The 55,869-nt window shown below is 56.4% G+C and carries 57 protein-coding genes and 1 tRNA gene (2 of these 58 only partly in view); 36 read left to right on the forward strand and 22 right to left on the reverse strand.

Annotation, left to right across the window (positions count from 1 at the left end):
- The 4 genes from gntH to ACXADZ_RS01650 all read left to right on the forward strand — a co-directional run.
- Positions 1-908 carry the 3' portion of a guanitoxin biosynthesis MBL fold metallo-hydrolase GntH gene (gene gntH, locus ACXADZ_RS01635; protein ID WP_475192247.1) on the forward strand. 424 nt of this gene lie to the left of the window's left edge, so 908 of the gene's 1,332 nt are visible here — the last part of the coding sequence; its start codon lies off the left edge, out of view; the stop codon is at positions 906-908.
- Between the two features lie 64 nt (positions 909-972).
- Positions 973-1,782, forward strand: a complete 810-nt coding sequence (locus ACXADZ_RS01640) for a hypothetical protein (protein WP_475192248.1) — start codon at positions 973-975, stop codon at positions 1,780-1,782.
- Positions 1,733-3,502: a hypothetical protein gene (locus ACXADZ_RS01645; RefSeq protein WP_475192250.1), complete on the forward strand. Its 1,770-nt coding sequence runs from the start codon at positions 1,733-1,735 to the stop codon at positions 3,500-3,502. The genes ACXADZ_RS01640 and ACXADZ_RS01645 overlap by 50 nt, the downstream gene beginning before the upstream one ends.
- 268 nt (positions 3,503-3,770) lie before the next feature.
- Entirely contained in the window at positions 3,771-4,766 is a 996-nt protein-coding gene (locus tag ACXADZ_RS01650; protein WP_475192251.1) for a HupE/UreJ family protein, read from the forward strand.
- A 190-nt stretch (positions 4,767-4,956) separates the two neighbouring features.
- Here the strand turns inward: ACXADZ_RS01650 and ACXADZ_RS01655 are convergent, their stop codons facing one another.
- The 10 genes from ACXADZ_RS01655 to ACXADZ_RS01700 all read right to left on the reverse strand — a co-directional run bounded on the left by ACXADZ_RS01655 (position 4,957) and on the right by ACXADZ_RS01700 (position 13,089).
- The gene (locus ACXADZ_RS01655) at positions 4,957-5,235 is read right to left on the reverse strand and encodes a hypothetical protein (protein WP_475192253.1); all 279 of its coding nucleotides are present in this window, start codon (positions 5,233-5,235) and stop codon (positions 4,957-4,959) included.
- A gap of 142 nt (positions 5,236-5,377) precedes the next feature.
- Positions 5,378-5,857: a hypothetical protein gene (locus ACXADZ_RS01660; RefSeq protein ID WP_475192254.1), complete on the reverse strand. Its 480-nt coding sequence runs from the start codon at positions 5,855-5,857 to the stop codon at positions 5,378-5,380.
- A gap of 152 nt (positions 5,858-6,009) precedes the next feature.
- Complete coding sequence (locus ACXADZ_RS01665; RefSeq protein WP_475192255.1) at positions 6,010-6,345, reverse strand: hypothetical protein; 336 nt, start codon at positions 6,343-6,345, stop codon at positions 6,010-6,012.
- Positions 6,346-6,930: 585 nt separating this feature from the next.
- Entirely contained in the window at positions 6,931-7,140 is a 210-nt protein-coding gene (locus tag ACXADZ_RS01670) for a MerR family transcriptional regulator (protein WP_171619961.1), read from the reverse strand.
- Between the two features lie 642 nt (positions 7,141-7,782).
- On the reverse strand, positions 7,783-8,223 hold the full coding sequence (locus ACXADZ_RS01675) for a hypothetical protein (RefSeq protein WP_475192257.1): 441 nt from the start codon (positions 8,221-8,223) through the stop codon (positions 7,783-7,785).
- Positions 8,216-8,548: a tyrosine-type recombinase/integrase gene (locus ACXADZ_RS01680; protein WP_475192258.1), complete on the reverse strand. Its 333-nt coding sequence runs from the start codon at positions 8,546-8,548 to the stop codon at positions 8,216-8,218. Before ACXADZ_RS01680 ends, ACXADZ_RS01675 begins: the two co-directional genes overlap by 8 nt.
- A gap of 27 nt (positions 8,549-8,575) precedes the next feature.
- On the reverse strand, positions 8,576-9,346 hold the full coding sequence (locus tag ACXADZ_RS01685; protein ID WP_475192260.1) for a tyrosine-type recombinase/integrase: 771 nt from the start codon (positions 9,344-9,346) through the stop codon (positions 8,576-8,578).
- Between the two features lie 1,109 nt (positions 9,347-10,455).
- Positions 10,456-11,511, reverse strand: a complete 1,056-nt coding sequence (locus ACXADZ_RS01690) for a DUF262 domain-containing protein (protein WP_475192261.1) — start codon at positions 11,509-11,511, stop codon at positions 10,456-10,458.
- Between the two features lie 339 nt (positions 11,512-11,850).
- A tRNA-Ser gene (locus tag ACXADZ_RS01695) sits at positions 11,851-11,940 on the reverse strand.
- Positions 11,941-12,192: 252 nt separating this feature from the next.
- On the reverse strand, positions 12,193-13,089 hold the full coding sequence (locus tag ACXADZ_RS01700) for a MurR/RpiR family transcriptional regulator (protein ID WP_475192262.1): 897 nt from the start codon (positions 13,087-13,089) through the stop codon (positions 12,193-12,195).
- A gap of 292 nt (positions 13,090-13,381) precedes the next feature.
- Between ACXADZ_RS01700 and ACXADZ_RS01705 the strand changes: the two genes are divergently transcribed.
- Genes ACXADZ_RS01705 through ACXADZ_RS01725 form a run of 5 tightly spaced genes read left to right on the forward strand, consistent with a single transcriptional unit; the run spans position 13,382 to position 18,557 of the window.
- Positions 13,382-14,464, forward strand: a complete 1,083-nt coding sequence (locus tag ACXADZ_RS01705; RefSeq protein WP_475192264.1) for an alcohol dehydrogenase family protein — start codon at positions 13,382-13,384, stop codon at positions 14,462-14,464.
- Positions 14,461-15,039 (forward strand): dimethylsulfonioproprionate lyase family protein, encoded by a 579-nt coding sequence (locus tag ACXADZ_RS01710; RefSeq protein WP_475192265.1) that lies wholly within the window; start codon positions 14,461-14,463, stop codon positions 15,037-15,039. The genes ACXADZ_RS01705 and ACXADZ_RS01710 overlap by 4 nt, the downstream gene beginning before the upstream one ends.
- The gene (locus ACXADZ_RS01715) at positions 15,036-16,142 is read left to right on the forward strand and encodes a mandelate racemase/muconate lactonizing enzyme family protein (RefSeq protein WP_475192267.1); all 1,107 of its coding nucleotides are present in this window, start codon (positions 15,036-15,038) and stop codon (positions 16,140-16,142) included. The genes ACXADZ_RS01710 and ACXADZ_RS01715 overlap by 4 nt, the downstream gene beginning before the upstream one ends.
- Positions 16,139-17,284 carry a mandelate racemase/muconate lactonizing enzyme family protein gene (locus ACXADZ_RS01720; protein WP_475192268.1) on the forward strand — a complete coding sequence of 382 codons (1,146 nt, stop codon included), beginning with the start codon at positions 16,139-16,141 and terminating at the stop codon, positions 17,282-17,284. Before ACXADZ_RS01715 ends, ACXADZ_RS01720 begins: the two co-directional genes overlap by 4 nt.
- A 1-nt stretch (position 17,285) precedes the next feature.
- Entirely contained in the window at positions 17,286-18,557 is a 1,272-nt protein-coding gene (locus tag ACXADZ_RS01725; protein WP_475192269.1) for an aspartate aminotransferase family protein, read from the forward strand.
- A gap of 218 nt (positions 18,558-18,775) precedes the next feature.
- Here ACXADZ_RS01725 and hemC read toward each other — a convergent pair whose 3' ends face one another.
- The gene (gene hemC, locus ACXADZ_RS01730; protein ID WP_475192271.1) at positions 18,776-19,741 is read right to left on the reverse strand and encodes a hydroxymethylbilane synthase; all 966 of its coding nucleotides are present in this window, start codon (positions 19,739-19,741) and stop codon (positions 18,776-18,778) included.
- A gap of 106 nt (positions 19,742-19,847) precedes the next feature.
- Between hemC and hemE the strand changes: the two genes are divergently transcribed.
- The gene (gene hemE / locus ACXADZ_RS01735; protein WP_475192272.1) at positions 19,848-20,882 is read left to right on the forward strand and encodes a uroporphyrinogen decarboxylase; all 1,035 of its coding nucleotides are present in this window, start codon (positions 19,848-19,850) and stop codon (positions 20,880-20,882) included.
- An 81-nt stretch (positions 20,883-20,963) separates the two neighbouring features.
- Here hemE and ACXADZ_RS01740 read toward each other — a convergent pair whose 3' ends face one another.
- The gene (locus ACXADZ_RS01740; RefSeq protein ID WP_475192274.1) at positions 20,964-22,052 is read right to left on the reverse strand and encodes a CaiB/BaiF CoA transferase family protein; all 1,089 of its coding nucleotides are present in this window, start codon (positions 22,050-22,052) and stop codon (positions 20,964-20,966) included.
- Between the two features lie 169 nt (positions 22,053-22,221).
- On the opposite strand from ACXADZ_RS01740, the gene ACXADZ_RS01745 reads away from it, so the two are divergent.
- The 7 genes from ACXADZ_RS01745 (at position 22,222) to uvrC (ending at position 28,905) form a co-directional block, all read left to right on the forward strand.
- Positions 22,222-23,151 (forward strand): ABC transporter ATP-binding protein, encoded by a 930-nt coding sequence (locus ACXADZ_RS01745; protein ID WP_475192275.1) that lies wholly within the window; start codon positions 22,222-22,224, stop codon positions 23,149-23,151.
- On the forward strand, positions 23,148-23,909 hold the full coding sequence (locus tag ACXADZ_RS01750) for an ABC transporter permease (RefSeq protein ID WP_171093865.1): 762 nt from the start codon (positions 23,148-23,150) through the stop codon (positions 23,907-23,909). The genes ACXADZ_RS01745 and ACXADZ_RS01750 overlap by 4 nt, the downstream gene beginning before the upstream one ends.
- Positions 23,910-24,022: 113 nt before the next feature.
- Positions 24,023-24,820, forward strand: coding sequence for a S49 family peptidase (locus ACXADZ_RS01755; RefSeq protein ID WP_171093863.1), 798 nt, complete (start codon positions 24,023-24,025; stop codon positions 24,818-24,820).
- Positions 24,801-24,992, forward strand: coding sequence for a hypothetical protein (locus tag ACXADZ_RS01760; protein ID WP_253284744.1), 192 nt, complete (start codon positions 24,801-24,803; stop codon positions 24,990-24,992). Before ACXADZ_RS01755 ends, ACXADZ_RS01760 begins: the two co-directional genes overlap by 20 nt.
- Complete coding sequence (locus tag ACXADZ_RS01765; protein ID WP_171184234.1) at positions 24,992-25,951, forward strand: calcium/sodium antiporter; 960 nt, start codon at positions 24,992-24,994, stop codon at positions 25,949-25,951. The genes ACXADZ_RS01760 and ACXADZ_RS01765 overlap by 1 nt, the downstream gene beginning before the upstream one ends.
- Before the next feature lie 21 nt (positions 25,952-25,972).
- On the forward strand, positions 25,973-26,752 hold the full coding sequence (locus ACXADZ_RS01770) for an SDR family oxidoreductase (protein ID WP_475192278.1): 780 nt from the start codon (positions 25,973-25,975) through the stop codon (positions 26,750-26,752).
- A gap of 290 nt (positions 26,753-27,042) precedes the next feature.
- Positions 27,043-28,905 (forward strand): excinuclease ABC subunit UvrC, encoded by a 1,863-nt coding sequence (gene uvrC, locus ACXADZ_RS01775; RefSeq protein ID WP_171183799.1) that lies wholly within the window; start codon positions 27,043-27,045, stop codon positions 28,903-28,905.
- Here the strand turns inward: uvrC and ACXADZ_RS01780 are convergent.
- A complete protein-coding gene (locus ACXADZ_RS01780) occupies positions 28,902-29,786 on the reverse strand; it encodes a DMT family transporter (RefSeq protein WP_475192280.1) in 885 nt (294 codons plus the stop codon). The genes uvrC and ACXADZ_RS01780 overlap by 4 nt on opposite strands.
- A gap of 173 nt (positions 29,787-29,959) precedes the next feature.
- Between ACXADZ_RS01780 and pgsA the strand changes: the two genes are divergently transcribed.
- The 4 genes from pgsA to ACXADZ_RS01800 all read left to right on the forward strand — a co-directional run bounded on the left by pgsA (position 29,960) and on the right by ACXADZ_RS01800 (position 32,656).
- Positions 29,960-30,628 carry a CDP-diacylglycerol--glycerol-3-phosphate 3-phosphatidyltransferase gene (gene pgsA / locus ACXADZ_RS01785; protein ID WP_171093855.1) on the forward strand — a complete coding sequence of 223 codons (669 nt, stop codon included), beginning with the start codon at positions 29,960-29,962 and terminating at the stop codon, positions 30,626-30,628.
- Positions 30,629-30,631: 3 nt separating this feature from the next.
- Positions 30,632-30,877, forward strand: a complete 246-nt coding sequence (gene moaD / locus ACXADZ_RS01790) for a molybdopterin converting factor subunit 1 (protein ID WP_171093853.1) — start codon at positions 30,632-30,634, stop codon at positions 30,875-30,877.
- 3 nt (positions 30,878-30,880) lie between these two features.
- Positions 30,881-31,324 carry a molybdenum cofactor biosynthesis protein MoaE gene (locus ACXADZ_RS01795; protein ID WP_171093850.1) on the forward strand — a complete coding sequence of 148 codons (444 nt, stop codon included), beginning with the start codon at positions 30,881-30,883 and terminating at the stop codon, positions 31,322-31,324.
- A 123-nt stretch (positions 31,325-31,447) separates the two neighbouring features.
- On the forward strand, positions 31,448-32,656 hold the full coding sequence (locus ACXADZ_RS01800; RefSeq protein WP_475192284.1) for a trans-sulfuration enzyme family protein: 1,209 nt from the start codon (positions 31,448-31,450) through the stop codon (positions 32,654-32,656).
- Positions 32,657-32,677: 21 nt separating this feature from the next.
- Here the strand turns inward: ACXADZ_RS01800 and ACXADZ_RS01805 are convergent, their stop codons facing one another.
- The 3 genes from ACXADZ_RS01805 to ubiA all read right to left on the reverse strand — a co-directional run bounded on the left by ACXADZ_RS01805 (position 32,678) and on the right by ubiA (position 35,946).
- A complete protein-coding gene (locus ACXADZ_RS01805) occupies positions 32,678-32,998 on the reverse strand; it encodes a hypothetical protein (protein ID WP_050603973.1) in 321 nt (106 codons plus the stop codon).
- A 1-nt stretch (position 32,999) separates the two neighbouring features.
- Positions 33,000-34,919 (reverse strand): OmpA family protein, encoded by a 1,920-nt coding sequence (locus ACXADZ_RS01810; RefSeq protein WP_475192287.1) that lies wholly within the window; start codon positions 34,917-34,919, stop codon positions 33,000-33,002.
- Positions 34,920-34,983: 64 nt separating this feature from the next.
- Positions 34,984-35,946: a 4-hydroxybenzoate octaprenyltransferase gene (gene ubiA, locus ACXADZ_RS01815; RefSeq protein ID WP_171183810.1), complete on the reverse strand. Its 963-nt coding sequence runs from the start codon at positions 35,944-35,946 to the stop codon at positions 34,984-34,986.
- Positions 35,947-35,958: 12 nt separating this feature from the next.
- Here ubiA and ACXADZ_RS01820 point away from each other — a divergent pair, with 12 nt between their 5' ends.
- From ACXADZ_RS01820 to ACXADZ_RS01860, 9 genes are all read left to right on the forward strand, one after another.
- The gene (locus ACXADZ_RS01820; RefSeq protein ID WP_475192289.1) at positions 35,959-36,684 is read left to right on the forward strand and encodes a 16S rRNA (uracil(1498)-N(3))-methyltransferase; all 726 of its coding nucleotides are present in this window, start codon (positions 35,959-35,961) and stop codon (positions 36,682-36,684) included.
- 68 nt (positions 36,685-36,752) lie between these two features.
- Positions 36,753-37,526, forward strand: coding sequence for a GNAT family N-acetyltransferase (locus ACXADZ_RS01825; protein WP_475192290.1), 774 nt, complete (start codon positions 36,753-36,755; stop codon positions 37,524-37,526).
- Entirely contained in the window at positions 37,523-38,050 is a 528-nt protein-coding gene (locus tag ACXADZ_RS01830) for a hypothetical protein (RefSeq protein ID WP_171669043.1), read from the forward strand. Before ACXADZ_RS01825 ends, ACXADZ_RS01830 begins: the two co-directional genes overlap by 4 nt.
- 65 nt (positions 38,051-38,115) lie before the next feature.
- Positions 38,116-39,486 carry a glutamate--cysteine ligase gene (locus ACXADZ_RS01835; RefSeq protein ID WP_475192292.1) on the forward strand — a complete coding sequence of 457 codons (1,371 nt, stop codon included), beginning with the start codon at positions 38,116-38,118 and terminating at the stop codon, positions 39,484-39,486.
- A 71-nt stretch (positions 39,487-39,557) separates the two neighbouring features.
- Positions 39,558-40,631: a phenylalanine--tRNA ligase subunit alpha gene (pheS, locus tag ACXADZ_RS01840; RefSeq protein WP_171179000.1), complete on the forward strand. Its 1,074-nt coding sequence runs from the start codon at positions 39,558-39,560 to the stop codon at positions 40,629-40,631.
- Positions 40,628-41,044, forward strand: a complete 417-nt coding sequence (locus tag ACXADZ_RS01845) for a hypothetical protein (protein WP_475192294.1) — start codon at positions 40,628-40,630, stop codon at positions 41,042-41,044. Before pheS ends, ACXADZ_RS01845 begins: the two co-directional genes overlap by 4 nt.
- A 258-nt stretch (positions 41,045-41,302) precedes the next feature.
- On the forward strand, positions 41,303-42,109 hold the full coding sequence (locus tag ACXADZ_RS01850) for a CE1 family esterase (RefSeq protein WP_171183824.1): 807 nt from the start codon (positions 41,303-41,305) through the stop codon (positions 42,107-42,109).
- 78 nt (positions 42,110-42,187) lie between these two features.
- Positions 42,188-44,584, forward strand: a complete 2,397-nt coding sequence (gene pheT, locus ACXADZ_RS01855) for a phenylalanine--tRNA ligase subunit beta (protein ID WP_475192296.1) — start codon at positions 42,188-42,190, stop codon at positions 44,582-44,584.
- 81 nt (positions 44,585-44,665) lie between these two features.
- Positions 44,666-45,112 carry a YtoQ family protein gene (locus tag ACXADZ_RS01860; protein ID WP_171093828.1) on the forward strand — a complete coding sequence of 149 codons (447 nt, stop codon included), beginning with the start codon at positions 44,666-44,668 and terminating at the stop codon, positions 45,110-45,112.
- 50 nt (positions 45,113-45,162) lie between these two features.
- Here the strand turns inward: ACXADZ_RS01860 and ACXADZ_RS01865 are convergent, their stop codons facing one another.
- A complete protein-coding gene (locus ACXADZ_RS01865) occupies positions 45,163-45,861 on the reverse strand; it encodes a glutathione S-transferase family protein (RefSeq protein WP_475192298.1) in 699 nt (232 codons plus the stop codon).
- Positions 45,862-46,070: 209 nt separating this feature from the next.
- On the opposite strand from ACXADZ_RS01865, the gene ACXADZ_RS01870 reads away from it, so the two are divergent.
- Positions 46,071-46,883: a mechanosensitive ion channel family protein gene (locus ACXADZ_RS01870; protein ID WP_216600425.1), complete on the forward strand. Its 813-nt coding sequence runs from the start codon at positions 46,071-46,073 to the stop codon at positions 46,881-46,883.
- Between the two features lie 114 nt (positions 46,884-46,997).
- On the opposite strand, the gene ald is transcribed toward ACXADZ_RS01870, so the two are convergent.
- A complete protein-coding gene (gene ald / locus ACXADZ_RS01875; RefSeq protein WP_171093821.1) occupies positions 46,998-48,116 on the reverse strand; it encodes an alanine dehydrogenase in 1,119 nt (372 codons plus the stop codon).
- Between the two features lie 135 nt (positions 48,117-48,251).
- Between ald and ACXADZ_RS01880 the strand changes: the two genes are divergently transcribed.
- A complete protein-coding gene (locus tag ACXADZ_RS01880; RefSeq protein WP_171093819.1) occupies positions 48,252-48,710 on the forward strand; it encodes an Lrp/AsnC family transcriptional regulator in 459 nt (152 codons plus the stop codon).
- A gap of 3 nt (positions 48,711-48,713) precedes the next feature.
- Here the strand turns inward: ACXADZ_RS01880 and ACXADZ_RS01885 are convergent, their stop codons facing one another.
- Complete coding sequence (locus ACXADZ_RS01885; RefSeq protein ID WP_475192302.1) at positions 48,714-49,553, reverse strand: lysostaphin resistance A-like protein; 840 nt, start codon at positions 49,551-49,553, stop codon at positions 48,714-48,716.
- Between the two features lie 288 nt (positions 49,554-49,841).
- Here ACXADZ_RS01885 and ppk2 point away from each other — a divergent pair, with 288 nt between their 5' ends.
- Positions 49,842-50,759 carry a polyphosphate kinase 2 gene (gene ppk2, locus ACXADZ_RS01890; protein WP_171183836.1) on the forward strand — a complete coding sequence of 306 codons (918 nt, stop codon included), beginning with the start codon at positions 49,842-49,844 and terminating at the stop codon, positions 50,757-50,759.
- A gap of 45 nt (positions 50,760-50,804) precedes the next feature.
- On the opposite strand, the gene ACXADZ_RS01895 is transcribed toward ppk2, so the two are convergent.
- Together ACXADZ_RS01895 and rpsU are read right to left on the reverse strand one after the other, a co-directional pair.
- Positions 50,805-51,851, reverse strand: coding sequence for a CAP domain-containing protein (locus ACXADZ_RS01895; protein WP_475192304.1), 1,047 nt, complete (start codon positions 51,849-51,851; stop codon positions 50,805-50,807).
- Positions 51,852-52,146: 295 nt separating this feature from the next.
- The gene (gene rpsU, locus ACXADZ_RS01900) at positions 52,147-52,353 is read right to left on the reverse strand and encodes a 30S ribosomal protein S21 (protein ID WP_005614280.1); all 207 of its coding nucleotides are present in this window, start codon (positions 52,351-52,353) and stop codon (positions 52,147-52,149) included.
- A 111-nt stretch (positions 52,354-52,464) separates the two neighbouring features.
- Between rpsU and ACXADZ_RS01905 the strand changes: the two genes are divergently transcribed.
- Positions 52,465-53,157, forward strand: a complete 693-nt coding sequence (locus ACXADZ_RS01905; protein WP_475192306.1) for a COQ9 family protein — start codon at positions 52,465-52,467, stop codon at positions 53,155-53,157.
- A 61-nt stretch (positions 53,158-53,218) separates the two neighbouring features.
- Positions 53,219-54,205: an NAD(P)H-quinone oxidoreductase gene (locus ACXADZ_RS01910; RefSeq protein WP_475192307.1), complete on the forward strand. Its 987-nt coding sequence runs from the start codon at positions 53,219-53,221 to the stop codon at positions 54,203-54,205.
- A gap of 30 nt (positions 54,206-54,235) precedes the next feature.
- On the opposite strand, the gene ACXADZ_RS01915 is transcribed toward ACXADZ_RS01910, so the two are convergent.
- On the reverse strand, positions 54,236-55,093 hold the full coding sequence (locus ACXADZ_RS01915; protein ID WP_475192309.1) for a DUF2189 domain-containing protein: 858 nt from the start codon (positions 55,091-55,093) through the stop codon (positions 54,236-54,238).
- 193 nt (positions 55,094-55,286) lie between these two features.
- Between ACXADZ_RS01915 and ACXADZ_RS01920 the strand changes: the two genes are divergently transcribed.
- Positions 55,287-55,869, forward strand: the 5' portion of a protein-coding gene (locus ACXADZ_RS01920) for a quinone oxidoreductase family protein (protein WP_475192311.1). 401 nt of this gene lie beyond the right edge of the window; 583 of the gene's 984 nt are visible here — the first part of the coding sequence; it begins with the start codon at positions 55,287-55,289; its stop codon lies off the right edge, out of view.

Consider the following 55,869-nt stretch of genomic DNA (forward strand, 5'->3'; position numbering starts at 1 on the left):
TCGGCGCGTTGCATGACCTTTTCATCGGTGGCGCATTGATGGGACGGAATGTGCCCTTGCGGGTATGGGGACCAAGTGGACCTGCCGAAGAGCTGGGTACAGCATACGCCTTGGATCACATGCAGAAGATGTTGACCTGGGATCTTGCCGGGCGTGCCGGAAACGTGGATTTCCGAGGCTATTCCATGGAAGTCAATGAGTTTGACTACAAACTGGAGAATGAAGTCATTTATGACGAAAACGGCGTCCAAATTAGAACGTTTCCGGCCATTCATTCGATTGACGGCGCTGTTAGCTATGCGCTGGAATGGAACGGGCTGAAGTTTGTATTTAGCTCGGACACTTACCCCAACAAATGGTTCAAAGAGTATGCAAAGAACGCCGACTTGGCGATCCACGAGTGCTTCATTGCGGTTCCGGAACTTGTCACAAAAATGAGGTTTACGCCGGAATCCGCCTTGCTTGTCGGAACCCAGGTCCACACTGCGCCGGAAGCCTTTGGAAAGGTCATGAGTGACATCCAGCCGCGTATGGCCGTTGCCTACCACTTCTTCAATGACTTCGATACCTCCACCGGCGTTTATGAGCGTATCCGATCCACCTATGACGGGCCATTGAGCATGGCGGACGATTTCATGGTCTGGAACGTAACAAAGGACGACATAACCGTTCGCATGGCGGCGACAGAAGAACGTACATGGTCACCGCCGCTTGCCGCACCGGCTGAAACTCCATCGCAGGACGACAAAGCTGAATTTGCTGAGCGAACAGGCGTATCGCTGGAGGCAATGCAATTCTCGGACTTTACAAAGCAAGGTTACGATGACGTGGATGACGTTCTACGGCCGATCTTTGAAGAGGCTTCGGAAGTGCTAGGCCAAGAGTTCCCGTATCCGGGCGATGAATAAAGCCAAATTTGACCGGCGCGACTTCAACACGCGCCGGTTCTTTCAACGCTAACCGGATTTCCCCATGCGATACGCCCCACTGATTTCTCGCTATTTGTTCTGTGTTGGATTGTTGCTTGTCGCGATATCCCACGCAGCAAGCGCCCAGTCACTTGCACGTTCCGAAGATGATGAAGGCGGTTGGCGACACTCAATCACGCCCTATCTATTCCTACCGCTCAGCACGACTGGCACATCAACCATTGATGGTACTAGCGTCGGTTTGGACTTGAGCCTGAGCGAGGTGCTGGACGTGCTGCAAGGCGCAGCTTCCGTACGCTATGAAGGCTGGAACGGGGATTTCGGGATCATCTCCGAGGTCTACTACGTAAGGCTCGGTGAAGACGGAACCTTACCGAGTGGAAATGCAAACGTTGATGTTGATGTCCGGCAGACTTTTGTAAACGTTCAGGGGGCTTACCGATTTGCGAACGGGGTCAATGCTTGGGGTCGCCGCTATGCAGCAGATGTAGCAATTGGTGTTCAGTGGAACCGGCTAAAACAAGAAATCGACATTGCGGGTCCTGGACCCGGTGTAACGCTGGGCGGAACAGAGGATTGGTTCGAGCCTATGATCGCGCTCCGCTATGCGATGGAAATCAACAATAAATGGAGTTTCGCCAGCCGCGCTGAACTGAGTGGCTTCGGTGTGAATGGCGATGACCTGCAATACCTGCTTCTGGCTGGGCTTGACTGGAAAGGCTGGGAGAACACGTCACTGCGGTTTGGCTTTCAGTTCTATGGAATTGACTATTCCACTGACCGCTCAGGTGGGGAGTTTGCTTATGATGTGGACCAGAATGGCATCTATGCTGCTGTCGCGTTTCATTTCTAGGATTGGCGAATGCAGCAAGACATGGGTTTGGGTGGGCTCTGCGCTCGCCAGTTTCGCGATTGGCGCAAACCCATCGATTGCTGATCTTGTGTCCCCCTACGGCGGAGAAACCGCACCGAACTTTGTCGAGCTTTCGGTGCAGCCTGATCATGTGCGGGTTATCCTTGAGGTCGATTTGAACGACTATCCCTTATTCGTCATTCCAGATGATGGTTCAGGTACGTCTCTGGCCGAGCGTACGGGTCAAAACCTTCAAATCTGGGCAGACGAAGAGGAACTTACCAGCACAACGAATACGATTGATGTGCGTCCCAGAATTTCCCGGCAAACAGCAACGAGCGCACAGTATCGACCGCGACCCCGCAGCGAAAATGTTGTCTACGTCGATATGGAGTTTCCGTTCGCTGGTAAACCCGAACGGATCAAGTTCATTCCCCCCCTAAGTTCAGACGGGATTCCCTTGGCTTCACTTGGGGTTGTGGTCGAGCATATGGGCGTTCCGGTGACAGACTATCGTTACCTTTCTCATGCTGAGACAATGCTACCGGACTGGGACGATCCTTGGTTTAGCAAATTTGAGAACCCAAACCTCACCCGACACCACAAGTCCCCGATGATGTCTTTTCTGGCCATGAAACCACGTGTCGTTCGGCACGAGATCATATTGCGTTTGAAAGACTATGAGACTTGGGCGGATTTGGACTTTGGAGACGCTGATCGACTGACCACAGATGATGTCACCAGGATCAAGTCTGGCGTCTCGGACTTTTTTAAGACTAAAAACCCGCTCGCCGTCGACGGCAAGCCGATGAAACCGGAAACTGTGCAGGTCTCACGTATCAAAGTTGGGGCCGAAGGTTTGCGTGTTCTTCCGGATGAAGCGAAGGCAAACCGAAAGTCGATGCTGTTGGGTGTTGTCCTTTCCTATCCGGTTGCGACCTTGCCGAACCGAGTTGATCTGGCATGGGAGCTCTTCCCAGATGGCCTGGATGTTATTCCGATCACCCTCTCTGATCCGGCAGGGGCGGTCCCCTCGCAGATTTATGCAACTGACCCCGTTGTAAGTTGGAACAACCACCTGAAAACTTGGGTAAACCCAAAAACGGAGCCGGTCGTTGTCAAAGTCGCAGGTGTAGCTCAGGTGCCATCGTTTGCGTTCGGCTTGGGTTTACTGTGTTTGATATGCGCCTATTTTTCGTTGCAGCGTACAAACGGTCAGCGCCTGATCTTGCTTGGTCTGACCGGGGCATTCGGTGCCGCTGCGATTGTCACATATTCGCTGAAAATCCCATGGACAGCGCCCGAGCCGGATGAGATCGCGACGCGCCAAATCGTAGAAGGGCTGGTGACCAACATCGCCACCACGATGCTTGAGGTGCGAGATGACAATGCCGTGGCAGCGTTGGAGCCATATGTCGAAGCAATCAATCGCGACAAGGTTCAAGCAGAAATGCGTCGGGGTCTGTCAGTTACTTTGCCCTCTGGCGCTATTGCTCGCGTCGAAGCGATTTCAGACCTTAATGTCGAGCGCTTCGCGCCAGGCGAGGACAGAAATCAGCATCAGGTCCTCGCCAAGTGGACCGCCCGTGTGAGCGGAGGTCATTGGGGGCACTTACATAGGCAAGCGGTTTCCTATCGAGGCTTGCTAGACGTTTCGCGGCACGGCGATCATTGGATGCTTGATGACCTGACGATTATCCGCGCCAAAACGGAAGGGTAGTTCAATGGTGGTCGTAAGGTTGTTCTTTGCCACATACTTCTTGGCCGTGGTCTTTTTGACTGCTGACAGAGCAGAGGCGCATTTCAATCTAAACCAGAATGTCCGCATTCATCATGTGGCTGACTCAGAAGATGGGCTTGATGTCTATTTGCGCCTTCCGATGCCCTTTTTGGTTGCGGAACTCGTCGGTCCCGAAGGTCCGGACGGTTTGCCTGCACCGGCTCCGTACACATACAATCTGATAGAAGATGGCGTACTTATGCACTACTTGGATCAGGCCGCATTTCGCAAAGACCCAACCGGCCTGGCTCGAATTGCTGAAAATGGGCTTGTGCTATCTATCGACGGTCACCGACAAACACCGGAAATTGTCTCGATAAGACTGCACCCGTTGGGGCAAGAGCCCGGATTTGCAACGCTCAATGAGGCACGCGCGGCACTTCTGCCAAGAGATGTTTTTCCAACATCCGAGGAGATTTATGTTGGCGAGGTGATGGTTGACGTTCATCTGCGCTTTGGTACGGGAGACGTTGAAGCATATAGTTTATCCTACACTTCTGATCCGGGACTTCCTGGGCAAGACAAAACAGCGAATCTGATACTCGATTATAACGGGCAAGATGTTCGGACATTTCGTGCGAGGGGCTTGATGCATACCCCGGTCGAAGTTTCCGGATCAGCGGCCGCCGCCGCTTCGACCTTTATTGCAGAGGGAATCCGGCACATTTTGGAAGGTCCAGATCATGTTCTTTTTGTGCTTTGCATGATCATCGGCGCCTTGAACTTGCACAGCCTTCTGGCCCGCGTCACCGGCTTTACCTTGGGCCACACGGTAACACTGATTTTGGGTTTTTTTGGCTTCGCGCCGAGCGGAGCGTGGTTCATCCCTACTGTCGAACTGGCAATAGCACTTTCAATAATCTACTCAGCTGCAATGGCGGTTTGGCCGCCAGAGAAGGGACACGGCGACCTGAAGGCTTTTGCCGTCACGTCCGGCATTGGGTTACTGCACGGGTTTGGATTCTCCTTCATGTTGCACCAAATTCTGCAAGTCGATGCACCGAACGTTTGGCACAGCTTGCTGGCCTTCAATGTTGGAGTTGAGGTTGGACAAGTTATGATCGTTTTTTTGGTCTGGCCATTGGTGTTGTTCTTGCGCAAACAACCAGGTCGTATTTGGGTCGGCTCTCGCGCTGTCGTTGCCGTATGTGCAAGTCTGGTCGCAATGGTTTGGGTAGTGGAACGGGCAGAGTATTTTCTGTGATACCCGCTATTTGAATCCTGTACTGCTTTGCACAGTAAGCAGACCTTCACCTAGATTTGTTGAACGTCAACTTTGTCCGCAAAGTAGAAGTTCAAGCAAGTTGTAGCGAACGACCACATTGGGCTTGGAGCAGCCATCCAAGCACTCCGCTCGAACGACTGCTTTGCCTTGCTTGCGAGGCCGTGCCGAGTCAGTCGATCAATTTCTGCAGTGCCCTGTCAGCGCGGATAAGTTCATTGATCGGCTTGTGCATTTCCTCGGTTTCTCTCGACCGTTCCCCATGCTCCCAAGACGGATGGCTTAGTCCCGCAGCATACCCACCTTTAGCACCATGCATTCGGCAGACGCTCCAGCCCTGAACGGCGGGTGCGCGACATCGCTTGTCGATGGACTTTGCTGTGGCTGTGCATCTGGGCGCATTCCAGAGCCGCTTGGTAGGGTCCAGGAGGCTGTCGTTGGTTTTTGTCATTACCCTGCCCCCGTTTTGAACATTACCAACGATAGCCTGACCTCCTTCTTTGACTTCAACGCGTTCGACCCGGACGGTTTGGTCCGCCTTGGAACGATACCGTTTCAGATTTTCGACCTGGCTCGTGAAGGTCCGCGCAAGCTTATTGAGCGCTCGTTCTGCTGAATCTTGCTGCGGGAGAATTTTTTACATAGTTCAAGCGGCGCGCCATCTTCATCGTGGCCTGATGAATTGCACCCATTTGGATCGCAAGCATGGCTTCGATCTCGTCTTGCGGCCTGACCCCGGCGACAACGGACATCACAAAGTTCGATGCGGTTTCAGAAACCGAGCTGTCCTGTTGTCCGAGAATTGCGACTTGGTCCATCACGCCTTCGAAGAACCGGTAATCAACCGTACCCAGCTCATGCATAGCCAATGCGCAGGCCACATTTGGGTCTTTCCCCTTGTGCCCGACCTTGAGCCTGCGTGTAGCTTCATCGAAGTCCAATTTGATGTCCGGCGCCTGAACGCATGACTTCTTCCGTTCCTGTAAATCCGCGATCGCATTAGTCTCCGCTTCGGTAAGCTCGAAGTTCTTAGTGTGCAGATAGCTGCCATTGTCTTTCTGAGTCTTGCTCATGTCCGCCTCGCGTAACAGAGAGTGGTTAGTATTAGTGTTCGGTTTCAGAACCGACGGACCGGCGAGAAACTGGCCTGACGGGTTCTGGTTTGGAACCGTGGGAGGTCTTTGGCTTCTCAAACGGAACCACTGAGGATGCTGACGGGTCCGTCTCAGAACCGCGTTTGATTTTTCGGACTGCCAGAATCACCAGTCATTGGTGGCAGATTTTTGCCGAACCGGGCCTGCTTCGCCTTGGTCGTCAACCGCCATTCATGCGCTTGACGGTGATACCAGTTGCTATTCTGCTCCAGCACAAGAAAGCCCTTGTCCTGCAGATCCTCGAAGGCGCGCTGAATAGTGGCCTTGCCCAATCCGAGAGTTTCCATCGCCTCGTTCATCGACAGAAAAACCTTGCCGTTGTTGTCACCGTGGTAGCGGGTGCGAAGCTCCAACCAGAGCTTCACTGCAGGTCCGGACAGAGCCCGCCACGCCAGGGACTTGATCATGGTATCGGGAAGCGGGACGTATTGACCCTCATCCGACCGTTTGCCCTTGGGAGACCGGCGGCTACTCATCGCGACACCTTCGCTGGAAATGCGCGGGTAAACCGTCCAGCTCAGGGATGTCAAAGCTGATATGCGCCCGGACGAGCCGGGTTAGGCCGGATTTGGACACACAATACCCGAGCGTATCCCAGGCCGCTCCCCCGGCCGGAAATTGGGGTCTCTGGCGCTGAAACAGCCTTTGGTTACCATCCCGGCAGACAGAGGCGTGGTAGATACCATGGCGAAAGAGTTCGCCGCTGTAGGTCTCAGCAGTTTCCCGATGATCAGTTTGAGAAAGAGGGCCAGTGTCTGGCCCCTGTCGTGGCTGGCATTGGTCGATTTGGAAAAGGACATATCAACCATGCTTGATCCGTCCTTTCCGTACGATCACCCGTTCAACCGAATGGCTCAAAGGCGACCAGTAGTACCGGCGCTCGTTTTGTCTTGTCTGCGCGGGGCATCCTGTGGCATCAACTGGACTTACTAGGGTGGCAGTTGATGTCACTGGAAAAGCCCCATCTCCGCGCTTGGAGGTGGGGTTTTTCATTATGCAGCCTTGTTGTTGGGATCGGTGCGTCGGGTCGAAAGCCAGGCATTCAGATCAGCGCCGTGATAGGCGATCCGCCGACCGATGCGGATAAAGGCCGGACCACACATGCGGTGGCGCCATTGAGCCAGCTTTTCGCGGTTTCCCAGCAATTGCATTTCAGGGTCTTCTGGGAAATAGACCCGGTCGTCATTGAAGACATTTGCCATCGTTGAAATCCTCTTGGATCAGTTGCGATGGCTCCCAATTAAGGGCAGCTTTGTCGAAGTGTCACCAGACATTTTCCAGCGCTTAAGCGTCTTCCCGAAGTAAGAATATGCTTAAGCGTTTTTCCTGAACACCGCTTCGTACCTTGATTTGAAAGGCTCTTCTGAACGCAACGCCGTTCCATAGTCCGCATGCGTTTTATGCGACTTTGGGAACCCCTTTTGTTTTGCAACTGACTTTTCCAAAGCTTACTCGACAATGCGCTCTTCACTGATCAAGCCAACCGCGCCTGAAAGCTGCTCAATTTGTTGCATCAGAATCTCAAGGTTTGCCAACCTTCGAGTGCTAGAAGCCTTCCCACCACTCGAACCAGCCTAATCGTACTGTTGGTTCCTATTCACAATTTGAGCTTCAAATTGGAATTTCCATCTATAATGCTCAACCAGACGCCCCAGTTTCACAGCGTCAGCAATGTATCGTTTTGTCCAGAAGTTGCGCATCTTTCCATTGAAAGGACTCTCGGGAGAACGATCATCTTCGCTCGAAGTCTCTATTTCATTGATAGCAAATGAAACTCTCCTCGAGAGCGTCAAGGCATGGCGTTCAAACCAGCGTTTTGTATATGGGTATTGCGCGCTCTCGATTCATTGCTCAAAGCTCGGTCTATCTTCAAACGAGGAATTGAAGGCATCTTCGCTCTCCGAATGGCCAAAATAGCGCTCTGTATATTCCGAAATTACTTCTTTTCGTTTTTTCTCGAAGTATGCTTGGATTTTCTCAAAATTGAATCCGAAAGGTATCGACCAAAACGTCTCCGAAGACCAATTTGTTTCCTTGAAGAAGCCGGAGTCGTCCATATTCTCAGACTGCGCGACTGATCGGACACTTTGGTCGTCAAAATAACTCCGGCTCGAAACGTAGACCACGTCTGGAGACAAAGGATTTGTGTGAAAAAGGTCTACCATTTCGACTTTCTCTAGTTTGAGACCTGGGAGGTAGTCGTCCTTGAAACCATCTTCCAATGCTTCGTCGAGCTCTATCATTTCTTGCTGGGATAACTCTTCGCTCATATATGCTTTATCCACTTAAATTGCCGCCGCGAACATGACGTGACCATACTTGGGTCAAATCTCGCCGCCTTTCCAACAAATCCGACCGTGCATAGGCCCGCTCCACATCGGACCCAACCTGATGGGCCAAAGCCGCTTCCGCCAATTCACGTGGTGCGTTTGCGGCCTCCGCCGCCCAGTCCCGAAACGAACTGCAGAAGCCATGCACGGTGACGCCATCCTGCCGCATCCGGCGCAGCAGTATCAGCATAGACATGTTCGACAACGGCTGATGCCGCTTTTGCCCCTCGAACACATAGTCAGAGGCCAGCGCGCGCAACGGCTTCAGAATGGCCAGCATGTCTTCGGTGAGAGGGACGCGATGGACCTACCCGCCTTTCATGCGCTCCGCAGGTATGGTCCATAGGCGCGCATCGAGATCGACCTCGGGCCATTTCATCTCCAGCACCTCTGAGGTTCGGCAGGCGGTCAAAATAGTGAACTGCAACGCCTTGGCGGCCATGGCCGAGTGGGTCTGCAACTCGGCATAGAACGCGGGCACCGGGTTCTCGCCCAAGCGGAAGCCCTTGGACTTTGCCACGTCGAGCACTGTCTTGATCCGCTGCGACAATCGCTTTGCGGTTTCGTGTTTCTCGGTCCAGATTGGCGACAGGCACATCAGCACTTCGGGCTGATCGATGCTGTCCACGGGCATATGGCCGATCTTTAGGAACGCGAAGTCGCGCAAGGTGTTGAGCCACTGCTGCCCATGTTTGGCATTCTTCCATGTCGGCAGGCGGTCGATGTGGACCTGTCTGCTGAGCTCTTCGAAGGTCGGGATCTCGCGCTTTGCACTGAAACGCGGGTTCAACCCGGCTTTCGCCATCCGACGATATTCGAGCGCTCTTTCTCGGGCCTGGTTCAAAGTCACGACATCAGCGCCGCCCAAACCGAAGTCCGTTCGCAGCGGTGCGCCCTTTCGGTTCTTCTGTCCTTTGACCGTTACGCGTACGATCCAACGCCGCGCGCCAGATGGATCGACAACGAGATATAGTCCAGAGCCGTCACCATGCCGACCCGGACCGAGATTCTCCACCAGCTTCTTTGTCAGCTTTCCGCTGAGCGCAGCAATGAAAATACCACAAAATATACCGCTCAATGAAACAAATTAAGTGCAACTCAGTAAAACTCAAGGTGATACTGCAAAGTGGTAAGTGCTGATTATATTTTAGTTTACGGCACGTTGAGCGCGCCATGACAACTCATTCAAATAGGTTGATGGCGGAGACGAAGGGATTCGAACTCTCGAGACGGTTTCCCGCCTACTCCCTTAGCAGGGGAATTGGCCATCCTATTTTATTTATATATAACAGGTATTTACGATGAAAAGCGCTGCGTTTGTGTCAGTTTTGTGCCAATCTTGCACGGTGAAAGCTGCAACTTTGAATTTTAACGTGCATTTTAGCCTGATAAATTAATTGTTTTTCCAATAGTAATAACCTGTTACACACCCGGGCGCCAATGCACGTTAAAAAGGGTAACGCAAGGTTGAGTGGGGCTTTTTCGAGTATATCTAGTGGCTAGAACTGCCAGCCTATTTAGGTGGGGATAGAGAATTTTTCAGAGTGAGGTTTGGGCGTCGTTAAAACTCATCGGCCAAAGTTCACGCCGCCAATTGTCTTGAAATATACTTCATAGACATTACCCACATCTCAAAATTAGCATTGCCGGCGCGACTGCTTTGAAAAGCGAAATCAAGACTCGAGATTCTTCGACTGGTAGCAAGCCAGCTACTACAATTCTTCAAACTCAAAGCCGATCTCTTTGACTTGTGGGAAAGAAAGTTTCGCAGAAGTCTCAAACCCTCTAAATCCCATGGCGTAACCCCCAATTGCAAGGCGATATTCGGGGCATTTGAAACTCTAAGCCGCTGAGCTGCATCAATCGCTTGGGCCGGGAGGTACCAGTCGGGCTCAAACTGTCGGTTTGGGTACAGGCTAACTAAGAGGTGACCGGCTTGTTCTCGAGACTTTGGTGCATTCGACAGACTACTAACTATCGGACCACTGGTGTCATGGTACTTCCCGGTGGCACTATCCAGAATGAAGTTCCTGACAAAGTTTTCCCATTCTATCTGCAGTTGAATTAAACACCTTTCCACTATCAAGATGTCTTCCTCTTTTGGTGCAGGACACGTTTCTACACGTTTGAGGTGGTTTTCGATCCTATCAAGCGAATTGTGGAAGCGGTTTAATCGCCTACTTATTTTCATTTTTGACGTATTGCTTCGACCAGAATTGAGACGCGCGGCCTTCGGCTCGAGACGCGATGGGTTGTGCTTCGAGTTGCAGAAACAAATCGATGATACATGCCACCTTCGTCATCTTCTTCGTCAAAAGCTTGAGCAATCTGCGCAAGATTAGTCTTTGCCGCTTGCCAGTCTATTCCGGTTCCTCGGAACGCACTTACGTCTTCTGTAGCGGTAGTTTCAGGGGACTGTCCTTTGAGGAACGAACACGCTGCAAACAGCGCAATGAAGTTTGGAGCGTCGAAGAAAGTTGTGTCTGCGAAGTCTTCACCAAGTACGTCGACAATCTCCGAGACTATTTCATCGATAATCTGACAAATCGGCCCGAAGTGTTCTTCTTTCACTTTCTTTCGTTGTCTATAGTATTTTGTAATTGAAGGCTCGCCGCCGTCGCTGATTCCGTTTTCAACTATCATGAAGAGTTCGGCCACTACGGACGTGTTTTTTAACCTCACGCTGTCTCGAACGCTTACGACCCTGTACTTGTCCCACAACGTAGACCAACGTCGTGTAGTATCGTAAATCGCCCACTTTACGGGCTCAGAGTATTCGGCATGGCGAAGTTCAGCTGGCGTAACTTTTACGCTGTACGAGTTTAGACGTGCAAAGACTTCCAAAACATCTGCATCTGAGGCGTTCAGGAGTTGGACCACAGGAACTTTGTAAGAAAGAAATTGTTCCTTCTGCTCTATTTCTAGTGTTTCGTAAGTCTTTCCCTTAAAGTTAGGCGCTTTCGAAGTCAGCCGTAACCTACCTGATGCAAATTCAAGAATTGCTCTCAAACGTTGTTGGCCATCTACGACTTCGCGAACCGTCGTCTGCTGCACCGGGTCTACCTTTGTGCGGAAGTAGATCTGAGGCAGTGGTAGGTCGTTGAGTATCGTATCAATCAGGAAAACCTTCGCAGCCGGAGACCATACAGAGCCGCGCTGAAAGTCGGGATCGAGCACAAGCTGCTTCTTTCCGTGCCATTCGATAAAGTCGGAAATTGTGTAGGTCTGTGGGACGCTTGCCATACGAATATCCTAAGTTTTTCGAGATCATAGGCCTGTTATGAGGTTACTGGAAGCCGTCAATCTCAACTTACCTGGAATTTTGGATTAGAATTTAAGCTCTTGTATCTTACCGTGCTGAGCAAAATCACTCTCTTTTTCTGCAGGTGCGAGGGCGTTACTGAAAATTTCTTTACTCAAAGGGCAATCAGCCTGATTCTGTGTAAGTTTTGTGTCAAAATTTTTTGTCGCTTGAAAAGTTTCGTTTTGAATCAATGTAAAAATGGACCAATACGAACCAAGTTGAGGAAGTCTATTCTGCGCCGCAGCGCAAAAAAATTTGCAATATAAAACAAAGCTTTATGGCGGAGACGAAGGGATTCGAACCCTCGAAACCATTCCTGGTTTACTCCCTTAGCAGGGGAGCGCCTTCGACCACTCGGCCACGTCTCCGCCGACGGGTATATCCTTGCAAACGCTGGAAATACAAGGCCATTTGTCGACGGTTTGACAGTTTTATTGAATTTTCCGGAAATCCTTGAAATTGCTTGGATTCACGTGGCGAACAGTGCATTTCGGTGCACTTGGCACGTTGGTTCGAAACCCAACATAGCCAAGGCGCGCTTAAATTCGCCCCCAAGACATGGCCGTGCAACCTGAGACTCGCGAAACCAGCGGTTCACAATTTCTTTCAACTGAACCGGTTCAACGGGGCCATTCGGGTTCAGCCGCGTAGATGCCAAGTTGATGGCGGCGGCGGTGGAACCGCTCGACCCGTTCGACGATCTCGTCGCTGGAAACGGCGATCACAAAGGACAGCAGGGTTTCAAGCAATGCTATGGTTGAAACGGACGATGGGAAAAATTGGGGCGTATCTGCAGATACAACGAATCCGTGATGGGCGTTCAGGATGACAGGGCTGGCCGGGCTGTCCGATATCCCCACAACTGTCAGGCCCTGTTGGCGTGCCAGTTTGATCGCCTCGATCACTTCGGTGCGGTAAGGGTGACATGTGATTGCGATCAACACATCCTGTTCGTCAGCCCATGCCAGATCATCGACCGGCGTGGATCCGGGGCGTGGAATGGCATGGAACTGCTTCATTCCTGTGGAGGCCAGGTAAGTGAAATTGCGCGCGTTTGAGTTGTTGACGCCCACGCCCAAAGTGAAAATCTGCCGACAATTCCAGATATCTTCTGCAGCCGATTTCAACCGCTCAGCGTCAATACCTGCAAAGGTTTCTTCGATGTTTCGTATCGCTCCACCAATCATGTCGGCGTAAAGCGTACCCAGCTCTCCGGACTTACCGATGTCTTGCAGCCAACGGGCGCGGTCCGGGAACGAGATTTGACCCTTGCGGATCGCGTCGCGAAACGGTTCGCGGAAATCGTCATACCCGTCAAAGCCAACTTGCCGGGCCATGCGTACAAAGGTGTTGGGCTTAACCTTTGCGGCCTCGGCAATTTCGCGCACGGTCGAAACCCCAACATCCGTTGGGTTTTCCAAAACATACCGTGCGGCTTTTTGCGCTTCGGGTGTGAGGGCGTCCCACTCGTCAGTCAGGCGGTTCAGGACAGCTTGGGATACGTTTGTGTCATTCATGGTTGACGATGGTACAAATGTGAAATTAGCGTGTCGAGCAGAAACGCGACTCGCGATAAGGAACGATCATGTCCGCGAACGAATTGCCATCACTCTCGGATGCGGTGATCGCTGACAATGACTAATTTGCCATGAACGTGAAGCGTATTGCGCACAGGTGCAACTGTGCTTGCGAAAAAACCACCGCGCCAGCCGACGAACAGCGCATTGCGCTCGCTGGCAGGACGTTTCTGATTGGGGGCATTGCACCGACACATACGCCCCGCACTGACGCAACAGTGGAGACCGCTCAATGAGCTTGCCTGAAACAATGAAAGCTATGGTGACAATGGGCCACGGTGGCCTGGAACAGATGGTTCTACACGACAACTGGCCGCGCCCCGAAGCACAGATTGGGGAAGTGTTGATTAAGGTCGCGGCCTGTGGGCTGAACAATACCGACGTCAACACGCGCTCAGGCTGGTATTCAAAGACCGTGACCGACGCAACGACCGGCGGTGCGTTTGAAGAGGTTGGAGAAGACGACCCTACCTGGGGCGGCAATCCGATCACCTTCCCTCGGATTCAGGGGGCTGACATTTGTGGGCACATCGTGGCTGTGGGTGAAGGTGTCGACCCCCGGCGCATAGGTGAGCGTGTCATAACCGATGGCTGGCTACGCGATCCAAACGATCCCGAAAACATGGACAAAACCGGCTATTATGGGTCAGAACGAGATGGCGGGTTCGCGGAATACGCGACGACGCTTGCGGTCAATGCCGTGCCGATCACGTCAGATCTGTCGGACGCTGAACTGGCCACCTTCTCATGTTCCTATTCCACGGCCGAAGGCATGCTGACCCGCGCCAACGTAACGGACCGGGACACGGTTCTTGTGCCCGGAGCATCGGGCGGCGTTGGCGGTGCCCTTGTCCAGTTGGCAAAACGGCGTGGCGCGCGTGTCATCGCGATGGCATCCGAGGCCAAACACGCAGATGTCGCCAGATTTGGCCCGGATGTCATTTTACCGCGCGGGCCAGAGAATCTGCGTGATGCATTGGGTGACGAAAAGATCACAGTGGTCGCGGATGTGGTTGGTGGGTCGTACTGGCCGAACCTTATCGACATTCTGGAACGCGGCGGTCGCTATACCTGTTCTGGCGCGATCGCCGGACCAATGGTCGAGTTTGATCTGCGCACTTTCTATCTGCGGGATCTGACCTTTACGGGCTCGACAGTGATTGACCCAAAGGTGATGCGAAACCTTGTCGGCTACATTGAAGCAGGGGAAATCAAACCCGCCTTGGCCGCCACATACCCTTTGGAAGAATTGCGTGAGGCGCAAGCCGCGTTCATTGCCAAAGAGCACACCGGTAATATCGTGGTGATACCATGACGCTTGAAGACGTTTTGGAGGCGGCGCGGCAGCTACATCAGGCACACCCTGAGCTGTCCGCCTTTGGCGCTTGGCCATCTGATCTGTCTGCCGCAGTGACAGAACCAGTTCACATCCCAGCCGCAGATCTGGTGCAGGGTTTCGGTCTGCGGGGGAGTGAACTGACTCAACCGCTCATCGACGCCGTCAAGGCAACCACCCATCTGGCCCATTGGAAACAGACCTACACCGAGGAAGAGGTTGGGACGGATTTTCTCAACCGATACGGCTATTATGAGCTGTTTGGTCCGACCGGCCATTTCCACTCGGCGCAATTGCGCGGCTACATCGGGTATTGGGGGGCTGGTCTGAACTATGAGTGGCACAGCCATCAGGCAGAAGAGATCTATTTGACGCTGGCGGGTGGTGCCCTGTTCAAGGTCGAAGGGGATGAGACTTTTGTTGGCCCCAACCAGACACGGCTGCATTCCAGTTGGCAAAGCCATGCCATGATCACGACCGATCAACCGATCCTGACCTTTGTGTTGTGGCGTGGTGATGGGATGGGCGACTTACCAAGAATGGATGCCAAATGAAAATCACACGAATTCGGGTTTTTCAGACCGGGTTGCCGTACGTCGGTGGTGCCTATGTCTGGGGTGCAGGGAACGCTATCGAAACGGCCATTGCATCGGTCGTGGTCATCGATACAGACGCGGGCTTGCAAGGGTGTGGCGAGTTCTCTCCCTGCGGGGAAAACTACATGATCGCCCATTCCGAAGGCGTCCCGGCATTGGCGCGGCTTATTGCGCCGAAGCTGCTGGGTGAGGATCCCCGACAGGTGGCGCGGATCGAACAGTTGATGGATCATCTTGTGCAAGGCCACGGCTATGCCAAAGCCCCATTCGATGCGGCGTGCTGGGATATTCTGGGTCAGGCGTGTGATCAGCCGGTTTGGATGCTGCTGGGCGGCAAGCTGACGGACGGTGCGCCGATGTACCGGGTCGCGCCGCAAAAGGCGGTGGATGAGACCGTGGCAGAAATGAATGTCTATCGCGATCAGGGCTACCGCCAGTTTCAGGTCAAGGTCGGAGGCGACTGGGCCACCGATATTGATCGGATCCGCACTACGGTCCCTCTGTTGCAATCGGGTGAAAAGGCGATGGCCGATGCCAATCAAGGATGGCGCGTTGACAATGCGATCCGAGTGGCGCGGGCGACACGCGATCTGGATTTCATCCTCGAACAACCCTGTCGTACCTACGAGGAATGCCAACAGGTGCGCCGCGTGGCCGAACAACCGATGAAATTGGATGAATGTGTAACAGGCATCCACATGGCGCAGCGGATCGTTGCGGATCGTGGGGCCGAGATCTGCTGTCTGAAGATTTCGAACTTGGGTGGCATCAGCAAAGCGCGGCGCGTGCGGGACTATCTGGTCGACAACCGTATCCCGGTGGTCAGCGAAGATACCTGGGGCGGCGAGATCACAACGTCAGTGGTGGCACATTTCGCGGCCTCGACACCACCTGAATACCTGCAGAACACAACGGATCTGATGAACTACAACACCAGATCAACCGGCATCGGTGGACCAACGGCAAAGGATGGCAAGCTCTTTGCATCGGACACGCCCGGACTGGGCGTTGCCCCTGATTTTGAAAGCCTCGGCGCGCCTATAGCGGAGTACACACTATGAAGATCAAGTCCATTACCGTCTATCAGGTGGACCTGCCGTTAGAGCATCCCTATTGGCTGTCTGGCGGGCGGCTGAAGTTCGAAACCCTCGATGCGACAATTGTGAAGATCGAAACCGACGCCGGACTGGTAGGCTGGGGTGAGGGTACCCCATGGGGGCACACCTATGTTCCTGCCCACGGACCAGGCATTCGCGCCGGTATCCAGACGATGGCCCCGTTCATTCTGGGTCTCGATCCGCGCAAGGTTTTGGATGTGGAACGGGCGATGGATCTGGCCTTGCCCGGGCATCTTTACGCCAAAAGCCCGATCGACATGGCCTGTTGGGACATTGCCGGTCAGTCGGCGGGCCTGCCCATTGCTGATCTGATGGGGGGCGGGTCGCGCACACCGCGCCCGATTGCTTCGTCGGTAGGAGCAAAGACTGTCGAAGAAACCCGAGAGGTGATGGAGCGCTATCGCAGCCGCGGTTACATTGCGCATTCAGTAAAGATCGGCGGCAACGTGGAACGCGATATTGCGCGTGTCCGCGATGTAGAGAGCATTCGGCGATCGGGCGAGATTGTCCTGTATGACGTGAATCGCGGTTGGACGCGGCAAGAGGCCCTGCGGGTGATGAGCGCCTGCGAAGACCTGAACGTTATGTTCGAACAGCCGGGTGAGACGTTGGATGATATTGCTGCGATCTCGGGGTTGCATGCTTCACCGGTGTCCGTAGATGAAACTCTGGTGACTTTGCAGGATGCCGCCCGGATTGCCCGCGAGGGTATTGCCGAGATTTTCGGGATCAAACTTAACCGCGTCGGTGGTTTGACCAAGGCCGCACGGATGCGGGACATCGCATTGGCCCATGGTATCGACATGTTTGTAATGGCAACCGGCGGCACGGTTCTGGCCGATACCGAAGCACTGCATTTGGCGGCCACGATCCCGGATGACAATTGCCATGCGGTATGGGCTTGTCAGGACATGATCACCGTCGACATTGCGGGCGGGCGTGGGCCGCGCAATATTGACGGTCACCTGCACTTGCCTGAAACTCCGGGGCTGGGTGTGCAGCCTGATGAAGACGCGCTGGGAGATCCTGAAGCCGTGTACAAATGGGACTCGCACCAACGTTCTGAGATGACGGAGATCACGTGACATGTTGAAGATCAACACTCAATCCGAATGGATCGACCGTGCAAGGGCGGTATTGCCAGCGGGCGGGTTCGGCAATTTCGACCCGGGCATCGTCATCGCCCGGGGCGAAGGCAGTCGTGTCTGGGACGAAGACGGCAACGAATATGTCGACTACCTGATCGGGTCCGGCCCTATGCTGCTGGGGCATGGCCACCCCGAGGTGATGGAGGCCGTGCTGGAACAGCTTCCGCAAGGCATGACCTTCTTTGCCAACAACAGCAAGGGAATCGAACTGGCCGAAGCCATTGTCCAAGCCGTTCCCTGCTGTGAACAGGTGCGGTTTGTTGCGTCAGGTGGCGAAGCTGACATGTATGCCATTCGGCTGGCACGGGCCTATTCGGGTCGAAACAAGATCCTCAAGTTTGAGGGCGGGTACCATGGGATGAGCGCCGAAGCGCAGATGAGTCTGGCGCCCAGCCGTCGGGTCAATTTCCCTCAGGCCGTGCCCGACAGTGCCGGGATCCCAAACAGCGTTGCCGAACAGATGCTGATCGCGCCGTTCAATGATCTTGATGCTGTCGCGGCCTTGTTGGATGAACATGACGATGTGGCGGCGATTATGGTCGAGCCGTTGCAGCGGATCATTCCGCCCTTGCCCGGGTACCTGCAAGGGCTGAGGGATTTGTGTGACAAACACGATGTCTTGCTGATCTTTGATGAGATCGTCACCGGGTTTCGCCTTGCCTATGGCGGGGCGCAGGAGCGCTATGGCGTGACCCCGGATATTTGCACGTTGGGAAAGATCACGGGTGGCGGGTTTCCTCTGGCCGCTTTGGGCGCCAGCGCTGAGATTATGAAGCATTTTGACAAATCGAAAGTCGGTGAAGACGGCTGGTTGATGCAATTGGGAACTTTGTCAGGCAATCCTATCGCTGCAGCTGCAGGTTTGAAGACAATGGAGATTCTGCGTCGAGACGGGGCTTATGACCGTCTGCGCAGCATCGGCCGACAGCTGCAAGATATGCAGACCGAGGCGCTGAACGAAGCGGGTATTCCGCATCGGATTTGCGGTGACGACACGTTGTTCGACATCTATTTTACCAAGGCCGAATGCAGGGACTACCGCAGCGCCAGTCATGATGACCCTGCGCGCAACACATCATATAATGCGGCTTTAAGGTCGCATGGGATATTCAAAGCCCCGGGCAAGCTGTACCCGTCTCTTGCGGTGACCGACGTCGATCTGAACCAGACCCGAGAGGCCGTGCGTCACGCGGTTGCTGCGATTTCCTGAGTGTTGTTTGTATGAAAAACGGGTCGCCGTTGGTTAAAACTGCGACCCGTCACCTTTGGAAGTCGGGGGACAGCCTCGCCCCCTCGAATACTGATTAAATCACCGCAATCTGAAAACTTTTCGATACTTTCGAGACTGACCCGACTTCCTGGTTGGTATGTCACCTTAATGCCTGATTAAATCACCTTCTACAGTGAACCAGTTCACATTAGGCGAATTTATTTTGATTTTTTCCAATCGAATAAATCCGGGCCTGCTTGCGCAAGCAGTTCGGCGGCCATCGCGCGGGCCATTTCCGGACCGTCTTCTATTGGGGCTGTCATATCCCGGTTGGCGGTTTCAGTTCCATCTGGTCGCAGAACCTCGCCTCGCAACCTGAGAGTGCCGCCATCCAGCTCGGCCAGACCCGCGATCGGTGTTTCGCATGACCCGTCCAGCGCATCCAGCAACGTACGTTCGGCCGCCAGCCGTTGGCCGGTTTCCGCGTGATGTATCGCCTCAAGCATTTCTGCTGCGCGCATGTCGTCGCTGCGCCGTTCAATGCCGATGGTGCCTTGCGCGATGGCGGGCAGCATATCGTCAGGGGAAATGGCGCTGGCCGGGACATCATCCATACCCAAGCGGCGAATACCGGCCATCGCCAAAAAGGTGCAATCTGCCACGCCATCTTCCAGCTTTTTCAGCCGCGTCTGCACGTTTCCGCGAAATTCGACCACCTTCAGATCAGGGCGGCGACTCAGCAATTGTGCCCGACGGCGCAGCGAGGAGGTGCCGACAACGGCCCCCTCAGGCAGATCGTGGATGGAACCCAGGCGCGGTGAGATAAATGCATCCCTTACGTCTTCACGTGGCAGGAATGTATCCAGCACCAAACCGTCGGGCTGTGCGACTGGCATGTCTTTGGTCGAATGCACGGCGATGTCGATTTCGGCGCGCAGCATCGCTTCTTCGATTTCTTTAGTGAACAGGCCCTTGTTGCCGATCTCTTTCAACGGTCGATCGGCATCGATCATGGCGCGATTGTCGCCCGTGGTTTTGATCACAACGATCTCGAATGCGTCTTCGGGCAGGTCGAAGGCATCACTCAGGCGTTGGCGTGTTTCATGGGCCTGCGCCAGCGCAAGCGGAGAACCACGGGTGCCGATTCTGAGGGGCGATGCGGGTGTGGGCAAATTCACAGTCATGCTCACAGCTTTAGTCGCGTCACATTGCCCTGACAATGGGGGCCGCGCTTGACAAATTGCCGCCGAAGGACGACCCGTTGCGAAAACCGGATGACTGGGGGCAAAAATGGCCGAGACAAAGAAACTGCTGCGGGCTCTGGCGGGTGAGGTTCAGGACGTGCCGCCGATCTGGATGATGCGCCAGGCGGGTCGGTATTTGCCCGAATATCGCGCCACCCGCGCGCAGGCCGGTGATTTCCTGTCCTTGTGCTATAACCCTGAGCTGGCCGCCGAAGTCACATTGCAACCGATCCGGCGATATGGGTTTGATGCCGCGATCCTGTTTGCTGATATCCTGTTGGTACCGCAGGCGCTGGGCGCGGATCTGTGGTTTGTGACCGGTGAAGGCCCTCGCCTGTCGACGATCACGCAGCAATCCGAGTTTGAGGTGTTGAAGCCGGTTGACGCGATTCATGAAACACTGTCACCGGTTTATGAAACGGTGCGCATTCTGTCACAGGAATTACCGTCGGAAACCACTTTGATCGGGTTTGCTGGAGCGCCGTGGACGGTGGCCACCTACATGATCGCGGGGCGCGGCACGCCAGATCAGGGTCCCGCGCACGCGTTGCGGGAAGGGAACACCGCGCTGTTTGAGGCTTTGTTGGATCGCATCACCGCCGCAACGATCGAGTACCTGTCCGCGCAAATCGAAGCCGGGGCCGAGGTGGTCAAGATCTTTGACAGTTGGGCGGGGTCATTGAAAGGCGAGGCGTTCCAGAAATACGCGGTCGAACCGTGCCGGGTGATTACTCAGGCCATTAAGAAACGCCATCCAGGCATTCCGGTCATTGGATTCCCGCGTGAGGCGGGCGATGGGTATATCGGGTTTGCCAAAGCAACCGGTGTGGACTGTGTTGCGCTGGACAATTCGGTGTCGCCGGAATGGGCGGCCGAGCATGTGCAGGCTGATGGCTGTGTGCAGGGCAATCTGGCCTCGTCCCACATGGTGACGGGCGGGCAGGCGTTGGTGGATGAAACGCGGCGCATTGTTGAAGCGTTCTCGAAGGGGCCACATATCTTCAACCTGGGCCACGGGATCACGCCAGATGCGGATCCTGAGAACGTGCAGCTGATGATCGACACGGTGCGTGGGCGGTAAACCAGCGAAAGGGGGCCAGCCCCCTTCTTGGCCTGCGGCCAATTCATCCCCCCAGGTATTCTTGGCCAGATGAAGAGCGGATCAGCGCTGAGCATTGAGCTCGGCGAGGATTTCCTTTGTGTGCTCTCCGCGTGCGGGGCTGGGGCTGGGGTTCCATTGGTGATTAGAAAATCGCGGCGCGGCTGCGGATTGCAGGGTACCGTCGACGTCTTGCCAGCTGTTGCGGAGAGTGTTCATAGGGTGGTCCAGCGCCTCTTGCGGGCTGAGCACAGGGGCGACACAGGCATCCGTGCCACGGAATAAGGCTTCCCAATGGTCGCGGGGTTGACTGGCGAAAATATCGGCAAGGCGTTGGGTCAGATCAGGCCAGAGTGTGCGATCATATTGGTTCTGGAATGCGGTATCTTGAGCGAGACCCAGGATCTGCAAGAACTGGGCGTAAAACTTGGGTTCAAGGCATTGGACGGTGATGAAGCCACCATCGGCGCAGGTGTAAGTTCGGCTCCAGTGTGGGCCGTCCAGCAGGCTTTCGCCGCGCCTGTCGGACAGATTGCCTGTTTGGCGCATGGTCATCAGAAGGTTCATCATATTGGCTGAACCGTCGTAGATTGCGGCATCGACAACTGTGCCTTCACCAGTGCGTTGCGCATGGATCAGACCGGCCAGAACACCTGCGACCAGATACATGGAACCACCGCCAATATCGCCCACCAGAGTTGCGGGTGTCTGCGGGGGTTGGCTGGGTTGAGAGGCATACCAGAGCGCGCCGGACAGGGCGATATAGTTGAGATCATGCCCGGCAGTGTCAGACAGCGGGCCATCCTGACCCCAGCCGGTCATACGACCATAGACCAGTTTTGGGTTGCGGGTCAGGCAAGCGTCGGGGCCAAGGCCCAGTTTTTCCATCACGCCGGGGCGGAAGCCTTCGATCAAGGCATCTGCGGTGCCGATCAGACACAGGGCGGTTTCCAGGTCATCGGGGTCTTTCAGGTCAAGCGCGATGGACCGCTTTCCGCGATCCAGAAGTGAGCGTTCTGGCATTCCGGGTGTGACGGCACCGCTTTTGCGATGAATGGTTATCACATCAGCACCCAAATCGGCCAATTGCATGGCGGCAAACGGGCCGGGACCCAGCCCCTCAATTTCGACGACACGAATTCCTTTTAGCATCTGCACCCTCCGTTTCGGGCAGAGTTTGCGAGCCGGCTGCGGATTGCAAGGCGGATGTTTGATGGCGCAGATCGTCGCCTGTAAGGCAGATGTGTATCAAACGATGTTGAATTGACCTGTTATACCCAGGTTTGGCGCGATAGGGTCCACGCCAGAACGGGGAACGGATATGACGACAATTTTGTCCATCAGAGATCTGCGCAAGTCTTACGCCGATGGGTTTGAGGCGCTGAAAGGAGTGTCTTTGGACATTGAAGAGGGTGAGATTCTTGCTCTGCTGGGGCCAAACGGTGCCGGAAAGACAACCTTGATCTCGACCATCTGCGGGATCACCACCCCGAGTTCCGGCGAGGTCACGGTGGGAGGGCATGATATTCAGGCCGATTACCGCGCTGCGCGCAGGATGATCGGGCTTGTGCCGCAGGAAATTGCGCTGGAACCGTTTGAGAAGGTCTGGAACACGGTGCGCCTGTCGCGGGGGCTGTTCGGGCTTGGCAAAAACAACGCGCGGATCGAAGATATTCTGCGGAAACTATCCCTCTGGGACAAGCGCGACAACGCGATCAAGGAGTTGTCTGGCGGTATGAAACGTCGTGTCCTTATTGCGAAGGCACTGGCCCATGAACCCCGCGTTCTGTTTCTGGATGAACCCACTGCCGGTGTGGATGTCGAACTGCGTAAAGACATGTGGGAAATCGTGGCCGAGCTAAAACAGGACGGGGTCACCATCATTCTGACCACCCACTACATCGAAGAGGCCGAAGCCATCGCAGATCGTGTCGGGGTCATCGACAAGGGTGAGCTGCTGTTGGTGCAGGACAAGGACGCGCTGATGGCGCAAATGGGCAAAAAGCAGATTGAGGTCATGCTGACAGAGCCAATCGCGCAGATTCCTGACAGTCTTGCGCTGCATAATTTGACGCTGAATGGCGCGGGGGATGTCTTGATTTACACCTATGACACCCACGCGGACCGCACGGGTATCACGACACTGCTGAATGACGTGTCACAAGCCGGGTTGATCCTGCGGGACGTGCAAACACGGCAATCGAGTCTGGAAGAGATATTCGTCAATCTTGTATCCGGAGAAATGGCATGAACTGGACTGCAATTGCTGCCATCTACCGGTTCGAAATGACCCGGTTCTTCCGCACTCTCGCGCAAAGCTTTTTCTCGCCGGTTCTGTCCACGTCGTTGTACTTCGTGGTCTTTGGCACAGCCATCGGCAGTCGCATTCAAGAGGTTGAAGGCGTCTCATATGGTGCGTTTATCGTGCCGGGGCTGATCATGCTGTCGGTGGTGATGCTGTCGATTTCGAACGCGTCTTTCGGGATATATTTCCCAAAGTTTCTGGGCACCATCTACGAGCTTCTGTCCGCGCCGGTCAATTTCATCGAGATCGTGATCGGATATGTAGGTGCCGCAGCCACCAAAGCGCTGTTTGTGGGTTTGGTGATATTGGCAACCGCTACCTTTTTTGTGGATATTCGGATTGAACATCCCTTTGCCATGGCTGCGTTCCTGATCCTGTCCTGTCTCAGTTTTTCTTTATTGGGCTTCATCATTGGAATCTGGGCCAGCAATTTCGAACAGATGTCGTTGGTGCCTCAGCTTGTTGTGACGCCCCTGATATTTCTGGGGGGAACGTTTTATTCGATCTCGATGCTGCCACCGGTGTGGCAGACCATCACATTGTTCAATCCGGTCGTTTATCTGATTTCGGGGTTCCGTTGGTCTTTTTACGGGCTGGCCGATGTGCCGATTGTCTTTAGTCTGCTGGCCATTCTGGCTTTTACAGGTGTTTGTCTGGCGGTCATTGGCTGGATTTTCAAAACCGGTTGGCGCATACGCAGCTGACTGTTCTTGGGCGTTGCATTTTTGCCCACTGAGTGTGGGAATTTGGTTCACGTCGCGTTTAAGGCCGGATGAGTCCCTTGTTTACGGGTTGGGGGCACTCTACATCGGCACCCATGAAACTCAGCCTGCCGTTTGTCAAAAAGCACCCCTGCGTGGCCGTTGTCCGCCTGTCCGGCGCCATTGGAATGGCGGGGCGTGGGGCGTTGAACGATACAACCCTGGCCCCGGTTCTGGAAAAAGCGTTTCGCAAGGGAAAACCCGCCGCCGTGGCGATTGAGCTCAATTCTCCGGGCGGGTCCCCTGTGCAAAGTTCACTGATCGGTGCCCGGATCCGGCGTTTGTCGGAAGAGCTGGACGTGCCCGTGATTGCCTTTGTCGAGGATGTTGCTGCCTCGGGCGGGTACTGGCTGGCCGCCGCCGCGGACGAGATCTGGGCAGATGACAGTTCGGTTCTGGGCTCGATCGGAGTGATTTCGGCCGGGTTTGGCGCGCATGTCTTTCTGGCACGGCAAGGGTTCGAGCGGCGCGTGCACACGGCAGGCCAATCGAAATCCATGCTGGATCCGTTTGCACCAGAAAAGAAAGAGGATGTGGCCCGCCTGCAAGGTTTGTTGGGGGACATCCATGAAAACTTCATTGACCATGTCAAAGCGCGCCGCGGTGACAAGCTGGATAGCAGTGCTGATCTGTTCACTGGTGAGGTTTGGCTGGCGCGCCGCGCGCAGGAATTGGGCCTGATTGATGGCATCGCTCATCTCAAACCCAAGATGCAGGAACGCTTTGGCGACAAGGTCAAGTTCCGTCGTTATGGTGTCCGCAAACCGATCTGGACGCGCTTTGGGGCCAGCCTGGCACAGGATGCCATCGCCGGATTAGAGGAGCGTGCAGCCTATGCGCGTTTCGGTTTGTAACGTGATCATCAAGGCCGTCACCCTTTTCCTGATTGCCATGGGCGTATTGGCAATGTTCGGTAAGCTTCGCTTTCCCGGGCAAAAGAAATTGAGTTCGGCGAAATGTCCGCGCTGCGGTCGGTATCGTATCGGCAAAGGCCCCTGCGCCTGCGAAAAGGGAGGCCGGACTTGATTACCACATGGCTGTTGTCCGGTCTGGGCTTGTTGATTCTGTTGCTGGCAGGCGACGCCCTTGTGCGTGGTGCCGTAAACCTGAGCCTGCGCCTTGGCGTTCCGGCGCTGATTGTCAGCCTGACGATTGTAGCTTTTGGGACATCCGCGCCGGAGCTTTTGATTGCAATCAGCGCTTTGGAAGAGGACGCGCCTGGCATCGCGCTGGGCAACGTAGTCGGATCAAACACGGCGAATATCCTGCTGGTTCTGGGCCTTCCCGCGCTGCTGGCGACTTTACACACCAGTGAGTGCAACAGCCGCAGGAACTATGTCTTCATGCTGATGGCGACGGTTCTGTTCATTGGTTTGGCATTTTTGGGAACGTTTACTTTCTTCAGCGGCCTGATCTTGTTGGCGGCTTTGGGTCTTGTTCTTATGAACGCCTTTCGAGAGGCAAAAGCCCATCGCAAAGCCTGCGGTGAGGCCTGTGTGGATGAAGAGCTTGAGGGGCTGGAAGAAGCAGATCCTGACATGCCGTATTGGAAGGTATCTGTTTTCTTGATCCTCGGGCTGATTGGTCTGCCGATGGGCGCGCATCTGTTGGTGGATAATGCAACGGTCATCGCACGTAACTATGGTGTCAGCGAAACGGTCATTGGTTTGACGTTGATTGCAGTTGGAACGTCTTTGCCTGAATTGGCGACAACAGTTATGGCCGCGTTGCGCAGACAGGCCGACGTTGCGCTGGGTAACGTGATCGGTTCGAACATGTTCAACCTGCTTGCCATCATCGGGATTGCAACCTGGTTTGGTCGTATCCCGGTTGATCCCGAGTTCCTGCAATTCGACCTTTGGGTCATGCTGGGCGCATCGCTGCTGCTGATCCCGTTTGTGTTCTTCAAACAAGATATCTCGCGCATCTGGGGGTTGGTGTTGACTTTCCTTTATGTGCTTTATGTCACCGTATTGCTGGTGTGATCTGACAAAACGAGGTGAAGCATGACCCGAGCTTTAGTGACCGGTGCCGGTATTCGTCTGGGCCGGGCCATGGCGCTGTATCTGGCGGGTCGTGGTTACGATGTGGCGGTGCATTACGCCACATCAGAACAGCCGGCGCAGGAAACGGTAGAAAAGGTGCAGGCCCTTGGGCGGCACGCGGTGGCATTGCAGGCCGATCTGCTGGACGAAGTTCAGGTTCAGGCGTTGTTGCCCAAAGCGGCTGAGGCGCTGGGTGGACCGATCACTTGTCTGGTGAACAACGCTTCGATCTTTGAATACGACAATATCCATACTGCAACCCGCCAAAGCTGGGACCGCCATCTCGAGAGCAATCTACGCGCGCCATTCGTACTGACGCAGGCTATGTCTGAACAGGGACTAGCCGCTGGCATGGACGAAAACAACGAGCCTTTGGCCGCGGGCTTGATCGTCAACATGGTCGATATGCGGGTCCGAAAGCTGACGCCCGAATTCATGTCCTACACCATCGCGAAAATGGGGTTATGGGCCCTGACCCGAACGGCTGCTCAGGCCCTGTCACCTGACATTCGGGTCAACGCGATTGGTCCGGGTCCGACGGTTCAGGGGCATCGTCAAAGCGAACAGCATTTTCAGGCACAGCGATCGAACACAGTGCTTGAGCGGGGTTCCAACCCGTCGGACATAACCGCAGCGCTGGGGTATTTTCTGGACGCGCACGCGGTCACTGGGCAACTTCTATGCGTTGATGGGGGGCAGCATCTGGGTTGGAAAACACCCGACGTGCTCGGCGTAGAATAAGCAATTTCCCTGTAAGTTTTGCACTGCTCTCATTTGTGTTACCTGCGCGTTACAAAAATGTCTTTTTTTTCATACACTTGCTAAGTGATTGAAAAAATATCGTTTATAATCAAAGCGTTAATTTATTGCCCATTTTTTGTGCAAATCAAGGAAGAGGCAATGAAACAAGGGGATTTCCGATCCAGCAGAAACTTATCTTCACACTTATCCACAGAAGTCGTGGATTTGTTTCCTCTTGATTTGAGAGGCCTGAGATTGCAGCCAGTCCAAGAGAATCATATCAAAAGCCCATGACCACCCACAGCGACTCCTCTCAGACCGGTTACGCCTGTATTCAGCGTTATGTGAAAACGCTGGACAGTTCGCCCGGTGTATATCGGATGCTGGATGCGGATAGTCGGGTTCTCTATGTGGGCAAGGCACGCAACCTGAAGGCGCGGGTGTCGAATTACACACGCCCGGGGCATTCCGGCCGGATCGAAAAGATGATCGCTTCGACCGCCTCGATGATGTTTCTGACCACTCGGACCGAGACCGAGGCGCTGCTGCTGGAGCAGAACCTGATCAAGCAGCTAAAGCCGAAGTACAACGTGCTTTTGCGCGACGATAAAAGTTTCCCCAATATTCTGGTCTCAAAAAGCCATGCCTTTCCGCAGATCAAAAAGCATCGCGGGGCGAAGAAAGAGAAAGGTGCCTATTTCGGCCCGTTCGCCAGTGCCGGTGCGGTGAATCGGACACTGAACCAATTGCAAAAGGCGTTCCTGCTGCGCAACTGCTCGGATTCCATGTTTGACAGTCGAACGCGGCCTTGTCTGCTCTATCAGATCAAACGCTGTTCAGGGCCATGTGTCGGTTTGATCTCGGAAGAGGCATACCGCGAAAGCGTCAAGGACGCTGAACGTTTCCTGTCTGGCCGGTCCACCAAAGTGCAGGAGGATCTGGCCGAGCAGATGATGGCTGCGTCCGAGGCGATGGAGTTCGAACGCGCCGCCGGTCTACGGGATCGCATCCGGGCGCTGACGCAAGTACAGACGTCCCAAGGCATCAACCCGCGCGGCGTGGCCGAGGCAGATGTGATCGGCCTGTACATGGATAGCGGTCAGGCTTGTGTGCAGGTGTTCTTCATCCGTGCCAACCAGAACTGGGGCAACAAGGATTTCTATCCGCGGGTCGGCCCCGATGTTTCGCCCGCTGAGGTGATGGAGGCGTTCCTTGGCCAGTTCTACGACAACAAGGAACCGCCCCGGCAATTGATCCTGTCGGACGGCATTGAAAACGCCGATCTGATGCAGGAGGCCCTGACCGAGAAAGCAGGCCGCAAGGTGGAAATCCTGGTGCCGCAACGCGGTGAGAAGCAGGAACTGGTGGCAGGAGCCCTGCGAAATGCGCGCGAGTCATTGGCTCGTCGCATGTCCGAAAGCGCGACGCAGGCCAAACTGCTGCGCGGGGTGGCCGAAGCGTTTGATCTGGATGCGCCGCCTGAACGGATCGAGGTTTACGACAACTCGCACATTCAGGGCACCAACGCCGTAGGCGGCATGATCGTGGCAGGGCCTGAGGGCTTCATGAAGAACGCGTATCGCAAGTTCAACATTCGAGGCGATGACCTGACACCTGGCGATGATTTCGGCATGATGAAAGAGGTGCTGAACCGTCGCTTCACCCGGTTGCAAAAGGAAGATCCGGATCGGGACAAAGGGCTCTGGCCCGACCTGCTGCTGATTGATGGCGGTGCAGGGCAGGTGAGCGCCGTACACGAAATCATGCAGGCCCATGGGGTTGAAGACATTCCCATGGTTGGCGTTGCCAAAGGGGTCGACCGCGATCACGGCAAGGAAGAATTCCATAGGACCGGTCAGCGCCCCTTTGCCCTGAAGCGTAACGACCCGGTGCTGTATTTCATTCAACGTTTAAGGGATGAGGCGCATCGGTTCGCCATCGGTACCCATCGCGCGAAACGGGCAAAGGCCGTCGGGGCCACGCCGTTGGACGAAATTCCCGGTGTAGGGGCCGCGCGCAAACGTGCCTTGTTGACGCATTTCGGCAGCGCCAAGGCGGTCAGCAGGGCCAATCTTGCCGATCTGAAAGCGGTCGAGGGGATCTCGGCCGGGCTGGCGCAGAAGGTTTACGATTTCTTCCACGACAAGGGCTAGGCGCGTCGTCCACGCCACAGGATGTACAGCCCCGAAGCAACAATGAGCGCGCTGCCGATCCACATGGTTGGATCGAGGCTTTCGCCGAACATGACCACGCCCAAGCCGATGCCGAACAAAAGGCGGGTATAGCGGAACGGAGTCACAGCGGACACTTCGCCCGTGCGCATGGCCTTCATCAGAGACGAATAAGCCAGAACGCCCATCAGCACCGCTCCGGTCAGATGCAGGCCGGTATGCAGATCAAGCGAAACCATCGGCACGCCTTCCCAAAACCGATAGGCGAGCCCAGCAACGATGATGCTGAGAAATCCGTAGAACCCCAAGACCTCGGTTCCCAATGTGGCAGGTGCTGCGCGGCTGGCCAGATCGCGCCCGGCAAATCCCAGCATCCCCAGGACGGCCAATATCGACAGCAGTGAAAAGCTGTCGCCGGTGGGTTGCAGGATCACGACAACCCCGATCATACCGACGAAAATGGCGCTCCACCGCCGCCAGCCGACGGATTCCCCGAAGAACATCGCAGCACCCGCAACCACGACCAGTGGCGTGGCTTGCAGGATCACCGTGGCCGAAGACAAAGGGGTCAACGCGATCGCCAGAACATAGAACAACCGACCAAAGACCTCGAACAGCACCCGAACTTTCATCGGGCGGGACAAGACATCGGGATGCAGCAAGTTTTGCCCCCGGGCCAATGCCACCGCCGCAAAGATCACCGAGCCGCCCGCGCCAAACAGCACCAGCACCTGCCAGATCGGAAGCACGGCCGAGGCTGCTTTCAGCAAAGCGTCCTCAAGCGCGAAGCCCGCCATCGCGGCGATCATCCAAAGGCTGCCGATCATGTTCGACCGGGCGTCGGTTTGAATATGCGCTGTCATCTGTTTCTTTCTGATTGGACTTGCGCGGCAATCTGACCGCAAAGCAGGAAAAGGCCAAGAGGTACAACTCTGAGACGTCAGGCCTGCGGCGCTTTGACCAAGCGTTTGGGTGTGGCGCAGTTTTTTGCCTGTTTGGCTTTTCTGTCCTGCGGCGTCGATATAGGGTCCAAGCCATGAAGTGGAACTTGCCCAATATTCTGACCGTCCTGCGCCTGTTGGCGGCACCCGGTCTGGCCGTCATGTTTTTGTACTTTACCCGGCCATACGCGGATTGGTTCGCTTTGATCCTGTTCCTGTCGGCAGCGATTACGGATTGGTTCGATGGGTATCTGGCCCGCGCCTGGAAGCAGGAAACCAAAATCGGTGCGATGCTGGACCCGATTGCAGATAAGGCGATGGTTGTGATCGCACTTATGATCCTTGTCGGCTACTCGACCGAACACTGGACCCCGTGGCTGGTGCTGCCTGCCACAGTGATCCTGTTCCGCGAGGTTTTTGTCTCGGGTCTGCGTGAATATCTGGGTGATGTGGCAGGGACGCTAAAGGTTACGAAACTGGCCAAGTGGAAGACCACTGCGCAGATGATCGCCATCGCGGTTCTGTTTTCGCAAGGCATCTTTGAACACTATGCCGTTATGGCGAGCTTCGGAATGGATGCTGATCTGGTCGAGCAGATCATTGCGGGTCAGGTTGAAGACGTAAACCACCTGCGCTGGAATATCGAAGGCATGTACTGGGCTGGCCAAATCGGGCTGTGGTTGCTGTGGATTGCCGCAACGCTGACATTGATCACCGGTTATGACTACTTACGTAAAGCCATGCCGCATCTGAAGGAGAGCTAAGCGATGGATGTGCTGTACTTTGCATGGGTGCGCGAACGCATCGGTTTGCCAAAGGAAAAAGTCGAAACCAGTGCTGCCACGGTCAGCGATCTGGTGGCCGAGTTAAGCGCAAGGGAAGAACGTTACGCAGCGGCTTTTGCCGATTTGTCAGCCCTGCGCGTGGCATTGGATCAGGAGCTTTCAGATTTTGATGCCTCGCTGACCGGTGTGCGTGAGGTTGCGTTTTTCCCGCCGATGACAGGTGGTTAAGTGATGAGGATCGCTGTTCAGGAAGAAGCATTCGATCTGGGCGCTGAGGCCAACGCCTTTGCCGCCGGGGATGATGCCAACGGTGCCATCGTCACCTTCACCGGCGTCGTACGCGATCTTGCAAGCGGTGATCTGGATGTCATGGAGATCGAACATTATCCGGGCATGACCGAACGTGCCCTGACCAAGATTGCCCAGGAAGCCAAGGATCGGTGGTCACTGGGCGATGTGTTGGTGATCCACCGCCACGGTCGCCTGGCCCCGGGCGACCGGATCATGATGGTGGCGACCGCAGCGCCGCATCGCAAAGATGCATTCGAGGCGGCTGAATACCTGATGGATTACCTGAAATCCCGCGCCCCGTTCTGGAAGAAAGAAATCACTGGGGTCGGTGCGGAATGGGTTGCCGCCAAGGACGAAGACGAAGACGCACTAACCCGGTGGTGAGATGGGCCCGCCACCGCAACAATGCGGTGGTCGTTTTTGACCCTGATCAGGTTCAATTTTCCTCTAGACGTCAGCAACAGAGCTCACGCTTAATCCGATCAACCGGATCAAGAGGACAACCCCATGCAAAACGATTTGAGAAACAAGGGTCTTGCGACGCGCGCTATTCATGCGGGCGAAGAACCGGACCCGACCAATGGTGCATCTGCACCGGCTTTGCATATGTCCTCGACTTTTGTCACCGGTCAGGTTGCCGGGTTCTCGGCCCATGATCTCGAGGAAGAGGCCCCTTACCTTTATGGGCGCTGGGCCAACCCCAATGTGCGAACGCTTGAAACCAAGATCAGCGCCTTGGAAGGCACCGAGGATTGTATTTGTCTGGCGTCAGGCATGGCGGCTGCAACTGCAATTTTCCTGACGTTCCTGTCTGCCGGAGATCACGTGATCGTCTCTGACGTGTCTTATGCGGGCGTGGCCGAGCTGGCGCGGGACACGTTGCCGCGCTTGGGGATCGAGGTCAGCACGGTCAACATGTCTGATCTGACGGCAGTGTCAGCGGCGATCAGGCCGAACACGCGGCTGATACATACGGAAACACCGGTGAACCCAATCGGGCGACTGACCGATCTGGCTGCGGTGTCAGCCATTGCGCAAAATGCCGAGGCGTTATTGTCTTGCGATGCCACCTTTGCCTCTCCGCTGGGTCAACCCAGCAAAGATTTGGGCGTCGATCTGATCATGCATTCCGTGACCAAGTTCATAGGCGGACATGGTGATGCCATTGGTGGAGCGGTAGCGGGCCGCAAAGAGTTGATCGAGAAGATCCGAAATGAATCAGCCATTCATCACGGCAGCATCATGTCACCGTTCAACGCGTGGATGATCGCCCGGGGTATGGCAACTTTGCCGCTTCGAATGCAGGCACATCAGGCGGGTGCCATGGCGGTTGCCAATTGGCTTGAAACACGTGGGGCCGTCACCAAAGTCGTGTATCCGGGCCTGAAATCACACCCACAATACGAACTGGCACAGCGGCAGATGCGGAATTCATCCGGCATGATCACCTTTCAGGTGGGCGACAACGCGACTGGAGAAGCACTGGCCCAGCAGATGATCGACAAACTGAAGATCGTCCATTACGCCGTGTCACTTGGCCATCATCGCAGCCTGATTTTCTGGATGGGAACGGAGGCTTTGATGCAGACCTCATTCCGTCTGGAAGGGGCGCAACTGGAAAGCTACCGGGATTACGCCGGGGACGGCGTGTTCCGGCTGTCGGTTGGTCTTGAAGATCCCGAAGACCTGATCGCGGATCTTGAGCAGGTTTTGTGACCCGATCAGGTCGTGGGCGCGTCAGTCGGCGTTGTTGATCCGCCCGCGCAATTCTTCGGCCTCTTGCCGCGCGGCGCGCAGACCGTCCATGGCGGCGGCCAGCTCAGCCTCGGTCTGGGTCAACTGATTGGTTAGCTCGGCTTCACGCTGCTGCAGATAGGTGATGGCCTGGTCGCGGGTTTCTTCGGCCTCGTGCAGCTCCTGACTCATCCGGTCCAGATCGGCCACATCGCTTTGGCGGACGCGGGACAGGCGGTGGGCCAGCCAATTGGCAAACCAGCCCATACAGAAGGCCGCAAACAGAATGATGGCCGTGGCGATGATGAATTCGGTTCTGTTCAACTTACTGGTCCTCTGCATCCGCATCTGATGCGGTCGTGTCGGTCTGGTCTGCTTCTGACGTGTCATTCTCAGTCTCAAGCGCTTCGAGACCTGTTTCATTGGCCTCAACAGGCTCGGGGCGGATCAGGCGGAATTCAATACGACGGTTTTCTTCCCGACCTTCTTCAGTGTCGTTGTCCGCAATGGGCTGCGTTTCGCCATATCCGACTGCTGTGTAGCTGCTGGTGGGAATGCGACGCCCGCGCAACTCGTTCAGGATCGACTGCGCGCGTGCTTGACTGAGCTGCTGGTTCATCTCTTCGCGACCCTGACTGTCTGTGTGACCCTGAATCTCCAGCCGAATGGGGCCACAGTCTCGCAGGATGTCTGCGATCTGGTTCACGGTATCGCGCGAATCCGACGCAATCGTGGCCGATCCGGGTTCGAAGGCGATTTTGCTGGAAGCCTGGACTTCAGCGATCTGTTGTTCACAGACTTCCGGATCGGGCAGGGCGTCTTCGGGTTCCGGCGGAGGCAGATAGGTGATCATCAGAGTGAATTCCTGCCCCTCGCCCAGTTTGTCCGACAACTGACCAGCAATGCGGGCTTTCGCGTCTTCTTCGTGGCTTAGGCCCGTCAACTCCACGGTATCAGGCGTCACGGTCAGGGCCCCGTTGTGCAGCTGCGCCAATGCTTCCAGCCCGGCCAGAACTCGGACAGGCCAGTCTGAGGGCAGATCGGTCACGATGCGGGTGGCCGTGTAAACTTGATCAGAGCCAAATGCGGCCCGGGCATAGCTGTCGACCATGTCACGCAGGGTTTCATCGCCCAGACGACCGCGCAGCTGCACCAGACCTTCGGGGCTGCGGGTGGCCGAAAACTCAACCGGGCCGGTCGCATCCGTGTCTTCGGGCTCTGGCAACACGGCGTGCAGCGCAAAGACGGGGGGCAGGGCGGTTTCAAGCTCACCCACCACCCGGTCAAAGAGGGCAGGGTCCGTTCCTTGTGCTGCGACCAGTGTAATGTCGGCATCTGACAGTGTGACAGTGCCATTGCCGATTTTTGACAGGGCCTGAATGCTCAGTTCAGCGGCTTCGGGCCAACGCGGTGAGGGTTCTCCCAGACCGATGGTGCAAGAATAAGTGCCTTGCAAGCCGGCCTCGCGTGCGGCGGCCACGATGCGGTCGCGCGCCTTTTCGTCCTGCGCGGAACAGGCGTCAAACTGCCCGCCCTCATCATTGATCAGGTAGCGCAGCGTAAAAGGCGTAATGACGGGGCGGGGGGCCGAGATTGCCAGACCGATGCGCAAGCTTGGCGGCGCGGTACGCGTCAGATCCTGTTCAAGTCGCTGTTTTTCTTCTTGGCTATCAGCAATCGCAGTGATCTTGACCAAGCCAGAGCTGGCGGAAACTTTTGCACGAGGCAAGCGTGCCAATGCTTCGATGGCGTAAGATATTGCGGTGTCCCAGCCGTCGGGCTTGGGGTAATCTGCCGTTTCCATCAAGTCCGATACTGCAACGCTCCGATCCAGGTTGCGCAGCCGGTCAATCAGCTCTTCCCTGTCCTCGCTGGCGGGGATCAGACCGATGATCGAGATGCCGCTGTCATTGCGCAGGATCTCTGCTGAAAAGCGGGGTGGGGCCAACGCCGAGGTGGCCTCGACCTCCATTTCGTCGATCACACGGGATGTTTCGACCTCGGTTCCAGCAGCGGTCAACGCGTTGAATCGGGTGGCTTCATCCGGCGCGGTGCCTGTCAGAACCACACGAAGCCCGTCGGATTCGACCTCGGCCCAGTCATGTCCTTTAAGGTCCAATGATCGACGCACAGCGAATTCGGATGTCTCTTCGATCTTCGTAACAGCGTAGCTGGCGGCCACGAGGGACAATCCGGCCGAAACCAGAAAAATCAGCAAAACAGCGATAAAATACGGCAGACGCATGCTTGGGTTCGACACTCCTCAGGCGATTGGGCCGATCTTTACAGTCCCCATTCGGCAGGTGCAATCAGAGCAGCAAAGCGACGCAAAGGAAGATCAGCGGAATCAAGCCGGTGTCGCGGTTGACCCGGAACAATTGCAGCAGCTTGGCATTGTCTTCCAGATCCAGACCGCGCAACTGCCACGCCATGTGCCAACCCATGGCCCAAGGTCCGCTAAGTGCAACAACAAGCGCCAGAATCGAAGCATCCGGCACGCCCGCATCGATGATGGCCAGCCCCATCAGCGATACCGTTGCCACCAGAAAGTACTTCAGCCACTTCGCCGTATCTTTGCCGAACAAGCGCGCCGTGGATTTGATGCCGACCAATTCGTCATCTTCGGCGTCCTGATGGGCGTAGATCGTATCGTAGAACAGGGTCCATGCGATGCCCGCCAGGTAAAGCGTGATGGCAGGCCAGCCTACAGAGCCGCTATGCGCGGCCCAAGCCAATAGCGCGCCCCAGTTGAAGGCCAGTCCAAGGAACACCTGCGGCCACCACGTGAATCGTTTCGCGTAGGGGTAGATTGTCACCGGCAGCAGGGACAGAACGCCCATGGCAATCGCTGCCTGATTGAAGCTGAGCAGGATGCCCAGCGCCAGCAGGCATTGCAGGATCATCCACACCGCAGCCTGTCGGACGCTGACCTGTCCCGAAGGGATAGGGCGTGAACGTGTGCGTTCAACCTGCCCGTCGAAGTCCCGATCCGTGATGTCGTTCCAGGTGCACCCGGCTCCTCGCATCAGAAACGCGCCCAGCGCGCAGCCAATGGCAATCCACAGATCTTCCCAACGGGGCTGGCCATCATGCAGAATGGCCAAGGCCAAGCCCCACCAACATGGAATCAGCAACAGCCACGTTCCAATGGGCCGGTCCGCGCGGCTGAGGCGCAGATAAGGGCGGGCAAAAGCCGGTGCATAAGTGTCGACCCAATTGCCGGTTACGGCATCGGCGACTTGACCGTCTGGTGTTGGGGCATTGCCTTGCATATGTAAGGTCTCATGAGTGCGAAGATCAGACTGTATGTAGAGCAGCCCTTGGGTCAGGGGCAATCGGTTCCTTTGACGCGCGACCAGGCGCATTACCTGTTTGGCGTGATGCGCCTGCCGGTTGGCGGGTTTGTAGCCCTGTTCAACAGCCGGGATGGCGAATGGTTGGCCAAAGTGACAGAAGCGGGCAAGCGGGGTGGAGTATTGACCTGCCTTGAACAGACCAAACCTTTGCAATTACCGCCCGATCTGTGGTTCCTGTTTGCGCCGATCAAAAAGGCTCGCACCGATTTCATCGTCGAAAAAGCGGCCGAAATGGGCGCAGCCCGCATCCTGCCTGTGCAGACCGAATTCACCAATTCCGAACGCATCCGTCAGGACCGCTTGCAGGCCCATGCGGTCGAGGCTGCAGAACAGTGTGGCGGCACATTCGTGCCCGAAGTCACCGACCTGCAGCGGCTGGATCGTGTCTTGGACAGTTGGCCCGAAGACCGTCAGCTGATGTTCTGCAACGAGGCCGCGGTTGGCTCGGCCCTGCGATTGGCCGCTAATGAAAAAGGACGGCCTTGGGCGATTCTGATCGGCCCGGAAGGCGGTTTTTCCGACAAAGAACGCGCCCGACTGACGGCATTACCGTATGCGCATGTGGTCAGTCTGGGCCCGCGTATCCTGCGGGCGGATACGGCAGCTGTGGCGGCGTTGACGATGTGGCAACAGGCGCTGGGGGATTGGGCGTGATTCGAGAGGCGGTTTCGTCGGATGCTCCTGCGCTCGAGGCGTTCCTGGCAAACTACCCGGACAGCTCAATGTTTCTGCGTAGCAATCTGGCGGCACACGGAGTGGGATTGAACGCATATGACCATTCCAGTCGCTACTTCATTTGGGGTAAGGATCGAATTCAGGGCGTCTTTGGGTTGAGCAAAAAGGGCTACCTAATGGTTCAATTGCCAGATCGTGCGACTGAAGCGGCAGAGAGTTTTGCTCGGATGATCGAAGGCGAAACGGTTTTTGGTATGACCGGTGATGCGCTTCAGGTCGAGTTAACTTTAAAAGCTCTGGATATGGCGCAGGCCAAGTACCGTTTGCACCATGATGAACCGTTGTACCGACGAGATCTGAAGGACTTGCCCGAAGCACTGATCCCGTGTCGCGGCATGCAAGGTTCGGATCGGACTTGGCTGCGATCTTGGTTCGCGGATTACATTGAAGATACAGGGCAGGCCGTTGGTAAAGAGGCACGCGAACTTGCTGCTGAGCGTGTCGATGCGGAACTGACCGCAGATAGGGCGATTGTTCTATTGGAAGATGCGTCTCCTGTTGCAATGGCGGCCGTGAATGCCAAGATTCACGACCAGATACAGGTGGGAGGCGTTTTCGTGCCGCGCGAAAACAGGAATCGTGGTCTGGGTCGCCGGGTCACGACCGCATTGATGCAAAAAGCAAAATCCGAAGGTGCGACGTCGGCTATCCTGTTCGCGAACAATTCGCCTGCAGCTCGTGCTTATGAGGCGATTGGGTTCCGGCAAGTCGGTTGGTACCGTGTAGCGCTTCTGCAGAAACCGCAAAAGGTAGTGCCATGAGTTTCATCCGACCCGAAGCAAAATTGGCGCTGTGGCGCTGGCGCGAAGTTTTGGTTGCTGTCTTCGTTCTAATTCTCGGCCTCAGCTGGGTCAGCGGGCCGGGTGGGCTGTTGGCATGGTTGGGCTGGTTCCTAATCTTGGTGTCTGTGGCACTGGCGGTCATTGGCATACAGCGCGCCCGGTTCAGAACCGGCGCAGGCGGGCAGGGTGTGGTGACCGTGGACGAAGGTCAGATCACCTATCTGGGCCCCTTGGATGGCGGCATCGTGGCGACGCGCGAAATTGAACGGCTTGCGCTCGACCCGACCTCAAGCCCGGCGCATTGGGTTTTGGATCAGTCGGGACAGCCGGCGCTTCACATTCCTGTGAATGCAGAAGGGGCAGAGGCTTTGTTTGATGTGTTCTCTAGCCTGCCTGGGTTGAAAACCGAACAGATGCTGTCGGAACTCAACGGTAAATCACGACATCCCGTCGTCATCTGGGAACGCACCCCATCGCGCCCGGCACATTTGCGGTTGCATTGACACTGGCGTCATTTACGACCACGACTGACCTTCAAGACAGACACATCAGGATCGGAGCACGGTTCATGTCCATCCCTCAGTCCGGCGGCGGTCCGATCGAACGCCATGAGCAACTGGCCGAATATCTGGAATCAGGCTGCAAACCCAAAGAAGACTGGCGCATCGGCACCGAGCACGAAAAGTTCGGCTATTGCAAAGACACGCTGAAGCCGCTGCCGTTTGAAGGCAAACGCTCGATTGTGGCCGTGCTGGAAGGTCTGCGGGATCGCCATGGCTGGGGCGAAGTGCGCGAAGGCGACAAGTTGATCGGTCTTGAAAAAGACGGTGCAAATGTCAGCCTGGAACCGGGTGGCGCGCTGGAGCTTTCCGGTGCCCCGCTTGAGACGATCCACGAGACCTGCGATGAGGTAAACACCCACCTGCGTGAGGTGAAGGACATCGCGGACGAGATCGGCGTTGGTTTCATCGGTCTGGGCGCGGCCCCGATATGGACCCACGAGGAAATGCCGTTGATGCCGAAAGGGCGTTATCGGCTGATGAATGACTATATGGAAAAGGTCGGCACCATGGGCCGCGCCATGATGCGGCGCACTTGCACGGTTCAGGTCAATATCGACTTTGGGTCCGAGGCCGACATGGTGCAGAAACTGCGCGTTGCGCTGGCGCTTCAGCCAGTGGCGACTGCCTTGTTTGCCAATTCGCCCTTTTTTGAAGGCAAGCCCAATGGTCAGAAAAGCTGGCGCAGCCATATCTGGCGGCATCTGGACGATGCGCGGACGGGCATGCTGCCCTTTGTATTCGAAGACGGCTTCGGGTTCGAACGTTACGTGCAATATGCGCTCGATGTGCCGATGTATTTTGTCTATCGCGACGGCCAGTATATCAACGCGCTGGGCATGTCGTTCCGCGACTTCCTAAAGGGGGAACTGCCTGCATTGCCGGGTGAGACACCGACCCTCAGCGATTGGGCCGATCACCTGACCACGGCCTTCCCTGAAGCGCGGATCAAGAAATACATGGAGATGCGCGGGGCAGATGGTGGCCCGTGGCGTCGCCTGTGTGCGCTGCCCGCCTTCTGGGTTGGTTTGACTTACGATCGGGGCGCGCTGGATGCGGCGTGGGATCTGGTTAAGGGCTGGGATGCGGAAACGCGCGAGGAACTGCGGGTACAAGCTGCGGTCAATGGCCTTCAGGCGCAGGTCGGTGACATCAAAATGCACGACCTGGCGCGTGAGGTTGTTGCGATCTCTGAGGCCGGGTTGAAAGCCCGCGCACGCCCCGGTGCAGGGGGGCTGGTCCCGGATGAGACACATTTCCTGAATGCGCTCAAGGAAAGCATCGACACCGGCAAGGTTCCGGCAGATGAGTTGCTGGATCACTACAATGGCGACTGGAATGGCGACCTGACCCGGATTTTCCCGGAATACAGCTATTGATCCGCACCGTCCCGCTTGCATTCGCGGGGCGGGGCCGATAGCAGGTTCTCGACCAAATTCAGAGGGCCGTCATGGACGATCTTAAGGCAAAATATCTGGGCCAAATCGCCGAAGCAGGCGACGAAAACGCGCTTGAAGCGATCCGCGTCGCTGCCGTGGGCAAAAAAGGCGAGGTTGCGCTGAAGATGCGCGAGCTGGGCAAGATGACGCCCGAGGAACGTCAGGTCGCAGGCCCCGCGCTGAACGCCCTGAAGGATGAGATCAACTCGGCTCTGTCCGCCAAAAAGGCCGCGCTGGCCGATGCCGCGCTGGATGAACGTCTGCGCACCGAATGGCTGGACGTCACCCTGCCGACCCGCGCCCGCCGTCAGGGCTCGATCCACCCGATCAGCCAGGCGACCGAGGAACTGACCGCGATCTTTGCCGAACTGGGCTTCTCGGTGGCCGAAGGGCCGCGGATTGAAACCGACTGGTACAATTTCGACGCCCTGAACATTCCCGGCCATCACCCCGCGCGGGCGGAGATGGACACGTTCTACATGCACCGTGCCGAGGGCGATAACCGCCCGCCGCATGTGCTGCGCACCCATACGTCTCCGGTGCAGATCCGGTCGATGGAGAAACAGGGCGCGCCGATCCGCGTGATCTGTCCGGGCGGTGTGTACCGCGCCGATTATGACCAGACCCACACACCGATGTTCCATCAGGTCGAGGGGCTGGCGATTGATAAAGACATCTCAATGGCGAACCTGAAATGGGTTCTGGAAGAGTTCGTGAAGGCCTTCTTCGAGGTCGACGATGTTGAACTGCGCTTCCGCGCCTCGCACTTCCCTTTCACCGAGCCGTCGGCCGAGGTCGATATCCGCTGTTCCTGGGACAACGGTCAGCTGAAGATCGGCGAGGGTGACGACTGGATGGAGATTCTGGGCTCCGGCATGGTCCACCCCAAGGTGATCGCTGCTGGTGGGATTGATCCAGAGGTTTATCAAGGCTTTGCGTTTGGCATTGGGATCGACCGTTTGGCGATGCTGAAATACGGGATTCCGGATTTGCGCGCGTTCTTTGATTCCGACCTGCGCTGGTTGCGCCACTATGGGTTTGCAGCGCTGGATATGCCGAATCTGCATGGTGGTTTGTCTCGGTGAAATATGAGATTTCCCAAGAAAAATTGATTCTTGAGGTGATCGAAAGAGAAGATGATGGGGAAGGTGTTGGAACAGACTTCCCTGAGTTTCTATCGCAATTTGGTATTGAAAGCGGTGAAAAAGAAGAAGCTGCTGCTATGTGGGAGGGCTTCTGCTACCATATTAGGCAACTCGAGCAGCGTGGTTTTATCAAAGTCTTGCCCATTGGAGACACAGCCCTTTGCTTAGAGTTGTTGCCACTTGGGCATGAGCGGCTTGAGTTTCATAGAAAAAAACGCTTGGTACCTGACGGTTCTTCGGGCCTTGCCCAGATGGATGGACATGGCCATGACGTCGCTGGTTTTCCCGATTGTAGCTGCGATACTTACGGTGATCGTTATGCAATATTTCTGTCTGGCAAATTAGATTATTAATTTGTGCAATCCAATAAAATGAAACAATTGCGCGGGGCAAAGGCCGATAGGCCGCCGCGCTATCGCCAGACCGCCCGCACGGGCTGGCGATTTGTCTCCGCCAGCGCAACGCTCGAACAGCGCGCGGATTTGGCCTCCATAAACTGCCCACCACTAATCAAGGATCGCCATCCCGCGGTCTGGCGACACCACTGCTTGTTACAGGTTCCCACGGGTTTGTGACGTGACTTGGCGCTCTGGCTGGCTAGGGTCAGGCGCATGATCTATCGACTGCTTTGCCTTCTGTTGCTGACCGCCTCACCCGCCTTCGCCATGGGGCCTTGGAACACCGACTGTCACGGCGACACGGCCTGTGAGGTCGGCGACCGCTCGTATCATGTGTTGGAGCCTGAGGGCTGGGACGGCGAAACGCCTCTGCCCGTGTTGCTGCATTTCCACGGCTGGGCGCGGCAGGGAACCGTTGTCGTGAACCATGAGCGCATTGCCGGGGCGACCAAGCTGCGGGGCGTGTTACTAGTGGCCCCGAACGGGCTGGGCAAAAGCTGGGATTTCTGGACCTCGGGCACCGACGATGTGCCTTTTGCCGACCGGGTGCTGGAAGATGTGGCCAAGCGCTATCCGATTGACCCTGACCGCATCTATGTCTCGGGCTATTCCTTTGGTGGCGCGATGGCGTGGCGCTATGTGTGCCAGTCGGGCAATGACGTTGCCGCCTTGCTGGCCGTTGCGGGCAGCATTCGCCAGACAGAAAACTGCCCCGAAGGCCCGCGCGAGGCGCGCCATGTCCACGGCCTCAGCGATACGGTGATGGATTTTCCCTATGGCGCGAATGGTGACACGACCTATCCGGTGGCCCTGTGGCGGGAAAAGTACAACTGTAACGGAGCGACCCCGCGCGGCGATTGGAGCGTGGTGCCGATCCTGACGCTCAGCCGGGTGGAATGGACAGATTGCGCGCAGGGGCAGGTGGTACTGGACACCCACCCAGGCGGGCATTTCATCCCGCATGGCTGGATCGGGCGGCAATTGGACGAGCTTTTGGGCCGCACCCCCACCTATCCATGACGCACAGCGCTTGCACCTTGGTCCATTCTTTGCCATTGCCTGTGCCGACTGGATATCTGCCAAAAAAGGCCCCGTGCAATGAAATTCACTCTGTCCTGGCTGAAAGACCACCTCGACACTGACGCTTCGGTTGATGAGATCGCCGAGGCGCTGACCGACCTTGGCCTGGAGGTCGAAGAGATCGTGAACCCGGCGGACCGGTTGGCAGGCTTTAAGCTGGGCCATGTCAAACATGCCGAGAAACACCCGGACGCTGACAAGCTGCGGGTCTGCACGGTTGCGACGGACGAGGGTGATCTGCAGATCATCTGCGGGGCCCCGAACGCGCGTGAAGGCATCACCGTCGTGGTTTGCAAGCCGGGCATGTACATCCCCGGTCTGGATATCACCATCAGCGTCGGCAAGATCCGGGGCGTCGAAAGCTTTGGCATGATGGCGTCCGAGCGCGAGCTGGAGCTGTCGGAGGAGCATGACGGCATCATCGAGCTGCCTACCGGTGAAGTTGGCGACAAATTTGTCGACTGGCTGGCCGAGAACGATCCGTCGAAGGTCGATCCGATGATCGAGATTGCGATTACGCCGAACCGGCCCGATGCGCTGGGCGTTGAGGGGATCGCGCGTGATCTGGCCGCGCGCGGTATCGGCACGTTGAAACAGCGTGACTATGCGCCGGTTCCCGGGGATTTCGAGTGCCCGATCAAGGTGAGCATTGACGAAGACACTTTGGACGGCGCGCCGCATTTCACCGGGCGTCTGATCCGCGGCGTCAAGAACGGCCCCAGCCCGCAGTGGCTGCAGGATCAGCTGAAGGCTATTGGCCTGCGTCCGATCTCGGCCTTGGTGGACATTACCAACTATATGACCTTCGACCACAACCGCCCGCTGCACGTGTTTGATGCGGATAAAGTGCAGGGCAACCTGCGGGTGCATCGCGCCAAAGGTGGCGAGACGCTGGTGGCGCTGGATGAGAAAGAATATACTCTGCAGCCAGGCATGATGGTGATTTCGGACGACAAAGGCCCGGAATCGATTGCCGGGATCATGGGGGGCGAGGAAACAGGCTGCACCGAAGAGACGGTTAATGTCTTCCTCGAAAGCGCGTTTTGGGATCATGTGCAGATTGCCCTTACGGGTCGCGCGCTCAAGATCAATTCGGACGCGCGGTACCGGTTCGAGCGCGGTGTTGATCCAGATTACACCCGTGAAGGGTTGGAACACGCAACCCAGATGATCCTGGATATCTGCGGCGGCGAAGCCTCCAACGTGGTCGAAGCGGGCAAGGCCCCGAACCACGGGCGGGCTTACAAGTTGGACGCGGCGCGGGTGCAGTCTCTGGTCGGAATGGACATTCCGGAAAGCGAACAGCGTCAGACCCTGACCCGCCTGGGTTTCCGCCTTGAAGGTGAGATGGCTCATGTGCCCAGCTGGCGACCCGATATTATGGGTGAGGCCGATCTGGTGGAAGAGGTCGCGCGGATTGCGTCCCTGACCAAGTTGCAGGGCAAGCCGCTGCCGCGCGTGACCGATGGTATCCCCAAGGCGGTGATGACACCGACGCAGCGCCGTCAGTCCATGGCGCGTCGCACCTGCGCTGCGCTGGGCTATAATGAATGTGTGTCCTACACCTTCATTGATCAGGCGTCTGCGGCGTTGTTCGGCGGAGGTGATGAGGCGACCCAACTGGAAAACCCGATCTCGTCCGAGATGAGCCACATGCGACCCGACTTGCTGCCCGGCCTGTTACAAGCGGCGGCGCGTAATCAGGCGCGAGGCTTTGCGGACGTCGCTTTGTTCGAGGTTGGCCCGGTGTTCCATGACGGAGAGCCCGGCGATCAGAAAACCCAGATCACCGGCTTGCTGGTCGGTCGTGACGGACCGAAGGATGTACACGGGGCCGCGCGAGCAGTGGATGTGTTTGACGCCAAGGCAGATGCTGAAGCTGTACTGGCTGCCATTGGTGCACCGGCGAAGGTGCAGATCCTTCGTGACGGGGACGCCTGGTGGCATCCAGGACGTCATGGCAAGATTTGCCTGGGTCCGAAAAAGGTACTGGGCGTGTTCGGCGAACTACATCCGCGTGTCTTGCAGGCGATGGACATCAAGGGTCCGGCGATGGCGTTTACCATCTGGCCGGACGAGGTGCCTCTGCCCCGCAAATCCGGTGCCACCCGTGCCGCTTTGGAGCTGCGAGATCTTCAGGCGGTCGAACGTGATTTTGCCTTTGTCGTCGATGAAGGCGTCGAGGCGTTGACGCTGGTGAATGCAGCGGCTGGTGCTGACAAGGCGCTGATCGAGGATGTACGCGTCTTTGATGAATTCATCGGCGGCAGCCTGGGTGAAGGTAAGAAATCTCTGGCCATCACCGTTCGCCTGCAGCCGACGGACACGACGCTGAAGGAAAAAGACATCGAAGCGGTGGCCGACAAGATCATCTCGAAAGTTACCAAGGCGACCGGCGGCGTCCTGCGCGGGTAACACAGGATCGCCTTCGGCGAGAGTATTTTTGAAAAGATGAAGGGGCGGTGGCGCCCTTTCTGTATTTGCGGAGGACTGAATATGCTGAACGTTTACCTCTCGGGCGAAATTCACACCGACTGGCGGGAACAGATAATTGAGGGTGCGCAAGGGTTGGACGTGACATTCAACAGCCCTGTGACCGATCATGCTGCCAGCGATGATTGCGGTGTCGCCATTCTAGGGGCCGAGCCGAACAAATATTGGCACGACCATAAGGGCGCGATGGTCAACGCGATCCGCACGCGCAAGGGGATTGCGGATGCGGACGTCGTGGTTGTTCGGTTTGGAGACAAGTACAAACAGTGGAACGCAGCCTTTGACGCAGGTTATGCTGCGGCACTTGGCAAGTCGATCATTGTTCTGCACGGCCCGGATCATCAGCATGCGTTGAAAGAAGTCGACGCGGCCGCGCTTGCCGTGGCTGAAGAGCCTGCTCAGGTGGTGGAAATTCTGCGCTATGTGCTGACAGGCGCGCTGCACGGCTGAGACATGCAAAAAGGGTGCCGCGACAGGCACCCTTCCAAAAATTTGATCGTTTAGCCGCGCGCAGGTATGCCCTTGCCGCGCTGAACCGCCGGACGTTGCATGAAACGGTCGACATAGGCGACGGCATTGGCGTAGTCGTCCCAGCCGACAACGTCTTTCGTGCCGTAGAAATCCAACGCATTCAGCCATGGCGCAAGGGCAATGTCAGCGATTGAATAGTCGCCTGCGATCCAATCTTGCCCTTCGAGCTGGGTGTTGACCACGTTCAACAGGCGTTTCGCCTCGTTGATATAGCGTTCGCGCGGGCGGGGGTCTTCGATCTCGCTGCCCGCAAATTTGTGGAAAAAGCCCAGCTGGCCGAACATCGGACCGACCCCGCCCATCTGAAACATCAGCCACTGGGTGATGCGGTGTTTGTCGGCAGCGCTTTCACCCAATAACTTGCCCGACTTCTCTGCAAGGTACAGTAGGATGGCGCCGCTTTCGAACAGGGCAAGCGGTTCACCATCAGGCCCGTTGGGATCGATGATAGCAGGGATTTTGTTGTTCGGATTTAGCGATAGAAACTCGGGGCTTTTGACATCCGCATCCGCGAGCGTCACCAGATGAGCCTCGTAAGGCAGGCCGGTTTCCTCAAGCATGATCGAAGCTTTGACGCCGTTTGGGGTTGGATAGGAGTACAGTTGGATATTGTCCGGGGATTGGGCAGGCCAGCGGGCCATGATCGGATGAGGTTTGTTGTCCAGCATTGGGGGCTCCTGATTGGATATCTCGTCAAAGCTAGGGATCAAATTGCGATCATGTAAGCCCTTTGCCCTGTGCATTTCCGGTCAGGCCGTGTTTTTTGACGAACAACGGGGAAATCCGGCGAAACTCGCACCTAGACCGAAACGCAATCTTAGCTCACAATCCGGTGACCCCCGCGAAAACCTCGCGGGTTTCTTGCTGTTGAAAGGAGATGCGCGTGGATGAGGTCGTAACACAGGTGGGCGCATACGCCCCGCTGATCATGAATGCGGTCAAGGCGCTTGTCGTTCTGATCCTGGGCTGGATTGTAGCCGGCGCAATCGGTGGCATGGTGCGCCGCCGGATCAACTCGACGCCACATATCGATCCCACACTCGGGAACTTTATGGCGAGCCTTGTCAAATGGGCCATACTGGCCATGGTTCTGGTTGCCGTTCTTGGCATCTTTGGGATTGAAGCCACAAGCATCGTTGCCATACTGGGTGCCGCTTCGCTGGCCATCGGTCTGGCGCTGCAAGGCACGCTCAGCGATTTGGCTGCCGGTGTCATGCTGGTCGTCTTCCGACCCTACAAACTGGGTCAGTATGTGGATATTGGCGGCACAGCAGGAACCGTGAAGGATTTGAACCTGTTCACCACCGAACTGGTAACCCCTGACAACGTTCAGATCATCGTCCCGAACGGTCAGTCCTGGGGATCGATCATCACCAACTTTTCGGCACATGACACGCGTCGCGTCGATCTGGTGTTCGGTATTGATTATGGTGACAGTGCGGACAAGGCGATGCAGATCATCTTGGACGTGGCCAAAGCGGACGACCGCATTCACAGCGATCCCGAGCCCTGGGTCAAGGTCACCAATCTTGGGGACAGTTCAGTGGACCTGACGGCGCGGCTCTGGTGTGATGCGGCGGATTATTGGGATGCCAAATTCGAACTGACCAAGGCTGTGAAAGAAGCCTTTGACGACAAGGGTATCTCGATCCCTTACCCACACGCAGTGGAAATTCAGAAACAGGGGTGACGGCTCTTGCCTGTCGATCGGGCATGGAAAATGCCCACCTACTGTGGGGCTGGGCACCGCGCGAAAGCGCGGTGCTTTTTTTGTTTGTAAACTGCGGTTCAGAACCATCTTTGCTTATGATTTGACGACCACGTTGGGCGAAACCACGTCAATACCCAGGGCTTTGCCGACGGCATAGTAAGTCAGCTGCCCTGCATGAACGTTCAGACCTTCCAGAAGGTGCGGATCGTCCTGACATGCCTGTTTCCAGCCTTTGTCTGCCAGAGACAGCATGAAGGGCATCGTGGCGTTGCCCAATGCGATGGTCGAAGTACGCGCCACAGCACCGGGCATGTTTGCCACGCAGTAATGCATGATGCCATCGACGTCGTAGATCGGGTCGGCATGGGTGGTGGCTTTCGAAGTCTCGAAGCACCCGCCCTGATCGATGGCGACATCAACCAGAACTGCGCCCGGCTTCATCGTCGACAATTGAGCGCGCGATACAAGTTTCGGAGCCGCAGCGCCAGGGATCAGTACGGCACCGATCACCATATCGGCATCGCGGATCAGCTCGGCCGTGGCGCCCGCCGTCGAATATTGGTTCTTGAATGTCCCACCAAAGACGTCATCCAAATAACGCAGGCGTGGCAAAGAGCGATCCAGAACGGTGACGTCTGCGCCCATGCCAGCGGCGATCTTTGCTGCGTGCGTACCCACGACGCCGCCACCGATCACGACGACTTTGGCCGGGCCCACGCCGGGAACGCCGCCCATCAGAACACCGCGTCCACCATTTGCCTTTTGCAGGGTCCACGAGCCGACCTGAGGCGCCAGACGACCCGCGACTTCGGACATCGGCGCCAGCAGCGGAAGACCGCCATTGGCATCGGTTACGGTTTCATAGGCGATTGCTGTACAGCCCGATTCCAGCAAGTCATGGGTTTGCTCTGGGTCGGGTGCCAGATGCAGGTATGTGAACAGCAACTGACCTTCACGCAGCATCTTGCGTTCGACAGCTTGCGGTTCCTTGACCTTAACGATCATGTCAGCGGTGGCGAACACTTCTTCTGCGGTGTCGATGATACGTGCGCCTGCTGCAACATAGGCGTCATTGTCAAAACCAGCGCCAATGCCTGCGCCGGTTTCGATCAGTACTTCGTGGCCGCGGGCAACCGCTTCCTGAGCGGCGTTGGGTGTCATGCCGACGCGGAATTCCTGAGGTTTGATTTCCTTGGGGCAACCGATTTTCATGGAGGTCTCCGTTCATAAACTGCTTAAATTATGTGCAGTTCGGCGTGCAATTTCTGTGAAAGAAAACGTGCCGTGGGAATTTTCTTTGGAAGAATCTCCTGTATAAGGTGTAAATCCCGCAAAGGAATTGCACGAATGGCCTTAGATACGACTGATAGAAAGATTCTGGCGGCCCTCCAGAAAAACGGCCGGATGTCGAATTCGGAGCTGTCCGAGCAGGTCAACCTGTCGCCGTCTGCCTGCCATCGGCGTGTTCAGCGTCTCGAAGTCGAGGGGTTCATCCGCAACTATGTGGCGTTGCTGGATGCGCGCAAGATGAACGTGCCTACAACCGTCTTTGTCGAGATTACCTTGCAAGGACAGGCCGAAGAGGTTTTGGATTCTTTTGAAAAGGCAGTGGCGCGTATTCCCGACGTATTGGAGTGCCACCTGATGGCGGGAACGGCGGATTATATCCTGAAAGTGGTGGCCGAAAACACCGAGGATTTTGCGCGCATTCACCGGCAATATCTGTCGCGATTGCCCGGGGTGGCGCAGATGCAAAGCTCGTTTGCTTTGCGCACAGTGTTCAAGACCACCGCTCTGCCAGTCTGACTTTCAGGCGGGGCCGGGATAGGTGAACAGCAGCAGGTGCACAAGGTTGAACCCGAAATGCATTGCAACGGGCACCCAAAGCCGCTGTGTTGCGTAATACCCCAAGCCACAGGCCAACCCGAGAATTGAGGCAAAGACCACCAGGGCCGGTCCGCCACCAAAGTGAATCAACCCGAACAGCAGACTGGCCGCAATCACGCCTCCTACCGCACCAAGACGTGAGGTGATGGCGGATTGCAGGTAGCCACGAAAGAAGGCTTCTTCCGTCAGGCAGGTCAAAAACAAGTTGGACAGGACAAAGACCAGCCACCACGGTGGGATCGAAAATTCTGGCTGTATCGCGCCGACAACAAGACCCAATAGAAACAGCCCCGGCAAAAGCAGCAGCCCAGCTGCCAGCGGGCCGAATTTGGTCTGAATGGCGCTTTGAAGCATTCCGGGCCAGGCCAAAAGAACAGCAAAGAAGACCATCGGTTTGTCCAGATTCAAGTGCATTGTGAACCCTGTGCTGGCGGCACCGGCCTGCACCTGATCCAACACTTTCAGGTTCTGAAATCCGGGCAGAAGATGCGCACCCATGGCCAGACACCACAGGATCAAAAGCGCGTGTCCTGCGACCGCAAGCCGCCCTTTGAGGTGCGGCAGCAAGGCGGCTCCGGCCAGCCCACCGACCACAGCCGCAATAGCCAGAAGTGACATCAGCCCCGTTGCTGAGGCAATGCTTGTAAACAGAACCAGCAGTGACAGCGCGACCGCCCAGTGCCCCACAAGCGCAGTTACCTGCGCGGCGATCAGAATCAACCAAGGCCAAATCGCCGGTAATAGAGAAAGAAAGAACGTCACGCGCTTTGCATCCTGTAAGTCCAGACAGTCTTGCCGCACAAAATCGAGGCAATGCAAGCATTCAGCACGCTGCGCGTTCCTGTGTTCTGCCTTGCGTCAATTCTGACGCTTGTAACCTCTGGTTTGGGCGTTCACATTTGGGGGAAAGACCATATGCCCGCGCCGACTGGATTTTCGGAGATTTTGGCAGCATTGGGCGTCGTCGCCTTACATCAATTTATCTGATGACATCAGGCGGTTACACGGGCCCGATATGGTTCGAACCCGATAACAAAAAAGGAGCTAACCTTGGCTTACGAAAACAACGGTGGACCCAAAGATTGGCTTGAGGCCGAATTGGAAGACACGTTGGACGAAGATTTTGAGATCGAGTTCAGCGAACCGATGCTGTCGATGGAAGTGCGGAAGATCTATCGGGAACAACATCCGGATATGCTGGATCGCAAGGTCTATTTCCGCAACCTGCTGCGCCTGCAAGCTGAGCTGATCAAAGTGCAGGATTGGGTTCAGCACACCGGCGCCAAGGTCTGTATTCTGTTCGAAGGTCGCGACAGCGCGGGCAAGGGGGGCGTGATCAAGCGGATCACCCAGCGCTTGAATCCACGTGTCGCGCGTGTGGTCGCCCTGCCCGCGCCCAGTCGTCGCGAGCAGAGCCAGTGGTATTTCCAGCGTTATGTGCCGCATTTGCCTGCGGCCGGCGAGATCGTGTTGTTCGACCGGTCATGGTACAACCGCGCAGGTGTCGAACGGGTGATGGGTTTTGCGTCCGAGGATCAGGTTGAACAGTTTTTTCAGGACGTTCCCGAATTCGAACGGATGTTGGTGCGATCAGGGATTATTCTGCTGAAATACTGGTTCTCGATCACGGATGAAGAACAGCAATTGCGATTCCTCATGCGGATTCACGACCCGATGAAACAGTGGAAGCTGTCACCGATGGATCTGGAATCCCGCATCCGTTGGGAATCTTATACCAAGGCGAAAGAGGATATGCTCTTCCGGACTAACATTCCCGAAGCCCCTTGGTACATTGTCGAAGGCAATGACAAAAAGCGCGAGCGGTTGAACTGCATCGAGCATCTTTTGACCAAAGTTCCATACACGGATGTGCCACAGGAAAAAGTCAATCTGCCTGACCGCCGATATAACCCGGAATATGAGCGTCGCGTTTTGCCGGATGAATTGTACGTGCCAAAGATCTACTGATGGCGCCATGCGGGGCGAGCCAGCCGCCCCGCACCTCAGCTGCTATCAGGCTGCTTCGATCATGCAGCCCGTGCCCCAGAAATTGAACACATAGATGTCTGCGTCATCTGCCCCGTCCGAGCCGGCATAGTCGTCAACGGGGGCTTCGACCGGGTCCATGTCATCGACCTCAACAATGTCCATGTCGTCGGTGTCTGTATCCTGCATGTCATCCTCGGCCATATCCGACGGCGTCATGTCGTCTGTCTCCCAGTGGAACTGATCAATCTGCGCCAGAACGTTATCCAGGAAAGCCTCCAGTTCGGCCAGGAAGGCTGCCACGTCGAAACATCCGTCAGGTTCTTCACCGACCGGTGTCTCGGGGGTTGGCTCGGCCACGTCGGTGTCAGGCGTTTCAGCATCAGGCTCCTCAGGCTCGGCCACGTCGGTGTCAGGCGTTTCAGCATCAGGCTCCTCAGGCTCAACCACATCAGTGTCGGGCGTTTCAGCATCCGGGTCCTCAGGCTCGGCCACATCGGTGTCGGGCGTCTCGGTATCCGGATCCTCGGGTTCGGCCACATCTGTGTCGGGCGTCTCGGCGTCCGGGTCTTGGGGGTCCGCCACATCGTCCACAGGTGGAACCGGAGCGTTCCCGTTGTCCAGCATCACAGCGCTGTCAGTGGCCGCGAAATTCTGAGTGACCATCACCGCGTCGAATCCTTGCATGTCACCGGTTTTAATGCCGATGCCAATATATTCGAAATCAGGGTTCAGGATGTTTGCACGGTGTCCCGGGCTGTTCATCAGGTTTTCGTGCAACTGCGCGACGTCATCGCTGATGCCGGGCTCGCCGCGTTCTGATTGCCAGGCGATATTCTCGCCAGTGCGCCAGCTGCCGGACAGATCAAAACCTGCATCCTGCATACGCTGTGTCGCGCTGGAGCCGCCCTGGCCTGTATGGCTGAATGTGTCGGTGTCCAACATCCAGCTGCTGTGATCTTCGGATGAGTCGTTCAGCTGTGTTTCCAGTTGCAGCGGGGTAAGCCCGCGTGATGTGCGCTCGGCGTTGATCAGCGCCAGCATTTCTTGCTCGATTTGACTTGCAGTCGACATGGTAGCCTCCGTTTGTAAGTGTCGTCCGGTTGGACGTCGCCAGTTACAAGCGGCTTGCTGAGGTCAGATAGAGGCGCAGAAATATTAGGCGAATTCTGGCGGGGCAATGCTACCAGAGCGGGATTCGCTGCGCTGCAAAACGCCGGGCAAAATGTTGCTGGTGGGGAAATGGCGGCTTGTCGCACACCCTGAAGCGCGAGTCGGCGGAATAAAACCCACCCTTGAAACGACAAACCCCCGGGCGGGGCCTCGGGGGTCGTCAAATAGTGTCATCCAAAGCTGGATGAGGAAAGTCTTAGAGCAGACCTTCGCGCTGGGCTTTCTTGCGTGCCAGTTTACGGGCACGACGAATCGCTTCAGCTTTCTCACGCGCTTTTTTCTCGGACGGTTTCTCGAAATGTTGCTTGAGCTTCATTTCACGGAACACGCCTTCGCGCTGCAGCTTTTTCTTCAGGGCACGAAGCGCCTGATCGACGTTATTGTCGCGAACACTAACCTGCATGTGGTTGTCACCACCTTTCTAGATATAGTTGCAAGGAAATTGCAGGAGTTGGCCGTATAGCAAAGCCGCCCTAACTTGTCTAGTACTGGGCCCGACAACCGGAGAACCGCCATGACGACCACATATGAAGATGCAAAACAGCAGCTTTTGGATGCGATGCTGATCCATGTTCCCTTCGACGGCTGGTCGGAAACCAGTTTTCGCGCCTCTATTTCCGATTGTGATCTGGATGATGGTCTGGCCCGTGCGATCTGTCCGCGCGGGGCGGTTGATCTTGCGCTGGCCTATCACGCGCGCGGGGATCAGGCGATGCTGGATCGCATCAAATCCGAAGATCTGAGCGAGTTGAAATTCCGCGACAAGATTGCAGCTGCGGTTCGGTTCCGGTTGCAGGCGGTCGAAGACAAAGAGTTGGTGCGCCGTGGCATGACCCTGTTTTCCCTGCCGACCCATGCGGCGGATGGGGCCAAGGCGGTCTGGCAAACCTGCGATCTGATCTGGGATGCGCTGGGCGACACGTCGGACGATGTGAATTGGTACACCAAACGGGCCACTCTGTCGGGGGTTTACTCGTCGACGTTGCTGTTTTGGCTGGGCGATGACAGCCCCGACCAACAGCGCACGTGGGAATTCCTGGACCGCCGGATCGCAAATGTCATGGAGTTTGAAAAGCTCAAGGCGCAGGTACGCGACAATCCGGTGTTGAAACCGTTTCTGGCGGTTCCGAACTGGCTGGCCGGGCAGGTGAAAGCGCCCATGAGAATGCGGGCCGATCTTCCGGGCGTGTTGAACCCTCGAAAGTAGGGCATCTTGGCGCTAGGCCCCGGCCCGTATGCCTGCTAGGCATTGCGCAAAGGAGGTGCCTATGACCCAGATGATGCGCGCTGTTGAGATCACCAAACCGGGTGGTCCTGATGTTTTGCAACTGACCGAACGACCGATCCCGGAACCGGGTAACGGACAGGTTGTACTGAAAGTCGCCTATGCCGGTGTGAACCGTCCTGATGCGTTGCAGCGGGCAGGGGCCTATGATCCGCCTCCAGGTGCCAGCGACCTGCCGGGGCTTGAGGCGTCGGGCGAAGTGGTCTCGGTCGGTGCGGGGGTCGAGGGGTTGTCAGTCGGCGACAAGGTTTGTGCGTTGTTGCCGGGTGGGGGCTATGCCGAATACGTCGCCACGGCTGCTGCGCATTGCCTACCGGTCCCGGCGGGGATGGGAATGAAAGAAGCCGCTTGCCTGCCGGAAACCTTTTTCACCGTCTGGTCCAACGTGTTCACACGTGGCGGTCTGAAAGCGGGTGAGCGGTTTCTGGTCCATGGCGGCTCCAGCGGGATCGGAACAACCGCAATCCAACTGGCCAATGCTTTTGGTGCACGTGTCTTTGCGACCGCTGGGTCCGATGAGAAATGTGAGGCTTGCGTCAAGCTGGGTGCGGAAAAGGCAATCAACTATCGCGATGAAGATTTTGTGGCCACCATGCGGGCCGAGGGCGGGGCGAACCTGATCCTTGATATGGTGGGTGGGGATTACATCCCACGCAACGTCAAAGCGTTGGCCGAGGATGGACGTCTGGTACAGATCGCGTTCCTGCAAGGTCCGAAGGTCGAGCTGAACTTTGCGATGATGATGGTCAAACGTTTGACCCTGACTGGCAGTACCCTGCGCCCGCAGAGCGATTTGGCCAAGGCACAAATTGCGCAGGATCTGCGCGAAGCCGTTTGGCCTCTGCTCGACGCTGGCAAAGTTGCCCCAGTTATGGACAGTGAATTTGAACTGGCCGAGGCGGCGGCAGCCCATGCGCGCATGGAAAGCTCTGGCCATATCGGCAAGATCGTCCTCAAGGTTGCGGACTAAGTGTCAAATGCGCGGGCTTGTCCCGCGCCTTCACGCAACCGCGCGGCGGTATAGATGCCATGTGGCGTGGCCCAGAACGGGTACTACCACGATCAGACCCAACAGCATCGGCAAGGCGCCCAGAAAAAGCAGCGCCGCTACGATGAAGCCCCATGTCAGGATGACGCCGGGGTTCTCACGCAAGACACGAAACGATGTCACAACCGCCACCGGCAGCCCCACCTTGCGGTCCAGCAGCAATGGAAAGCTGACAACGCTGACTGCCAATGCGCACAGGGCGAACACAAAACCAACAGCGGTTCCCGCAACAATCATAGTCCATCCCGCAGAAGTGGTGAGAACCTGTGTGGCAAATGCACCAAGGGACGCGGGTATTTCAGGGCCCATTGTATAAGTATGAATGGCTTGTGCGACCATCAGCCAGACCAAAAGCAGCATGACCAGGTAGAACCCAAGTACCAGAATTGCACCGAAGGACGGTGATCTGAAGACACCGAACGCATCCAACCAATGCACTGCGCTGCCCTGTTCGCGCTTGCGGCTAATCTCGTAAAGCCCGACGGCGGCGACTGGTCCGATCAAGGCAAAGCCGGCGACAAGCGGAGCCAGAAGCGGCACCAGATTCATGTTCAAAGCAAAGCCGAACATCAAAAGCCCTGCGATCGGGTAGATCAACACAATGAACACGGCATCCGCCCGTGTTTCGAGAAAGTCGTCATAGCCCGCGCGCAGACAGGCGCGCAGGTCTTGCAGCGTCAAGGTTTGCACCATTGGCAGCTCTTTGGTGTCCGCGCTGCCCAGGCGCGAGACGCTTTCAGTGACATGATCACCTGCCGCCCCGAGATTTCGGGCGGTCCAGCTGATCGGGTTTCCGATTGTTTTGGCCATTTTCCTCCCCTTCCCTGGCGAAAACTGCGCCGCGGGGCGGATCCGGCATCACGTTGCCCGTGGCCGGACCAGCCGGCAACGCCTGATTGCAGTATAGCACAGTTTTGCGAAATCCAGATCAATAGTCCGGCATCGCACGGATTGCCCTGCGTCGAAGTCATGTTAGCTTGAGGGCAGGCAAGAGGAGGTCAGGATGCAGAATACAGCAAAAACAGTTATGATTCATGAGTTTGGCGGCCCCGACGTTCTGCAGATCGAAGAGAGACCGCTCGGTGACCCCGGACCGGGGGAAATCCGAATTCGTCACGAAGCCTGTGGTCTAAATTTTATCGATGTATATCAACGGACTGGCTTGTACCCTCTGGATATTCCGCACGCGCTGGGCATGGAGGCCGCAGGTGTTGTCGAGGCTGTTGGCGAAGGGGTAACGCATCTGGCACCGGGAGAGCGGGCTGCATATGCTGCGGCACCGTCGGGGGCCTATTGCGAGGCCCGTGTGATGCCAGCAGCGCAGGTTTGCCCCTTGCCAGATGACATTACATTTCAGACTGCTGCGGCGATGATGCTTAAAGGATTAACGGTGGAATACCTGTTTCATCGAACGACTCCGTTGAAACGCGGCGATACTGTCCTGTTCCATGCCGCCGCTGGTGGTGTCGGACTGATCGCCTGCCAATGGGCAAAATCCGAGGGGATCACATTGATCGGCACGGCTGGAAGTGATGAAAAATGCAGCCTTGCCCGCTTCAACGGGGCTGCGCATTGCATCAACTACC

The organism is Ruegeria sp. ABM4_193 (genome assembly GCF_056158705.1).

Excerpts from the sequence above, each read along its gene's own strand:
- ACXADZ_RS01750 (WP_171093865.1), top strand. The coding sequence starts at position 23,148 with ATGAACTGGACTGCAATTGCTGCCATCTACCGGTTCGAAATGACCCGG.
- ACXADZ_RS01745 (WP_475192275.1), top strand. The coding sequence starts at position 22,222 with ATGACGACAATTTTGTCCATCAGAGATCTGCGCAAGTCTTACGCCGAT.
- uvrC (WP_171183799.1), top strand. The coding sequence starts at position 27,043 with ATGACCACCCACAGCGACTCCTCTCAGACCGGTTACGCCTGTATTCAG.
- ACXADZ_RS01820 (WP_475192289.1), top strand. The coding sequence starts at position 35,959 with ATGAGTGCGAAGATCAGACTGTATGTAGAGCAGCCCTTGGGTCAGGGG.
- ACXADZ_RS01680 (WP_475192258.1), bottom strand. The coding sequence starts at position 8,548 with ATGCTGGCCATTCTGAAGCCGTTGCGCGCGCTGGCCTCTGACTATGTG.
- ACXADZ_RS01755 (WP_171093863.1), top strand. The coding sequence starts at position 24,023 with ATGAAACTCAGCCTGCCGTTTGTCAAAAAGCACCCCTGCGTGGCCGTT.
- ACXADZ_RS01665 (WP_475192255.1), bottom strand. The coding sequence starts at position 6,345 with ATGATCAAGTCCCTGGCGTGGCGGGCTCTGTCCGGACCTGCAGTGAAG.
- ACXADZ_RS01895 (WP_475192304.1), bottom strand. The coding sequence starts at position 51,851 with ATGTCGACTGCAAGTCAAATCGAGCAAGAAATGCTGGCGCTGATCAAC.
- ACXADZ_RS01645 (WP_475192250.1), top strand. The coding sequence starts at position 1,733 with ATGATGTGGACCAGAATGGCATCTATGCTGCTGTCGCGTTTCATTTCT.
- ACXADZ_RS01740 (WP_475192274.1), bottom strand. The coding sequence starts at position 22,052 with ATGCTAAAAGGAATTCGTGTCGTCGAAATTGAGGGGCTGGGTCCCGGC.
- ACXADZ_RS01710 (WP_475192265.1), top strand. The coding sequence starts at position 14,461 with ATGACGCTTGAAGACGTTTTGGAGGCGGCGCGGCAGCTACATCAGGCA.
- ACXADZ_RS01705 (WP_475192264.1), top strand. The coding sequence starts at position 13,382 with ATGAGCTTGCCTGAAACAATGAAAGCTATGGTGACAATGGGCCACGGT.
- hemE (WP_475192272.1), top strand. The coding sequence starts at position 19,848 with ATGGCCGAGACAAAGAAACTGCTGCGGGCTCTGGCGGGTGAGGTTCAG.
- ACXADZ_RS01870 (WP_216600425.1), top strand. The coding sequence starts at position 46,071 with ATGCGCGTGGATGAGGTCGTAACACAGGTGGGCGCATACGCCCCGCTG.
- ACXADZ_RS01770 (WP_475192278.1), top strand. The coding sequence starts at position 25,973 with ATGACCCGAGCTTTAGTGACCGGTGCCGGTATTCGTCTGGGCCGGGCC.
- ACXADZ_RS01810 (WP_475192287.1), bottom strand. The coding sequence starts at position 34,919 with ATGCGTCTGCCGTATTTTATCGCTGTTTTGCTGATTTTTCTGGTTTCG.
- ACXADZ_RS01860 (WP_171093828.1), top strand. The coding sequence starts at position 44,666 with ATGCTGAACGTTTACCTCTCGGGCGAAATTCACACCGACTGGCGGGAA.
- ACXADZ_RS01830 (WP_171669043.1), top strand. The coding sequence starts at position 37,523 with ATGAGTTTCATCCGACCCGAAGCAAAATTGGCGCTGTGGCGCTGGCGC.
- ACXADZ_RS01800 (WP_475192284.1), top strand. The coding sequence starts at position 31,448 with ATGCAAAACGATTTGAGAAACAAGGGTCTTGCGACGCGCGCTATTCAT.
- pgsA (WP_171093855.1), top strand. The coding sequence starts at position 29,960 with ATGAAGTGGAACTTGCCCAATATTCTGACCGTCCTGCGCCTGTTGGCG.
- ACXADZ_RS01670 (WP_171619961.1), bottom strand. The coding sequence starts at position 7,140 with ATGGCAAATGTCTTCAATGACGACCGGGTCTATTTCCCAGAAGACCCT.
- ACXADZ_RS01760 (WP_253284744.1), top strand. The coding sequence starts at position 24,801 with ATGCGCGTTTCGGTTTGTAACGTGATCATCAAGGCCGTCACCCTTTTC.
- ACXADZ_RS01655 (WP_475192253.1), bottom strand. The coding sequence starts at position 5,235 with ATGACAAAAACCAACGACAGCCTCCTGGACCCTACCAAGCGGCTCTGG.
- ACXADZ_RS01660 (WP_475192254.1), bottom strand. The coding sequence starts at position 5,857 with ATGAGCAAGACTCAGAAAGACAATGGCAGCTATCTGCACACTAAGAAC.
- ACXADZ_RS01910 (WP_475192307.1), top strand. The coding sequence starts at position 53,219 with ATGACCCAGATGATGCGCGCTGTTGAGATCACCAAACCGGGTGGTCCT.
- ACXADZ_RS01835 (WP_475192292.1), top strand. The coding sequence starts at position 38,116 with ATGTCCATCCCTCAGTCCGGCGGCGGTCCGATCGAACGCCATGAGCAA.
- hemC (WP_475192271.1), bottom strand. The coding sequence starts at position 19,741 with ATGACTGTGAATTTGCCCACACCCGCATCGCCCCTCAGAATCGGCACC.
- ACXADZ_RS01880 (WP_171093819.1), top strand. The coding sequence starts at position 48,252 with ATGGCCTTAGATACGACTGATAGAAAGATTCTGGCGGCCCTCCAGAAA.
- ACXADZ_RS01915 (WP_475192309.1), bottom strand. The coding sequence starts at position 55,093 with ATGGCCAAAACAATCGGAAACCCGATCAGCTGGACCGCCCGAAATCTC.
- ACXADZ_RS01905 (WP_475192306.1), top strand. The coding sequence starts at position 52,465 with ATGACGACCACATATGAAGATGCAAAACAGCAGCTTTTGGATGCGATG.
- moaD (WP_171093853.1), top strand. The coding sequence starts at position 30,632 with ATGGATGTGCTGTACTTTGCATGGGTGCGCGAACGCATCGGTTTGCCA.
- ACXADZ_RS01825 (WP_475192290.1), top strand. The coding sequence starts at position 36,753 with ATGTTTCTGCGTAGCAATCTGGCGGCACACGGAGTGGGATTGAACGCA.
- ACXADZ_RS01780 (WP_475192280.1), bottom strand. The coding sequence starts at position 29,786 with ATGACAGCGCATATTCAAACCGACGCCCGGTCGAACATGATCGGCAGC.
- rpsU (WP_005614280.1), bottom strand. The coding sequence starts at position 52,353 with ATGCAGGTTAGTGTTCGCGACAATAACGTCGATCAGGCGCTTCGTGCC.
- pheS (WP_171179000.1), top strand. The coding sequence starts at position 39,558 with ATGGACGATCTTAAGGCAAAATATCTGGGCCAAATCGCCGAAGCAGGC.
- ACXADZ_RS01700 (WP_475192262.1), bottom strand. The coding sequence starts at position 13,089 with ATGAATGACACAAACGTATCCCAAGCTGTCCTGAACCGCCTGACTGAC.
- ubiA (WP_171183810.1), bottom strand. The coding sequence starts at position 35,946 with ATGCAAGGCAATGCCCCAACACCAGACGGTCAAGTCGCCGATGCCGTA.
- ald (WP_171093821.1), bottom strand. The coding sequence starts at position 48,116 with ATGAAAATCGGTTGCCCCAAGGAAATCAAACCTCAGGAATTCCGCGTC.
- ACXADZ_RS01795 (WP_171093850.1), top strand. The coding sequence starts at position 30,881 with ATGAGGATCGCTGTTCAGGAAGAAGCATTCGATCTGGGCGCTGAGGCC.
- ACXADZ_RS01640 (WP_475192248.1), top strand. The coding sequence starts at position 973 with ATGCGATACGCCCCACTGATTTCTCGCTATTTGTTCTGTGTTGGATTG.
- ACXADZ_RS01850 (WP_171183824.1), top strand. The coding sequence starts at position 41,303 with ATGATCTATCGACTGCTTTGCCTTCTGTTGCTGACCGCCTCACCCGCC.
- ACXADZ_RS01725 (WP_475192269.1), top strand. The coding sequence starts at position 17,286 with ATGTTGAAGATCAACACTCAATCCGAATGGATCGACCGTGCAAGGGCG.
- pheT (WP_475192296.1), top strand. The coding sequence starts at position 42,188 with ATGAAATTCACTCTGTCCTGGCTGAAAGACCACCTCGACACTGACGCT.
- ACXADZ_RS01690 (WP_475192261.1), bottom strand. The coding sequence starts at position 11,511 with ATGGCAAGCGTCCCACAGACCTACACAATTTCCGACTTTATCGAATGG.
- ACXADZ_RS01715 (WP_475192267.1), top strand. The coding sequence starts at position 15,036 with ATGAAAATCACACGAATTCGGGTTTTTCAGACCGGGTTGCCGTACGTC.
- ACXADZ_RS01865 (WP_475192298.1), bottom strand. The coding sequence starts at position 45,861 with ATGCTGGACAACAAACCTCATCCGATCATGGCCCGCTGGCCTGCCCAA.
- ACXADZ_RS01720 (WP_475192268.1), top strand. The coding sequence starts at position 16,139 with ATGAAGATCAAGTCCATTACCGTCTATCAGGTGGACCTGCCGTTAGAG.